Here is a 57,347-nt window from a genome sequence, read left to right on the forward strand (position 1 = left end):
ATCTCATAATGCTCCTTGACCCAGTTAGGGCGCGGCTTGACCGTGCCGACCTGGCGGATCTCGACATTGTCCTTCTCGTCGGCGCCAATCGGCACATCGTCGAACGGCACGTTGGGGAGGACCGCCAGCGCATCGATCAGCGCCTTGTCCAGCGTGCGGGCCTGGGCTTCGCCGTTCTGGATGAAGCCCTTAATCTCGCCGATCTCAGCTTTCAGCTTTTCAGCCAGTGCGGAATCCTTGGCGCCAAGCGCCTTGCCGATTTCCTTGGAAGCGGCGTTGCGGCGCTCCTGTGCCTCCTGAAGCCTGGAAACATGCTCGCGGCGCGCCTCATCGCGGGCAATGACGTCTTCAACGGTGGACTGCGCGGATTCGGCCGAATGTCCACGCTTCTTGAGCGCGTCGATGAGAGCCTGCGGGTTCTCACGAATCCATTTGATGTCCAGCATTGTCGAGTTCCGGTCGCAGTTGGGTGTTACGGACCGCGACGGAGGAGCTGAAAATCAGCCGGCAGACTTGGTGTCAGCGCCTTCGGCGGTACCGGAGGTTTCACTGGCTTCTGCCGTTTGGGAATTATCGGCGGCCTCTTTGGCCAGACGTTCCTCATCCCGCTTCTTTTCGATCATCCGGGCGGTCCAGATGGAAATCTCGTAAAGAAGGATCGTGGGAAGGGCAAGGCCGATCTGGCTGATCGGATCGGGCGGCGTCAGCACTGCCGCCGCCACGAAGGCGATGACGATGGCCCATTTGCGCTTGTCCGCCAGTTGCTGCGCCGACACGATTCCGACGCGCGCCAGAAGTGTCGTCACGACCGGCAGTTGGAACACCAGACCGAAGGAAAAGATCAGCGTCATGATGAGGCTGAGATATTCCGAAACCTTGGGCAGCAGCGAAATCTGCACCTCGGCATCGGGGCCTGTCTGCTGCATGGCGAGGAAGAACCACATCACCATAGGGGTGAAGAAGAAATAGACCAGCGATGCGCCAATCAAGAACAGGATCGGCGACGCGATCAGAAAAGGCAGAAAGGCCGAGCGCTCGTTCTTATAAAGACCTGGGGCGATGAACTTGTAGATTTGCGTCGCGATCACCGGGAACGCGATCACCATGCCGCCGAACATCGCAAGCTTGATCTGGGTGAAGAAGAATTCCTGGGGCGCGGTGTAGATCAGTTCGACATGCGTGGTGTCGAGACCGGCCCAAGCAGTCGCCCATTTGAATGGGATGACCAGCAAATTGAAGAGTTGCTTGGCGAAGAAGAAGCAGACCAGGAACGCAACAAAGAACCCGCCGAGCGACCACATCAGGCGGGTGCGCAGTTCGATCAGATGCTCCATGAGCGGCGCGGAAGACTTCTCGATCTCGTCGTCGTCGACACTCACGATGCTTTTCCTGCTTTAGTCTCTGCGGCGGAGGCTTCACCAACCGGCTGTTCGACGATTTTGGCCGGCTTCCGCGGGGCCGTTTTTTTCACACGCGCGGGTGCTTCAATCACAGCGAGCGGTTTTTCGGGCGCTGCGGGCTTCGCAGCTACCTTCTTTACAGCTTTGGGCGCCGCCTTGGCGGACTTAGCCTTTGGCGCGTTCCCATCCGGCAGCGCAATTGCCCCCGCCTTCGACGGTTCGGCAACAGGTGAAGCGGACACAGACGCGACCGGCGTAGCTATGGGAGCACCCGCTGCACCATCTGGAGCAGGAATGGCGGCGTCGGGCGAACCTGTTGCGCCGTTCTTCAGCGGTTCGGCTGCGTGCGTCACGGGAGATGCGGCCTGTGCAGGCGGCTTGGCCTTGAGGCCATCAAGACCCGAGCGGATCTCGTTCGCCGCGTTCTCGAAGGGATTGATGTGCTTGCGGATTTGGCTTGCCGGATTCATGTCCTTGAGGGCGTCGACCGACTTCTTGACGTCGTCAAGCTCTGCCTCCTTCAGGGCATCGTTAAACTGCCGCTGGAAATCGCCCGCCATCGACCTCATCTTCGAGGTCGTGCGGCCGATTGTCCGAAGCATTTTAGGCAAATCCTTGGGGCCAACGACCACGATCATCACGACCGCGATCAGCAGCATCTCAGTCCAACCGACTTCAAACATAACAATCCAATCCGCCGATCAGCAGGCTCTCAACTCAGCTCTTGCTGACTTTTTCCTTCGTCGGATCAATCGTCTCGTCGGGGCGATGCTCGACCGTCTTCGAAGAAGCCACTTCATCCTCGTCGGACATGCCCTTCTTGAAGCTCTTGATGCCCTTGGCCATATCGCCCATCAGTTCCGGAATCTTGCCGCGACCGAACAGAAGCAGCACGACGACCAGCACGATCAGCCAGTGCCAGATGGAAAAGGAACCCATTTTCAACTCTCTTTCGACTGTTTCCTGACGCCTGATCTAGGCGTTTTCACTTCCGGATTCAAACACTAGTACATCATCAGGTCTAAGAGACAGCCTTATATCGCGGCCTTTTGAAGACAAAGTGCCGCTGCGGACCCGCACGCGAACCAGATTCTCGGTACCGGACAGGGCGACCTCCAGCAATTCAACCGCTCCAAGATAGCGGCGAGAAACGATTCTGCCTTCCACGCCTTCATCGCCTTCCACCAGATCGAAACCGTTGAGTCGGATCGCCACGGTAGCTGCTGTGCCCTCTGGAAGAGCCGTTTCGACTTGTCCCGCCGGTGTTTCGACATATCCGTTCAGAACCGGCCCTTCGAAAACATTGATTTCAGAAAAAAAGCCTGCAGCGAAAAGACTTGCGGGGCGAAGATAAAGTTCCTCCGCAGGTCCTGCCTGTACCAACGCTCCGTCTTTCAGCAAAGCAATACGGTCGCCCATCCGCATCGCCTCCTCCGCGTCGTGCGTCACTACGATCGCTGTAGCGCGGCTTTCGCGCAAGATAGCCAGCGTCTCTGCCCGCACCGAATCCTTCAACCGCGAATCAAGTCCCGAGAAAGGTTCGTCCATGAGCAGGACCGCCGGCCGTGGCGCCAAGGCACGCGCCAACGCCACGCGCTGCTGCTGCCCGCCCGATAGCGCATGCGGGTATTTGTCGGCATAGCTTTCCAGTCCAACTCGCTCCAGGGCGATGCTTGCAGCCTTGCGGCCATCGTCCCGAGACAGCGCAGTTAATCCGAAGCGCACATTCTCCAGAATGGTCAGATGCGGAAACAGCGCGAAATCCTGGAACACAAGACCGATGGAGCGGCGTTCCGGCGGCATAAAGACGTTCGGTCCGGCAATCTCTTCGCCATTCAGCAAAAGTCGGCCGGTGGTTTGCGGCTCAATCCCCGCCGCGATACGCAACAGGGTCGTCTTGCCCGAACCGGAGGGGCCGAGGAGGCAGAGAACCTCGCCGGGCTCGGCGACGAGGCTGACATCGCGCAGCGTCTGCTTACGACCGTCGAAGGTGTGACAGATGTTCTCAAAAGCCAGGCGCGCTGCGAAAGTGACTCCGGAGGTGGCGCGCGAAGGGACAGTCATGGAACTCATAGGCGAATCCTTCGCCCCCTTCCTGAAAAAGCGTTAGGCATATCAGTCCTCAGTGACGCGAGGCGTCAACAGCCCAAGCTCTTCGAGGTCAATATCGCTGAACGGATCTTCGTCCTCCGTCAGTTCGTCTGGGTCGGATGGCGGCAGGGGTATCGAAAAATTGCTTGGCATGCGCGTCGACAGCAATCCGGCGCCCTTGAGCTCTTCAACGCCGGGCAAATCTCGAACTTCCTCGAGGCCGAAATGATCGAGGAATTTTTCCGTCGTGCCGTAAGTGATGGGCCGGCCCGGCGTCTTGCGGCGCCCCCGCATGCGCACCCATTCCGTCTCAAGCAGCGTGTCCAACGTGCCCTTGGAGGTTTCCACGCCCCTTATATCCTCGATCTCAGCGCGGGTGACCGGTTGGTGATATGCGATGATGGCAAGCACTTCGAGTGCGGCGCGCGACAGCTTCTTCTGCTGTACGGCATCGCGGTTCATCACATAGGTGAGGTCGCCCGCCGTGCGGAATGCCCATGAATCGGCGATGCGGACAAGATTGACGCCTCGCCGCGCATATATGGCCTGCAACTCTTCGAGAGCAGTGCGCAGATCGGCCCCTACAGGCAATCGCTCAGCCAGTTGCCGCTCGCTGACGGGCTCGGCGCTGGCAAATATGATCGCCTCCACCATGCGCACCGTCTCCATCACCTGCATCCGGTCGATCGGATTGGACAGACCCTGCCCGTCGCCCTCCTTCGGGAACGGCACGACAACGGATTTTGGTCCGTTATTCATGCGCTGCCCTCTTCGCGGTCGGTGCGGTGTCCACCACGCATGTAGATTGGTGCGAAAGGCTTATCCTGGCGAATCTCGATCTGCCCCTCGCGTACCAGTTCGAGGCTCGCGGCAAAGGCGCTCGCGATCGCGCTGACCCGTTCCGTCGGACTTACCAGATAACGCAGCAAGAAATGATCCAGCGCGGTCCAGTCTTTCATCTCGCCGACCATGCGCGTCAGGATATCGCGGGCCTCCTTCAACGACCAAACGCTGCGCTGCGCGATCTGCACATTGGAGGCCGCCTGCCGCTGTCGTTGGGTGGCGTAAGCGTGCAACAGGTCATAGAGCGAGGCGGTGTAGGTGTTGCGGCGGTCGACGACCACGAGTTCCGGCATGCCGCGCGAGAACACTTCACGGCCCAGCCTGTTGCGGTTGACCAATCTGGAGGCGGCCTCGCGCATGGCCTCGAGGCGCTTGAGCCTGAACTGCAGCACCGCGGCGAGTTCCTCGCCGGTTTCGCCGTCGTCGCCGGGCTGCTTGGGGATCAGCAGCTTGGATTTGAGGAAAGCCAGCCACGCGGCCATGACGAGATAGTCGGCGGCGAGTTCGAGCCTTAGCGCCCTCGCCTTGTCGACAAAGGCGAGATACTGCTCGGCAAGCGCGAGGATCGAGATGCGGGAAAGATCGACCTTTTGGCCACGCGCCAGATGAAGCAGAAGATCAAGCGGGCCTTCGAAGCCAGCGACATCGACAACAAGCGATGGATCGCCGGTCAGGCGGGAGTCGTCCTGATCCGACCACAGCCGCTCAAAGGGCGTGGGTCTGGTCGGCCTGCTCTCCGCTGGTCCTGCCAACTGCCTGCCTTTCATTGGGCGGTCAGGCAACCGCCTCAAAATATGCCTCAAACTCGCCGCGCAAGGCGAGTTCGTCGGCGCCGTCCTCTTTGCCGATCATCGCAAGCGCACGCTCGGCTCTATCGAGCGCAGCACCCGCAAGCGGAATGGAGCGAGAGGCGACGCCTTTCATTTCGTCCATGACACCGTTGCAGTGAAGTACGATATCGCACCCTGCTGCAAGGATCGCCTCCGCCTTAGACGCGAAATCCCCAGAAAGCGCCTTCATGGACGTGTCGTCGCTCATCAGGAGACCGTCGAAACCCATTTCGCCGCGAATGATATCGCCGACGACCTTCGCTGACGTCGTCGCCGGCGCATCGAGATCAATCGCTGCGAAAATGACATGTGCGGTCATGGCGGCGGGAAGATGGCTCAACGACTTGAAGGGTGCGAAATCGTGCCGGCGAAGCTCGTCAATCGGCGTGTGGACGGTGGGAAGCTCGAAATGGGTATCCGCGACCGCGCGACCGTGACCGGGAATGTGCTTCATCACCGGCAATACGCCGCCCGCCATGAGCCCATCGGCAGAGGCCTTCCCCAAAAGAGCAACCACATCCGGGGTCTTGGCATAGGCGCGCGCACCAATCACATCGCTGGCGCCCTCCACCGGAACGTCAAGCACCGGCAGGCAATCCGCTGTGATCCCGTAGCGGCGCAGGTCGAAGGCATGCAACCGTCCAAGCAGCCACGCGGCCCGCTCGCCTGCATGCGGATCGCGGGCGTAAAGCGCCCCAATCGTTGCCGCCGGCGGATAATTCGGCGCAAGCGGCGGGCGCAGCCGCTGCACGCGGCCACCTTCCTGATCGATGAAGACCGGCGCCTCCGGCTGTCCGACTGCATCGCGCATCGAAGCGACGAGGTCGCGGATCTGATCGGGTTCGGCAATATTGCGGGCAAACAGGATGAAGCCCCAAGGCCTCTCGGCCCGGTAGAACGCAATCTCTTCCGGCGTCAGCACCAGGCCGGAACATCCAAGGATCATCGATTTTGATTCGGTCATGACCATCATCTTAGAGGCAGGAGGAACGGAAGGGAATCTCTGGATGCGGGCTTGGACAGGTCGCGGCGGACATGAAAAAAGCCGGCGCCCGAAGGCACCGGCTTCCCTGGAGGTTCGTTGAGATCAGCGGGAGACGAAGCAGTTGCCGCCTGCTGATTTGTAGCTTTCGCAAAGGCTGATGGCTTCGTTGCGGCTTCCGGCGGGAACTCGCACGCGCCAGAATGTGCCCTTGCCCGCGATCTCGGCCTTGACGATGCTGGCCTGCTTGCCGCCGAGCACGCTGGCGTAGCGGCGGGACAGGTCCTGATAAGTCGACTGCGCCGCGGCTTCCGAAGGCTGCGAAGCAATCTGCATCGACCAGGCGCCGGCAGCGGCCGCCGCGGCAGGTGCTGCGGCTGCGACCTGTTCCGGCTGTGCCGGGGCGGCGGGCTGGGCGACCGGACGCTGGGGAGCAACCGGAGCACTGGCAGGCGTCGAAGCGGCAGGAGCATTGGCAGCCGGCAGCGCGGAGGCTGGAGCTGTCGGGGTTACGGCGCCAGTGGACTCGTTGGACGGCGTGCCGACACGCTGCGGTGCCGGATCGGCTGGCTCGGCAGCGGCAACGTTGACCGGCTCAGGCTCTTCACGCGGTGCGAGCGAACCATCGGAACGCACCACCATCGTGCGCACCTTGCGGGGCGCAACGGCAGCGGTTTCGCTGCTCTGCGTGTCTTCCTGGTCCTGGATCACCTGTTCGATGCGGTCCTCACCTTTCGGCGTCGCACCTGCCACGTCCTCGGTGGTCTCTTCCAGCTCAGCGGCCGGGGGTGCGATGTCGACGGGTTCTTCGGCCTCGTTGACCAGAGTCTGCTGGCCTGCGGCACCTCCCGAAGCACCGGCAACGCGATCATAGACCTTATTGTCCTGGTTCGGGATCACCGTGCCGCCAGGATTTTCCGGCCGCACCTTGATCGGTGTGGTGTCTGCTCGGACGAGTGAGGGTTCGCCGCCATCGGAACCGCCGCCGAACGAGAAGGCGAATGCGCCGACGCCGCCGATGATGGCGACAGCAGCGACGGCTGCGGCGAGCATCATGCCGCGACGCGACCGCGGCTCCTGCTCTCCGTATTCGGCATTCGACATCGATTCGTCGAAATCCGGATCGTAGTCGAGGTCGTCACTAGCCAGACTGTCGGTTGCAGGCGGAGTGGTGAACAGATCGTCGAAGTCGTAGGAACCCTGCTGTCCACTCGTCGCCGAAGCGGCTGCGGATGGCTGCGCATGGGCAGATGAAGCAGCGTTGTCTGCAGACGCTGCAGGGCGGCGGTCATAGCTTGCTGCATAGCCCGCAGCCGCGCCTGATGCCGCTGCGTAGACTTGCTGCGGCGGGGCAGCCGGCGTTTCCGGCGCCGTCATCTCGCCGATCAGATCGGCGAATTCGTTGTCGAAATCGTCATAGGGAGCAGCGGGCTGGGTCTCGTCCTTGAAGTCGATTTCCGGAATGTCGAGATCGTCGGCAAGGGCAACGGCCTGCTCCGGCACGTCCAATGTCTCGATTTCGGGCGCCTCTTCGAAGGTCGAAACGGCAGCAAGAAGTTCGGCCTCCAGGTCCTCCTGAACTTCGGCACCGAAATCCAGGTCCAGATCGAGATCGGCAGACTGTTTAGCCACCGGCTCGATTGTCGGCACCTCGTAGGCAGCCGGCTCCTCCGCATGATAGGCCTCGGCCTCGACTTCCGGCTCCGCGTAAGAGGCAGCGACAGGCGTGGCCATCGCCGCAACGGCTGGAGCGTAAGCGAGCTCATAAGACTGCTTTTCCGCAGCCGCCTCACTGCGCGGAGCAACCGGAGTGCTCAAGCCCCAGGCGCGCGCTGCGCCCGAACGCATGGAACTGAGAATACCGCCGGCGCGAACCGCAGGGGTCGGAGCCGGAGCAACCGCAGGCGCGACGTGCACCGGCGCGACGACTTCCGGCTGAGATTGGATGGCATCGTCATCGAAAGACAGGTCGAAATCGTGATCTTCCGCGACAGGTTCGTGCATCGGCGTTTCGCCATATGGCGCGGCATCGAGCGGGGTCAAATCCCATTCCGGCTCTTCGGCACCGACGACAGGCTCTTCGACCGAGACAGACGACTCATGGGCGGCGGCGACCGGCGCCAAATCGTCTTCGACATCGACTTCGAGATCCCAATCGAGATCGCTCAGGTCCGGCTCTGGCTGCATCACAGGCTGCGTTTCGACAATAGGCTGAACAGCCTGTGGAGCCGACGCCGGCGAGGTCATATTGCCTAACAGCGCATTCAGTTCGTCTTCAAGGCTCTGCGACTGGGCAACCGGCGCAGCGACCGGAGCGGAAACGCTGGACGCAGTATAGGATTGCGCTTGCCACTGCGGCTCCACATCGACCGGCAGCACCGGTTCGCTCGATGCGGTTTCGCTTAGCTCGTCTTCGAAAGACGGCTCGACGGCGAAGTCGAAATCGTGGTCGTTTTCGGAGAAAGCAACTTCGCGGAGCGGCAGCTCGGGCTGCGGAGCATCTGCGGACTGATGGTCGGCATATTCAGAGTCGGGCTGCGCGGAAACGCTGAATTCCGGTTCATAACGCCGCTCGGTAACAGCCTCGTAACGCTCTTCGGAAACTGGGGCATAGCGCTCTTCAGCGACGGGCTCGAAGTCGTCAGACACTAAAGCGTCCTCGGCGAGCGCGGCATCGAAAGCATCGTCGAATGCAGCCACGGGCTCGTCAGCATAATTTTGCTCGACCACGAAGTCCGCAGCCTGCGGCGGCAAATCCGCGACTGGCTCGCTGGGCTGCTGTAGCACCGGCTCAAGCGCCTCATCGAGAGTAGCGAACTCGAAATCCGCAAAATCATCCTCGGCTGCTGACGCTTGCTGCGGCTCTACAAGCCGTGACTCCGGTTCGCGGTGATAGACCGCCGGCGCCGCGACAAAATCGTCCTGCTGCCCGAAATCGCCAAGCAACTCTTTTTCGAGGTCGACATTATAGTCATCCTCGAAAGAAGGCTCGCGATTCGTTGATTCCACACCGGAGGACCGGGAAACCGGCTCGCGTGGGTCGAAACCCATGATGCGGGTCAGTTCGGCGAACGGATCGTCGTCTGCGACATCGTTGTTGCGATCGGCGATCTTAAACTCGGTTCTATTTGCCATTTTCTCCCGAACTCGCACTTTTTGGGGGACGCCACGGCGCCGCGCAAGGTTGGCCGATACCAGCGCAATGTGGGCAAAAGGTGACAGGGCGCCTCTGGTGGCTCAGCGCATTTCGGTCGGCGCATCCGCTCCGATCAACGCCAGGCCGGATGTGAGAACATCCGAAACAGCCTGCACCAGCCCGAGTCTGGCATGCGTCAATATTGGATCGTTAACCTTAACAAACCGTAAGTCCGGATCATCATTGCCACGATTATATTGTCCATGGAAGCTGCTGGCCAAGTCATAGAGGTAGAAGGCCAGCCGATGCGGCTCGCGAAACTGCGCCGCTGCCTCGATGAGACGCGGATATTCGGACAGCTTCTTGATCAGCCCTATCTCGCCTTCGTCGACCAACCGCTCACCCGCCGATTTCATGTCGGTACGGTCCGTCATGTCGCGGCCGAGTTGCTCGCCCGCCATACGGAAGATCGAGTGGCAACGCGCCGAGGCGTATTGTACGTAGAAGACGGGGTTTTCCTTCGACTGCTCGGTCACCTTGGCAAAGTCGAAATCCAGCGGCTCGCTGTTCTTGCGATAAAGCATCATGAAGCGGATCGGATCCCGACCCACCTCTTCCACCGCTTCACGCAAGGTGACGAAGTCGCCGGAACGCTTGGACATCCGCACCGGCTCGCCGTTGCGGAATAGCTTGACGAGTTGGCAGAGCAGCACCGTCAACTCAACCTTCCCGTCGGTAACCGCCTTGTTGAGCGCCTCCATGCGCTTGACATAACCGCCGTGGTCGGCGCCGAGGATGAAAATGAGTTGTTCGAAGCCGCGCGCGACCTTGTCCTTCAGATAGGCAACATCCGCAGCGAAATAGGTGAAGGAGCCGTCCGACTTGACCAGCGGCCGGTCGGCATCGTCGCCGACCTCGGTCGACCGGAACAATGTCTGCTCGCGGTCTTCCCAGTCGTCCGGCTTCTCGCCCTTGGGCGGCGGCAGCTTGCCCTTGTAGATGTGCCCTTTCAGCGTCAGATCGGTGATTGCCGAGCGGATCGCCATTGCATTGTCGGCATGCAGGCTGCGTTCGGAGAAAAATACTTCGTGCCGCACATTGAGCATCGCCAGATCCTCGCGGATCATGACCATCATAGCGGCAACGGTGCGGTCCTTGACCAGCGCCAGGGCCTCCTCTTCCGGCTTCTGCAGCAGGTCGCGGCCGAATTCCTCGGCCAGCGCCTGCCCGACGGGAACGAGATAGTCGCCCGGATAAAGACCGGCCGGAATTTCGCCGATGTCGTCACCAAGCGCCTCGCGATAGCGCAGGAATGCCGAACGCCCGAGTACGGCGATCTGCGCGCCGGCGTCATTGATGTAGTATTCCTTGGTCACCTCATAGCCGGCAAAGCCCAGCAGATTGGCGAGCGCATCGCCCACTACAGCGCCGCGGCAATGCCCGACATGCATCGGCCCAGTCGGGTTGGCCGAGACATACTCGACATTGACCTTCTTGCCGCCGCCGACTTTGGAGCGACCGAAATCCACTGCCTGATCGAGCATGCCGACGAGTTGCTTACGCCAGAACGCATCCTTCAGCCGCAGATTGACGAAGCCCGGACCTGCGATCTCGACGGCTGCGACATCGGCGTCGGTCTGCAACACCGCAGCAAGGCGTTCGGCCAGGGCACGCGGATTCTGTCCGGCCGGCTTGGCGAGCACCATGGCGGCATTGGTCGCCAGATCGCCATGTGACGCATCGCGCGGCGGTTCGACCGTGATACGGGACATGTCGAGCGCGCCGCCCTCTTTCGATTGCAGCTCAAGCGACTGTACGGCGTTTTTGATCCGCGCGCTGAAGTCGGCGAAGATGTTCATGGCAGGCTTTCTTACGATTTCTCAGTCAGCGACATCTACCAATGTTGATTGTTCAACATAAGGTTGATTTCAGCGCTGCGCCTAACTCAAATCCGGCGTCCGGTCAAACAGACGTCGGTGCTCCTTGACGGCATAGGTGTCGGTCATCCCAGCCAGGAAGTCGGCGACATGGCGTGCCTTGACCTTGTCCTCGGCGCGATCGAGCCCTTCTCGCCAGCCTTCCGGCATCTCGCGGGGATCAGCCATGTAGGTTTCGAAAAGATCGCGGACGATGCTGTCGGCATTCTGGCGGACGCGCATCACCTGAGAGTGGCGGTAGAGACTGCGATAGAGGAAGACCTTGAGTTCCTTTTCCGCCTCGCGCATGCGCGGCGAGAACCCAACGATCATCTGGCCCGCATTCCGGACATCGTCAGCACTGCATGGCTTTACACGCTCAATATTGGCGGTGGCCATCGTGATGACGTCCTCGACCATGGCTGTGATCTGGCGGCGCATCAACTCGTGCCCGGCGCGCATGGGATCGAGTGTCGGATGTTTTTCACGCACCTTTGCCAGGATCGAAGCCGGCAAGGCCACCTCCCCGATCATGTCGAGGGTCAACAGGCCAGAGCGCAACCCGTCATCGATATCATGGGTGTTATAGGCGATATCGTCGGCAATGGCCGCGCATTGCGCCTCGAGGCTGGCGTAGCGATCAAGTTCGAGATCGAAGAGGGCGGAAAAATCGCGGATAGCCTGCGGCACGGGGCCGCGAAGTCCCTTGCCGCTTTTGTCGGTCAGCGGGCCATTGTGCTTGACCAGTCCCTCCAACGTCTCCCATGTCAGGTTGAGCCCGTCGAAATCGGCATAGCGGCTCTCCAGCTTGGTGACCACGCGCAGCGACTGCGCATTGTGATCGAAACCGCCCCACGCCGCCATCTTGTCGTTCAGCGCGTCCTCGCCAGTGTGACCGAAGGCGGTGTGGCCAAAATCGTGAACCAGCGCTATCGCCTCGGCCAAATCCTCGTCCAGCCGAAGCGCTCGTGCCAGGGCGCGGGCAATCTGCGCGACCTCGATCGTATGGGTCAGCCGTGTGCGATAGTGGTCGCCCTCATGCGCCACGAAGACCTGGGTCTTGTGTTTGAGCCTGCGAAAAGCGGTGGAGTGAATGATGCGGTCACGGTCGCGCTGAAACGGCGTGCGTGTCGGGCTTTCGTCCTCGTCGACGAAGCGCCCGCGCGTAGCGGCCGGATCACAAGCATAGGGCGCACGCGGCCGATAGCCGAAGCCGATGTCGCCGAGTTTGCGCCGTTGGTCCATGTCCCTGCCGGTTGACTTGCCTGTCTGTCGTTCATACCTATGATCGGAATCCAAAAGCAAGGTGACTGCCATGGGCGCGGATGTGAAGACGAGCATGAAGGTGGATGTGACCGATGCCGCGGCGCGGCGCATCGCCAAGATCGTCGCCGGCGAGCCCGGTAAGTCGGCGTTGCGCGTATCGGTCGAAGGCGGTGGCTGCTCCGGTTTTTCCTACAAATTTGACCTGGTCTCAGGCAGCAACGACGACGACATCGTCATCGAAAAGGACGGCGCCACCGTGCTTATCGATGATCTCTCTGTCGTTTACATGGGCGGTTCGGTGATTGATTTCGTTGACGACCTTATGGGTCAGTCGTTCCAGATCAAGAACCCGAACGCTGTCGCATCCTGCGGCTGCGGCACCAGCTTCTCCATCTGAGCCGCGGGGATGAAGATCGTCACGTGGAACATCAATGGCATCAAGGCGCGCATTGAGAATCTCCTGATCTGGCTGAAGGAAAGCGATCCGGACATCGTCTGCCTGCAGGAAATCAAGAGTGTAGACGAGCAATTTCCACGTCTTGAGATCGAAGCGCTTGGCTACAATGTCGAGACGCACGGGCAGAAGGGCTTCAATGGCGTCGCAATTCTGTCGAAGCTCCCTTTCGACGAGGTCAATCGCGGCCTTCCCGGCGACGATAGCGACGAACAGGCACGTTTCATCGAAGGCGTGTTCTCGACCGAAAAAGGCGTTTTGCGAGTCGTTTCGCTCTATCTGCCCAACGGCAATCCACTGGGCACGGAGAAATTTCCCTACAAGCTGTCATGGATGGCGCGGCTAGAAGCCTGGGCCAAGGAACGGCTGGCGCTCGAAGAGCCATTGGTGCTTGCCGGCGACTACAATGTCATCCCAGAAGCCGCCGATGCTCGCTTTCCCCAACAGTGGGTCAATGACGCCCTGTTTCAGCCGGAGACCCGCCAAGCTTTTCGGCGGCTTGAACATCTTGGCTTTACTGAAGCCCTTCGCATGGCGAGCGACTCGCCAGAAATCTACACGTTCTGGGACTATCAGGCCGGCGCCTGGCAGAAGAACAACGGCATCCGTATCGACCATCTGATGCTGTCGCCGGAGGCTGCCGACCGTTTTTCATCCATATCAGTCGAAAAGCATGTTCGAGCCTGGGAAAAGCCCTCCGACCATGTGCCTGTGGCCGTGGAACTGGCGTTTGTGCCGGCCTGAAGCGCCAACTTAACGCAAAGCGCTAGTCGTCGCCGTTCGAAACAGCACGAAGAAGCTTCACCAACAGTTTGATTTGCTTATTATCGCCACGCAGATTGGCGCGTCAGTCCGCCGAACCGCGCGTCAGAAGATCGCCCGCCAGGGATATCGCAGTGCGGCGGTCGTCCTCGCCGGCAAGCGCGAAAGCCTCTTCCTGCATGTTGCGGATCCAGGGCTGGTCGCCTGGGGCCGCCCGGTCGAGTGCTGCCGTCATCATGGCAAGCCCGCGAACAACCTTTCCACTCTGGAACAGCAGATTGCCAAGCGTCGCCTGAGCGCCGGCATGACCTTTTTCAGCGGCAAGCTGCAGCCAACGTGCAGCCTGCTTGGCGCTCGCCTTTACACCCTCGCCGTTGAGGAAAATCTTACCCATCTCGAACTGGGCATTCGGATTGCGATAGTTCGCGGCGGCCCGCATGTAATATTCCTGCGCAAGACCGGGATTGGGCTTCACCGCCGTTCCGGCAATGCCCTTGCGGGAATAGTCGCCAAGCGCCATCAGCGCATCGGAAATATAGCTTTCCTCAGGCGAGCCGACCTCGACGTCCTGATTGGCGATCTCGCTGAAGAATTTGTAGGCTTCATAATCGTCGCGGGCGACGCCATCGCCTTCCGCATACATGCGGGCAAGCTTCCATGTCGCACCGATCTGGCCGTTTTCGGCGGCATATTTATAGGCTTCGACTGCCTGATCCTTATGACCGTTCTTGTAGGCGGAGAAGCCAAACTGGAACACGGCCCATGGGCTGGACTGCGGCTTCACATTGCCCGTCTTGTCGTCGAATACTTTTTCGTCAAAGGCGAACGCACCCACAGTACTTCCCGCCACCGAACCGAGGCAGACCGCAGCAAGCGCCGATATTCTTACCAACTCACTTATGCGCATAGCAGTGTGTTTCTTCCGACCCGCCCGGAGACACGATCCGAACGCAACGCAAAGGCATCATTTGCCCTACGTTTCGCCTCGTTCCGATCCTGCTGCCACATCACGTCTGTCTTCATCCTGCCGCTGTATTGCGGACTGCCCTGCCCCTTTTGGGACCTTCATAATAGATCACTTGGGTGCGACCGGTTTATGGCGGGAAAGGGGCAATTTCCATGCCTCGGACTGTAGCCCAGCGCATGTTCAGAAACTGTTGCGGATTCATCACAAATCTTCACCAGCAGTTTGAGGAAAACTTTACGACCGCAAACGGCGCCCTAAGCAGCAACAAAAAAGCCGGGCAGAGCCCGGCTTTGAGTTCGACTTGGGAGGTTGTTACCATTTAACCTTGAGCGTGGCGGACAATGCGCTGACGAGATCGTTGTCGAAATCGTAGGTGGCTTCACCGCCAAAGGTGTTGCCATCGATGGTGATGGGGGCTGCGGAGCCGCTTGTCAGTATGCCAAGTGCACCGCCGACGCGCATTTCCACATTCTGCGTCGGAGCGTAAGCGACACCGCCACTAACCGTCCAAGTGTCCGTCTGGGCATTCAAGCCCGTCGTGGTACCACGATCCCAGGTGATCGCCGCAGACGCACTCCATTGATCGTTGAACTTATGTCCGATGCCGCCGGAAACAGTCCAGCCATCACGGTAGAGAAGATCGAGGGAGGTAAGGAAGCCCGCGCCTTTATACGAACAGGAAAGCCCAGCGGCCTGGATTGCGGTAGAGCAAAAGCTCACGATACCCAATTGGCTCCAGTCTACCCATTTTACGGAACCAAAAGCCAGCCAATCAGGAGCAATACCGGACTGAATTTTGAATTCGAGAGACTGCGGCATCTTCTGAGTGCCGAAGACATCGTAAACAACGCCGTTGACCTGAGACAGGTCCAACGTACCGGTGATGTCGCCCAAATCGACAGCACTGTTGTAGACGAGGCTGGCCCGCAACGCGATGTCAGTGATTTCATAAGCAGCGCCAATACGCCAGCCCACGCCGTCGCCTTCAAGCTCCAACTTGCCGATGCCATTGCCAGGAACGGCAAAATCCGGTGCCACTTGCCTAATTTTGAAACCGCTCACCTCTTGGTAGAAAACACCGCCGAGAATGCGGAACTGCCCTTGACCGGCATCCATTTTATAGGAGCAGGTCGCAGCATAGTTGTTGCTCTCGATCTTGGTTTCGATGTTGTCGTTCGCACCGGCCCAGTTGGCGCCTGGATTTGTGTGAACACCCCAAGGCTGGGAATAGTCGGCCATGCAATCGAAACCGCCGCCAATGGTAGCTTTAAAACCGACGCGAGGAACCCAATAATTGCGAGTATCTCGAACACCATCGGTATCGCCACCGCCCAACCCGTCTGATCCAACGCCGTTCAACGGATTGATGTCGCGCACATTGTTGAACTTCCGGTTCGGCATCACATAAGCGCCTGTAACTTCGCCTGCGAAAGGTGATGCGTCGAACAAAAGGTCGACGTTGTAGCCACCGCGTTCCAGGCCACCCGCGTTTGAAGCCGCAGCCATAGACAGGGTGATCGCCGTTGCCCCCAACAGCACAAACATACGTGAAGTCTTCATAAATCCCTCTCCCCGGAGTACTGACGAGGATGTTGTGCGATTTTTTGCAAAACGCGCAACCGGCATTTGTAACCTGAATAGAGCCGTCAAGTTCAACTCGACATCAGATCCACCAGCCGAGCGGCAATAAAAGGTGGAAATGAGCCGGATTTGAACCAAACAAAGCTAATTTCGAAGCTGTTTTGAAAGCGATTGCGGCGAAAACGGCCGATTTACCGACTGCCGTGGTCCAATGTAACATTAGGGCAACAAATGGGCAGAAAGAGGTCTGGATCATGCCTGCCCCAACGGAACAAGGCGGGATTCGGACCGCTGATACGGTCCGAATCGTCGCTCTTTATTCCGCCCCGCGCACGCGATCGAGCGCCAGCGACAGCTTCTCCTGCGCAGCACGATATTCTTCGAGTTTCTCCCGCTCCGCCGCCACGACATCCTCAGGTGCGTTGGCGACGAACTTCTCGTTGGAAAGCTTCTTGTGAAGCCGCGCAATCTCGTCGGTGGTCTTGGCGAGTTCGCGCTGCAGGCGCGCTGCTTCTGCCGTCAAATCGATGACGTCGCCCAGCGGCAAGCAGGCGACAGCCTCACCAGCCACGATCTGAGCGGCCGCCTTCGGCGCCAGAGGCGCGTGGCTGATGTCACCGATGCGCGCCAGCCGCTTGATAGCTGTTTCGTGCCGCGTCAGACGCTGTCGGGTCAGGTCGTTTGCGCCGACAAAAACCAGTGGGGCGATTGCAGCTACGGGAACATTCATCTCCGAGCGCACGGAGCGGATGCCTGTGACCAGGTCGACCAGCCAGTTGACGTCAGCCGCCGCCTCGGCATCTTCGAAGTCCGGCGCAGGCCATGCCGCATGGCACAGCAGCGATTCCCGCGTCCTGCCCTCGCCCGCCGTCTGCGCCCACAACTCCTCGGTCATGAACGGCATCATCGGATGCAGCAGCTTGTAGATCTCGTCCAGAACGAAGGCTGCGACGGCACGGCTTTCAGCCTTTGCAGCCTCATCCTCGCCCATGAAGATGGGTTTCAGAAGTTCCAGGTACCAATCGCAGAAGAGGTTCCAAACAAAACGATAGGCCGACCCGGCTGCCTCGTTGAACCGATAGGTCTCGATCGATGTGGTGATCTCGCGCGCCGCACGCGTCAGCTCGGTCAGAATCCAGCGGTTGACCGGCAGCTTAGCGTCGTTGAGCCAGAAACTATCGTCGCGTGACACGCCGTTCATCTCAGCAAAGCGCGTCGCATTCCACAGCTTGGTGCCGAAATTGCGGTATCCGGCAATGCGCGACGGGTCGAGCTTCACGTCGCGGCCTTGCGCCGCCATAATCGTCAGCGTGAAGCGCAGCGCGTCCGCACCATATTCGTCGATCAGATCGAGCGGATCGATGACGTTGCCCTTAGACTTCGACATCTTCTGCCCGTTCTTGTCGCGCACCAAGGCGTGGACATAAACGGTGTGAAACGGCTCCTCATGCATGAAATGCAGGCCCATCATCATCATCCGGGCGACCCAGAAGAAGATGATATCGAAACCGGTGACCAGAACGTCGGTTTGGTAGTAGGTCTTCAGCTCCGGCGTGTGGTCCGGCCAGCCCAGCGTTGAAAATGGCCACAGCGCTGACGAAAACCACGTGTCGAGCACGTCCTCGTCACGGGTCAGGATTTCTCCAGGCTGGAAATTTTCGAGCTTTTCTTCGACCCAGGCCTTCCAGACGCCCTCATGCGAAAGATAATGCTGGATGGCGGTCTCAAGCGCCGCTTCCTCGTCTTTTTCGACAAAAATCGCGCCGTCCGGCCCGTACCAGGCCGGAATCTGATGGCCCCACCAAAGCTGGCGCGAAATGCACCAGGGCTGGATGTTCTCCATCCAGTCGAAATAGGTTTTTTCCCAGTTCTTGGGAACGAAGTTGGTGCGACCTTCGCGGACGGACGCCATCGCCGGCTTGGCGAGTTCGGCCGCGTTGACATACCACTGGTCGGTCAGGAACGGCTCGATGGGCACGCCGCCGCGGTCGCCATGTGGAACCATGTGCCGGTGTGGCTCGATCTTGGCGAGGAAACCACCCTCATCCATCAGCGCAACGATCTTTTCGCGAGCGGCGAAGCGATCGAGCCCTTCGAATTCGGCCCAGAGCGCGCGCTGTTCGGGAGATGGCTCAAGGCCGGCCAGGAAGTCCTCGTTTTCATTGAGCGTTATGGCTGCGGCCACTGTCAGGATATTGATCGCGGGAAGCTTGTGGCGGCGGCCGACCTCGAAATCGTTGAAGTCATGTGCCGGCGTGATCTTGACCGCGCCGGTGCCCTTTTCCGGATCGGAATATTCATCGGCAACGACGCGAATCTTGCGACCGACGATCGGCAGCACGACATGCTTGCCGACGAGATGCGTGTAGCGCTCATCTTCGGGATGAACGGCAACGCCGGTATCCCCGAGCATCGTTTCAGGACGCGTGGTGGCGACGGTGATGTAGGTGTCCGGGTTTTCCGGGTCGAAGGTCATGCCCTCGATCGGATAGCGGAAGTGCCAGAGGTTGCCATTAACCTCGTGCTGTTCGACCTCAAGGTCAGAAATGGCGGTTAGAAGTTTGGGGTCCCAGTTGACGAGTCGCTTGTCCTTGTAGATCAGACCCTGCTTGTAGAGCGTGACGAAGACTTCAAGCACAGCCTTGGACAGACCTTCATCCATGGTGAAGCGCTCGCGGCTCCAATCGCAGGAGGCCCCGAGGCGCTTGAGCTGGTTGAAGATCAGCCCGCCCGACTCCGCCTTCCACTCCCAGACCTTGTCGACAAAATCCTCGCGCGTCAGATCGCGGCGATGGATCTGCCTTTCCATCAACTTGCGTTCAACCACCATCTGTGTCGCGATGCCGGCATGGTCCATACCCGGTTGCCACAACACATTCTTTCCGCGCATGCGTTCGAAGCGGACCATGATGTCCTGCAACGTGTTGTTGAGCGCATGGCCCATATGCAGCGAGCCCGTGACGTTGGGCGGCGGAATCATGATGGTGAAAGCTTCGGCGTCCGGCTCGGAACCTGCGCCCGCACGAAACGCGTTCGCGTCTTCCCAGGTCTTGGCGATCCTGGGTTCGATGGTTGAGGAATCATATGTCTTATCGAGCATCGGATTGGGTCCGCCATGTCCGGAAAAAATGTCGTCTGGTGTAAATCGGAAGGGCAAAGCCGAGTCAACTGCCGCTCACTTCTGCCCAGGAAACGAAAAAGCCGCCCGAAGGCGGCGTTTCGAAGGCAAGCCTATGGGCGAACTCAGCCCCCGCGCACCACGCGCTCGATCTCTTCACGCACGAGCTTTTCAACCAGCGGCGGGAGCTTTTTGTCGAGCCACTCCTGAAGCATCGGCCGCAGCATCTCCTGAGCAATGTCATCGACACTACGGCGCGGACGGGCGGCTACCATTTCTGAAAGCTCTCCGAACGCCGCGGCGATGTTATGTCCAGCATGTTCGGAAAGTATCGCGGGCCGCACATTTGGGCTGCCGACGGATTCGGCAATCGGGGCAGTTCCCGTCGTTGGGTTGGTATCGGTAATCTCGGTGGCCTCCTCTTCGATGGACGCAGTGTCGCTTAGCTCGGCCGCTTCGAAAACAGAGCCTTGGGGCGCTTCTGTTCCCGGCTCTATCTCTTGCGACTTGTATGAAGTCACTTCTTCTTCGGCTGCCGTCACAAAACCAGCGACCGAATCCGCAGTCTCGGACTGCTCGCTATGTGCTTCGACCATTGCGTCACTGGGCGCTCCGGTCACAGCCTCCTCGCGAGCCCAGGCTTCAACCCTACCCACCTCTTCGGAAGAGGCATCAAAAGCCATCCTATCGTTAGAGTTATCCAGAGAAACGGCGCCGGGCAACGCGGCATCAAAACCGCCACGCAGCTCCGCCCGGAAAGCGGCCTCCTCGCGGTCCTGGTTCGCCGGAGGGGGGATGATGGCCTGCTCTTCGGCGCTGGGCTTACGTCCGCTGTCATTATCCTCGATGATTCTGCGGATAGACGCGAGAATCTCCTCCATCGAGGGTTCACGCTGAACAATGCTTGCTTGGGCCATGGTTACGATCAATGCCTTTGCGGGTCCAATCCGGCGAACGGCGCGGGACTTGGCTACGAATCACATTTCCGAGCGTAACCCACCGGAAGGTTTGAGAGAATCCCCCATTCCAGAAGCCCTGATGTTTCAACAGGATAAACGCCTATGGAATCAAAAGCCGCGCGGCCCATTTCGGGACGCGCGGCTTTGATGAGACAGCTTGTGCCTAGCGCCCGTCCGGCGTGCGCAAGCCGATCCACTTGTCCTTGACTGCGTTGTAGTGCTCTTTCGGCTCGTATTTTGCGACCTGAAGGCCGAGGCGCTCCACGCTGAGTTCACCGATGGCCGAAAGGATCGCATAGCTGGCAACGACGACCGTGCGCTCCGCATCGGCAAGGTTGATCTGGGCGCTGATGACGTCAGCCTGGGCGTTGAGAACGTCCAGCGTGGTGCGCTGACCGACATTGCGCTCTTCGATGACGCCGTTCAGCGCGAGCCGTGCTGCGCTAACCAGTTCGCGGTTGGCAACAACGGTTTCCTGTGCCGCACTATACTGCGTCCAGGCAGACGAGATCGCCTGACGTACCGAATCGCGGCTGACGTCGACCTCAATGCGTGCCTGACCCAGCGATTCTTTGTTCTGGCGGATCGTGGCGGAGGTGCGCCCTCCGGAATAGATCGGGATGGACAGCGTCGCACCGATGGTGGCGGAAGTGGAATAGCCGTCATTCGCACCGCTACCTGCGCCTTGGGTGTTGCGGTAGTTGCGGCTGACTCCCGCGGACGCCGAAAGCTGGGGGAGCAACGCACCTTCAGACGACTTCACGACGAAAGAAGCCGCATCCACCAAATCCTGTGTGGCAAGGATAGCGGGATGTTGCTGCGCCGCCATGGCGATTGCCCCATCGAGACTGCGTGGCAGCAGCTTCGCCAGCGGCGCAGCACCGCTTAACTTGCCGGGATCTTCGCCGACGATCTGGCGATAGGTCGCAGCGCTCGTCAGCGCTTGCGCGCGCGCGGCGGCTACATTTGCTACAGCTGCGGAACGGCTTGCATCGGCCTGCGCAACGTCTGTTCGGGTGCCTTCCCCGACCTCGAAGCGCGAGCGCGCCGCCCGCACCTGCTCAGTCAGGAATTGCAGGTTCTGCTCCGTCAGAGTCGCAATCTGGCGGTCGCGGATGACATCCATGTAGGCGGAGGCGGCGTTGAAGAGAATATTCTGCTCGGTGTTTCGCAGGCTCTGGTTGGAAGCGCGTACGCGCGACTCCGCCGCTGCGACATTATTCTTGGTCTGGAAGCCGTCAAACAGAGATTGCTGGATCTGAACGCCGAACGCTCCCGTGGTGAGTTGCGTGCTCGCGTTGGTGCTGGAGGTGTCGGTATAATCGACGCTTGCCGAACCGGCGATGGTCGGACGCCAGCCAGACTTGGCAATGGCCACGCTTTCATCGGTGACGCGTACGCCGGCACGCGCCGAGTTCAGCTGCGAGTTGTTTTGATATGCTTTTGCCAACGCTCCCGAAATGGTCTCGGCGTTGACGGAAATTGGCGCGGCGGCAACTGAAGACAGGAAAATGGCAGCAAAAATTGCTTTTCGAACAACGGACACGAAAATCACCCTCGGTTAATGCTGACGGCCATAAAATGAGACCGACCAATTCGCATTGCCGTTCGATGTCCGCCTGGGAGAAGCGTACAGAGAATCGGAAATACCAAAGCATTAACAATTCATCACGGCACCAGAAGTGCCGCAAGAAAAATACTGTTAGAAGTGAAATTCCGGCGCGCGTTCGAAGCCCGGGAGTGGCTTAATTGCCGCATTAAAGCCACGTCGTGCGGTAACGACGTCTCCGGACTTGACATAAAGCCTGGCGATACCAGCGTTGCCCTGCCCTTCCACCGCGACAAGACGGCCGCCGTCGCGCAACTGGCCAAGCAATGCGGCGGGTACCTGACCCACGCTGCCCTCCAGGAAAATGACGTCGTAAGGACCTTGCTTGGCGTAACCGGCATTCAGGTCTCCCTGAACGACGGCAACATTGTCATAGCCAAGAGCGGCGAGCTTGGCCGCGGCCTTCTCGGCAAGGACGGGATCGCTTTCCAGAGCCACGACAGAACTTGCGAAACGGGAAAACACCGCCGACGAGTAGCCGGTGCCGCAACCGACATCGAGAATGAAGTCGTTTGGGCCGATTTCGGCGAGTTGGACCAGCTTGGCGAAGGGCGACGCCTCCATAAGGTAGCGCGGCTGCTCACCGCCGGCTACAAGATAACGCAAGTCCTCATCGATATAGGCGAGCTGCCGCTGAGCCGGCTCGACGAACTCCTCGCGCGGCACCGTCAGCAAAGCGTCGAGGAGTTTCAGATTGGTGACATCGGTCGTGCGGACCTGACCATCGACCATCTTCACGCGCAATGCGGAGAAATCTATGTCCATGCAAGAACCCGACCTTCTTTCGCGCCACCAGCGCACTGATGGTTCGTCCTAGAACCAAGCCCACCGAACATATCAGTTCCCGGAGCTGGAGGCCTCACCCGGAATCGAACCGGGGTGCAAGGATTTGCAGTCCTCTGCGTAACCACTCCGCCATGAGGCCTCGCCGCTCGGGCGTTCTACAGGCGCTTCAATAGGTTGCCCAGATTTGGGCGTCAAGCGGGCTTGTCCCTTTCGTCGCAAAATCCTCTGCGGCCTTCAGCCACTGCCTTTGAAGAGCCTCTAAAGGCCCGACCCTATTCCGAGGGCCGTTTCCGCCGTGCCCACCAGACGGCCGTACGGCGGCGATAACGCCGGATCATTGCGAACTCGTAAGACAAAACCAGTACCCCCACCGGAATCATCCAGAAGCCGAGAATCGGCAGGAAGCCAAAGAACCCGCAGAAAATCAGTAGCACGCCGATTGCGATCCGAAGGCCGCGCGACTGAGGCATGGCGATTTCACGTCCGAAAATGCGAATGCGGCGCGGTGGAGCGTCCCGAAGCGAGTCGCCTGTTTCTCGTCTGTCGTCCATTTCACCATTCCATGCCGTAAACTCCGGCGTGCGTTGACATCCGCTTGCAGCGAATGGCCGATATGAGTGCGGTATTTGGTGATTGCCACCACCCCATTCAAAATTTCCCGAGAAAAAAGCAGAATGGTTCTTTGCAAAGCTGAAAAGTGTTTGCTATAGGCAGCCTCACTTCTGCGGCGCAGATGTTCCCTGGTAGCTCAGCGGTAGAGCATTCGACTGTTAATCGACAGGTCGCCGGTTCGAATCCGGCCCGGGGAGCCACTTCTTCTGAAGTTGGCTATTCAGAGTAAAAGCTCGCCACACCCAACGACATTGTTGCTCTATCGTCTCGTGACGTCCTCGCCCCGCGCGGCGCAACCTTTTCCCAAATCAGGCGTTGGTGGCGGGAATTACAAGGAGCGCTTCGATGGACGACATTCACGCAAATTCGGATAATCAGGCCAACGCGGATAATGACGGCCGCAAGGATCTCGAAAAGCAAATCGCCGATCTCAAAAACGACATAGCCAATATAACCAAAACCCTATCTGAGCGCAGCGAGCAGACGTATCAAGATCTACGCGCCAAGGGCGGCGAAGCCTATAACCGCGCAGCCGACACGGCCCGAAACGCGACGCATCAGGTTAGAGCCCAGGCTCATGCTGTCTCCGATGCCATTAAAGAGAACCCAGGTACCGCTGCGACAGTTCTGTCCTCCGCCGGTCTCATCGGCTTCCTGATTGGAATTACGGTCGGTCAGGCAATTGCAAATAGCCATAACGAGTCCCGTCGCTGGTGGTGAATTCCTCTGAGCTTCGGCATCCTTGAAGGTGTCAGAATCAGATTGCGTAGACAGGCAGGGCTCGGTTTCTGCCTGTTTTTCGTTGGCGTGCCTTCACCCATGCTCAGATGACGCAGGGCATTGGATACTGGTAGCCCCCCTACGGTGAGCTTTGAAACACAGCGCCTTTGCGACCGTGGTACTGCCTGAATTGAGATATCCATGAGAAACGAACCGCAAAAATCGCCGATGATCGGTTTTTGTTTCGGCTTTCGGTTTTTGCCCTTGCGCCGCAAACCCCGAATATATATGCCTCGCCTCGGTCCGGAGTGTAGCGCAGCCCGGTAGCGCACTTGACTGGGGGTCAAGGGGTCGTCGGTTCGAATCCGGCCACTCCGACCAATTTTTTAGGACTTGATCGGGAAGTCCAATGGCACTGGGGTTACGCGTCGACCGAAGGCGCGGCGTGACCCGCAGCGCGAGTCCATCCAAAATTCCGATTAGGCATCAGGCACTGGGGCAGTTGCAGCGCTGAGGTCGCCGAGCACAAGGCGCTTGATGCCGAAAATCAAGCATTTTCAGTAGCTGGCTGACGAACAGCGACCGCGCGTGACGAGAGTTGCCGACTATAGCGGTTAGCGAACCTGATCGAGCAGCCGCTTGCATTCCAGGAGGTCAAACAACGCCTCCTGCAGCAAGGCGCGGTTGTCGCGAGAGAGCTTGCCCGCGTCCGCCTGTACTGGGCCGTCCTCCTCGCCACGGCCGAGACCGAAGAAGCGCCGGCTTGGTTTCGCTTTAGGCTCCCCGACCAGCATCTCCTCTTCCAGCGTGCGCGGCTGTGCAGCGGAGGTCATCGGCGCTTCGGCCTGCTTGCGCTGGGCGATTGCTTCTACGGCGTGAACGTCGCCATTGCCCAGGGCGACCAGGAACTGGTTGCCATTCTCGCGCAGCAGTTTCTGCACGCCCTTTATGGTGTAGCCCTGTTCATACAGCATGTGGCGGATGCCTTTGATCAGATCGACATCCTGCGGCCGGTAGTAACGGCGACCGCCACCCCGTTTCATCGGCTTGATCTGGGTGAAGCGGGTTTCCCAGAAACGAAGGACGTGCTGAGGAAGGTCGAGGTCTTCCGCGACCTCGCTGATAGTGCGGAAGGCGTCCGGGCTCTTGTCCATTGTCGCCACATCCTCGCAAACGATTCGCGATTCATTTCAGCGGTTTGGACAGCAACATTCAAGCCCGGTGACAATCGGCGGTTCAACAATCAACCGCTTATTGCAGAAAGCCGCCAGCGGCACTCTATTTCGCGGATTTGGACTTGCCGGTTCGATGGGAGCGGAGGATGCGGTTCTTGAGCACGTTGGACGCCTTGAAGGTCATCACACGACGCGGCAGGATCGGCACTTCTTCGCCGGTTTTGGGATTGCGCCCGACACGCTCGTTCTTGCTGCGAACGTGGAATGTCGCGAAAGACGAGAGTTTCACCGTCTCCCCACGAACGATTGCCTCGCAGATCTCATCGAGCACGGATTCCACCAACTGGGCGGATTCCGTCCGCGACAGACCCACCTTCCGGTAGACTGCCTCGGCAAGATCGGCACGCGTGAGTGTCTTGCCCCCCATCGGCGGTTCCAATCCCTTAAAAATCATACGAAAACAATTGTCGGGCACGTTAAGTAATTGATCCGTCAAGGTCAAGAACCCTGACGGAGCTGAACACGTTACCGAAAGTCAGGCGGGAATCACCAGCGGATCAGCACCGCGCCCCAGGTGAAGCCGCCACCCATGGCCTCCAGCATAACGAGGTCGCCTTTCTGGATGCGCCCGTCTGCAACAGCCACCGAAAGCGCAAGCGGGACGGACGCCGCCGAGGTGTTACCGTGGCGGTCGACGGTGATCACGACCTTCTCCTCGGCGATGCCGAGTTTCTTGGCCGATGCGTCGATGATGCGCTTGTTGGCCTGATGCGGCACGAACCAGTCGAGATCCTCAGCGGTGATGCCAGCCTGCCCGAACGTCTCCTCGATCACATCGGTGATCATGCCCACCGCGTGCTTGAAAACCTCCCGCCCCTCCATCCGAAGATGGCCGACTGTCTGGGTCGTCGAAGGGCCGCCGTCAACATACAGCTTTTCCTTGTGCGAACCGTCGGAACGCAGGCTCGAGGCAATGACGCCACGATCGGCGGATGTCCCTTCGCCCTCCACTGCCTCAACCACGATAGCCCCAGCGCCATCGCCGAACAGCACGCAGGTCCCGCGGTCGGTCCAATCGAGAATGCGGGAGAAGGTCTCTGAGCCGATCACCAGGACGCGTTTTGCCATCCCACTCTTGATGTAGACGTCCGCAGTCACCACCGCATAGACGAAGCCGCTGCACACCGCCTGCATATCGAAGGCGAAGCCATGGCGCATGCCGAGCCGATGCTGGATCTCCACCGCCGTCGCCGGAAACGTGTTGTTCGGGGTCGAGGTAGCAAGCACAATCAGGTCAATATCGTCAGGCTTCATGCCTGCGGCATCAAGGGCGGCGCGCGCAGCAGCCTCGCCGAGCGAGGCAGTCGTTTCGTCGTCAGAGGCGATGTGCCTCTGACGGATGCCGGTGCGCTGGGCGATCCACTCGTCCGACGTCTCGACCATGCCCTCGAAGTCGGCGTTCTTCATAATTCGCCGGGGTAGCGCCGAACCGACCCCGAGCACGACTGATCTGATCACCCTTGGCTTCCTATTCCTGTTCGTCGGCGGTCGCGCTTCGTCTCACGGACGTGAGCGGATTGCGGGCATGGAACAGATCGAAGTCTGCTTCGATCCTGTCCAGCAGGCGGTTGCGGACCATATCATAGGCCATTTCGATGGCTGCGGCGAAGCCATCCTGGTCGGCGCCGCCGTGGCTTTTCACCACGATGCCGTTGAGGCCGAGGAACACACCGCCATTGGCGCGGCGGACATCCATCTTCTCGCGCAGGCTGTCAAACGCTGCCTTGGCGAAGAAATATCCGATTTTGGCCATCAGCGTTCGGCTCATAGCGGAGCGCAGATAACCAGCGATCTGACGAGCGGTTCCTTCGGCTGTTTTCAGCGCGATGTTGCCGGCAAATCCTTCGGTGACCACGACGTCGACGGTGCCTCGACCAATATCGTCGCCTTCGACGAAACCCTGATAGTTCATCGAAGCAAGGTTGACTTCGCGCAGCAATTGCCCGGCTTCCTTGACCTCTTCCTGTCCCTTGACCTCTTCGACGCCGACATTCAGCAGCCCGACAGTCGGGCGCTCGATATCGAACAGAGCGCGGGCCATGCCAGTGCCGAGAATGGCGAAATCGATGAGTTGGTGAGCATCCGCCCCAATCGTGGCGCCGACATCGAGCACTACACTCTCGCCGCGCGTCGTCGGCCAGATCGCCGCAATCGCCGGACGGTCGATCGTTGCCATGGTGCGCAGGCAGAATTTGGACATCGCCATCAGCGCGCCCGTATTGCCGGCGGAAACGCAGGCATCGGCCTGGCCGGTCTTCACCGCCTCGATGGCGCGCCACATCGATGACTTCCAGCGGCCATGACGCAAGGCTTGGCTGGGCTTGTCGTCCATACGCACGGAAATCTCGGCGTGAAAGAATTCGCTGATTTCAGCCAGCCGGGGATGTTTTTCCAGCTCGGGACGAACCGCCTCGTCGCGCCCGAAAATGATGAAGCGGATATCGCTTCGGCGCGTCGCCACGGCGGCAAGAGCGGGGATGACCACGCTCGGTCCGTGGTCGCCGCCCATGGCATCGATGGAAATTCTGATCACGCGACGGTCATCTCACAGTTGGCATAGCGGGACTTGAAGCGTGCCCGCGAAAGTTTGGCGAAAATAGCGGTTTTGATCCGCCTTACAACGGCATTTCGCAAAAGGTCTGCCGATTTCAGAGTTTTCGCGACAAATCGCGGAGCTTTTTCTGGAACTCTGTCTCTTCCTTTTCCTCGACCTCGCCATCCGAAAATTCGGCCGAAATGCCTGGTTTGCGAGGATAGGGATCGATGGCGAGGCCGAAGAACTCTTCCACAAGGGCGCCGACATCAATCACATCGCCAGAAAACACCTCCGGACTGTCGGGGCCGTCGGCATCAAGCAGTATTTCGCCGCCTTCGTTGAAACCCTGGCGGCCAAGCTTTGAGTCTTCCGGCAAGAAGACCGATTCAACGGGTTCATCGATTCTGGCTTCGATCGGATCGAGCGTGACGATGCACGCCTGGGTGATCCTTGCACGGACGAAGCCTGAAACCCTCACGCCGTTTCTTTTCCAGGAGGTAACATGGACGTCCGCATGGAGTGATTCGACGGAAAGCAATTCATGCAGCCCAGCTAGTGCGGCGCGCTGCTTTTCGTTGGCGTCGATCACCACCGGCATGCCTTTGTGAGGCAGGCGGGCGACATTGACGGGAAACGATATCGGGCTTTGTGTCTCGTCCTGGTTCATGCGTCGCTCTCCTGTCCGGCGTTCGCCTCGGCATAGTTCAGACGACCCGAGCAGATATCGTCCGTCCGCTGGTTTGCCAAGGCATGGACCGTTCGGAACACATAGTCCGCCAGTTCAGCGGATTCGGGCCAGTCCTTGGCCTCGGGACGCACATTGCGGGCAAGAGCCGCAGCAAGAGCAGGAGCATCGCTGGCATCTATGGCGTCGGCATAAGAAGCCGTGCGTCCGTAAAACATGCGCGCCAGCTTCTTCATCCGCTTCGGCACCCCGGCATCGCCAATGCCGAATTCGCGCAGCGAATGATCAACGTCGAGAAAAAACTCGTCGATGAGGTTCTGCGCCACTTCGCGCGCCGCCCCGTTCTCGTCGCGAAGCCGGTGCTGCAGCAAGAACATGTGCAAGGACAGCATCTCAAAGCGGCCCAACGGCGAATCTGGCACTTGCCAGTGCGAATAAAACGCAGGCTGCCGCGCCGCCGCCACGATTTCTGCGTACAGCGCATCAGTGATAGCTCGGTTTGCGCGATTTTTTCCGCTAAACAGGCTCTTAAACATGATCTGGGGCCTCCCGAGGACCTGTTTCGTAGTCGGCCCTGTGTTGCATCGGCGCGAAAGCTGGTTTACCGGTTTTGCGCCTTGGTGCAAGCCGGGCCTGACGTCCGACCTGATGGAGTTGTTGTTGCGCTCGCTGAAATTCAAGACGACACTTTCGCCCAGCCCCATCGGCTTTGTCTCGCTGATCCTGGCCGCCGCTGCCCTTTCGGGCTGCAACACCGCCAAGACCTTTGGCGACGTGACGCCCGGCGAGACGCTGACACAAGGCTACGTCATCGACCAGGGCGCCATTGACCTGGTTCCCGTCGGTTCCAGCCGTGAACAGGTGTTGCTCGCACTCGGCTCGCCGTCGACCACGGCGACGTTCGACAACGAGGTCTTCTACTACATCTCCCAGACGCGCCGACGCGCAGTGGCTTTTGCCAAGCCGAAACTTGTCGACCAGAAGATTCTTGCGGTTTATTTCGGTGCCGATGGCCGCGTGACCCAGATCGCACATTATGGGCTGAAGGACGGCAAAGTGTTCGACTTCATCACCCGCACCACGCCGACCGGCGGCAAGGACATGAACTTCCTCGGCCAGCTTCTCAGCGGCGCCAGCAAGATGGGCGCCGGTGCTGCCAGCACACTGCTCGGCGGCGGCGGGCTGTAGCTTCCCATTCGGACCGGCTCATCCGGTTCCGCAAGTTCTCAGGCAGCAAAAACCCGCGGGAGCGATCCCGCGGGTTTTTCATGTTCAGCTTTGCCGAACGGCGAATCAGCCGTGTGCCAGAACCGCCAGCAGGAGAAGGGCGACGATGTTGGTGATCTTGATCGCCGGATTGACGGCTGGACCGGCTGTGTCCTTATAAGGATCGCCGACCGTATCGCCGGTCACGGAAGCCTTATGCGCTTCCGAGCCCTTCATATGCTTGACGCCATCCTTGTCGGTGAAACCGTCCTCGAACGACTTCTTGGCGTTGTCCCAGGCACCGCCGCCTGATGTCATCGAAATGGCGACGAAGAGGCCGTTGACGATGACGCCGAGCAACGACGCGCCGAGCGCGGCGAAGGCCGATGCCTTGGAGCCCGAGATCAGCAGCACGCCGAAATAGACGACCAATGGCGCCAAAACGGGCAGCAGCGAGGGGATGATCATCTCCTTGATCGCCGCCTTGGTCAGGATGTCGACGGCGCGCGCATAGTTCGGCTTGGAGGTGCCGGCCATGATGCCCGGATCCTCGCGGAACTGCTTGCGAACTTCCTCGACGATCGACCCCGCGGCACGCCCCACGGCGGTCATCGCGATGCCGCCGAAGAGATAGGGAATCAGGCCGCCGAAGATCAGCCCGGACACGACGTAGGGATTGGAAAGATCGAAGGAAACCGGCCCCATATCGGCGAAGTAAGGGAATTGAGTCGGATTCGCCGCAAAATATTGCAGGTCGTAGCTGTAGGCTGCAAACAGCACCAGCGCGCCGAGGCCCGCCGAGCCGATGGCATAGCCCTTGGTGACCGCCTTGGTGGTGTTGCCGACCGCGTCGAGCGCATCCGTGGAATGGCGCACTTCTTTCGGCAGGCCGGCCATTTCGGCGATGCCGCCGGCATTGTCTGTGACCGGTCCGAACGCGTCGAGCGCCACGATCATGCCGGCCAGGCCGAGCATGGTGGTGACGGCAATCGCCGTTCCGAACAGGCCGGCAAGCTGGAAGGTGGAGATGATGCCGCCGACGATGACGATTGCCGGCAATGCGGTCGATTCGAGCGATACCGCCAGGCCCTGGATGACGTTGGTGCCATGACCGGTCACGGATGCCTGGGCGATGGAGTTTACGGGGCGCTTGTTGGTGCCGGTGTAGTATTCGGTAATCACGACGATGAGGCCGGTCACGACGAGGCCCACAAGGCCACATGTGAACAGGCTCGTCCCGGTGATATCCATGCCGTTGGCGGTGCCGATGCTACCCCAGCCTATGGTCAGCGTCGTTGCGATAGCAAGACCGACGATGGACAGAAGTCCGGTCACGATCAGGCCCTTGTAGAGAGCGCCCATGATCGAGCCGTTCGAGCCTAGCTTGACGAAAAAGGTTCCGACGATCGAGGTGATGATGCAGGTGCCGCAAATCGCAAGCGGATAGAGCATCACGTCGGACAAGACGGTGGTGCCGGCAAAGAAGATCGCGCCCAACACCATGGTCGCCACGACGGTCACCGCGTAGGTCTCGAACAGGTCGGCCGCCATGCCGGCGCAGTCGCCGACATTATCGCCGACATTGTCGGCGATGGTAGCGGGATTGCGAGGGTCGTCTTCAGGGATGCCAGCCTCAACCTTGCCGACGAGATCGCCGCCGACATCCGCCCCCTTGGTGAAGATGCCGCCACCCAGACGGGCGAAGATCGAGATCAGGGACGCACCGAAGCCGAGCGACACCAAGGCGTCGACCACCGTGCGGTCGCCAGGCGCATACCCCATGAACGACGTCAGCACGAGATAATAGACCGCAACCCCCAGGAGCGCGAGGCCAGCGACCAGCATGCCGGTGATGGCGCCAGATTTAAAGGCGATGTCGAGGCCTGCGGCGAGGCTGTTGGAAGCGGCCTGCGCCGTGCGCACATTGGCTCGGACCGAGACATGCATGCCGATGAAACCTGCCGCGCCCGACAAGACCGCTCCAATCAGGAAACCGATCGCGGCTGTGCCCGAAAGCAGCCACCAGGCGAGCAGAAAGACGATGACGCCGACAATGGCGATGGTGGTGTATTGGCGCGCCAGATAGGCTTGGGCGCCTTCGCGGATGGCTGCGGAAATTTCCTGCATGCGCGCATTGCCCTGGTCGGCAGAAAGCACCGACTGTGTCGCCCAAAAAGCGTACACGACAGAAAGCAGGCCGCAGGCAATGACAACGTAAAGCATGGTCATGCCAGTTCTTCCCTGATTGTGCCCGGAATAACCCCTCCCCGGGCTGCTGAGGCAGAGCCGCTGCCTCCTCCGGCATGTCGGCACACACCGCAAACTATCCGAAGCGCATGACGCGGCGTCAAGCCCCGTCCTCACCGCCTTCGTGTTTCGCCGTCATAGATCACGCGCGGTCGGGATCCGGCTGCATAACGAAAATCAAGACCGCGAGAATGCTGATGTAGAATCGGAAAGCCGCTTCCTGGCCATTCCAGGTCTCTGACTGCCACATGGCAAACCATTCGCCGCCTATTGCCATGAAGCCCAGAAACCAGACAAGAAAGCCCATGGTGGCGCCGATAACCATAAAATCCTTGGCTTTCTGGAACTCTTGGGCCGGCGCACTCCGCGCCTGCCAAAGTTTAAAGGCGGCCAGCAGAAACAGGACGCAAGTGACCCCTTCGCCGAAGATGATCAACCAGTATCCGGCTGTCCATAGCGAAGGATTGGTGATGGAGCGATACATCAACGCGTTGCCTGGAAAGGTCGTGTCCATGCTCAGCACATGCTGCACGAACGCGTAGTTCGATCCATAGTCGCTGACGTTGCCGAAGGTTACCAGGAAGGCGAAGATCGCGAGGCAAAAGCACATGACAATCTTGCAGACGCGCGTGATCATGACGGAATTCCTCCTCCGCTTCAGTCGAAGCGTAAAGAGAATCGCCGAGTCGCGCTAGCGCCGCAACAAGAGTACGGCGTTAAGCTTTTACCCAGATCAATGAGCGGATAGCTCGGCTGCACCGCTCCGCTTGATAGCGAAGAGCCAGGCCAAGGCGGCGAGGCAGATCGCGCAGACCGGGAAAACGATCCAGTTCAGCATCTCCCAGCCATAGGCATTGTAGACGATGCCCGACATCAGCGAGGCGAAGGCGACGGAGCCGAACAGCACGAAATCGTGGAAGCCCTGCGCCTTGGCTTTTTCTTCCGGCCGATAGCTGCTCGCAACGATTGCGGTTGCGCCAATGAAGCCGAAATTCCAGCCAAGCCCCAGGAGGATGAGCGACGTCCAGAACTGCCAGAGCTGGATACCGGACAGGGCAACGAGCGCACAGACGATCAGTAGCAAGACGCCCACGGCCACGACACGTTCGGCGCCGAAGCGTTGTATGATGCGGCCGGTGAAGAAACTCGGGCCGAACATCGCCATGACGTGCCAGGAGATGCCGAGCGTCGCCTGGTCGACCGAGAAGCCGCAACCCACCATCGCCAGCGGTGCGCCGGTCATGACGAAGCTCATCAGCATATAGGTACAGACCCCACATATCAGGGCAGCGGCGAACTTCGGACGGCGCACGACGGTCCATAGCGAGGTTTTGGGCGCGGAGACTCTGGAAGCAGGCGGCAGCGGTTCATGCACGCGCAGGAAAGACAGGATGACGGCGCCGACCACGGCGAGACCGATGATGGCGACAAACGCTCCTGCGAACAGCGTGGGTTCGAGCAGGTCCCGCGTGAAGATGACGATCTGCGGTCCCAGGATGGCTGTAACGATCCCGCCGGCGAGAACGAGGGAAATGGCCTTCGCCTTGAATTGCGGCGGCGCGTTGTCGGCCGCGGCGAAGCGGAACTGTTGCACGAACGATCCGCCGATGCCGACCAGCATCGCACCGATGACGAACAGCCAGAACTCGCCGCGAAACAGCGCAAGTGTCGTGATGCCGCCGCCCGCGGCAGTCAGGATGGTTCCAAACTGAAAGCCCTGGCGTAGCCCAAGGGCGCGGACGATCGCGGCTGCGGGGATCGCGCCAAGCGCCACGCCAAGGTTGAAACTGGTGACGGGCAGCGTCGCAAGCGACTTGTCTGCACCGAGCAGATATTGTCCGGCCAGAGCGCCCATCGATAGCACAATCGGCACCGCGGAGCCGATGACAGCTTGCGCCGAAGCCAGAATGAGGGCCGTGCGGCGGACCTCTGCCTCGGCAGCCAAGCTCATCTGGCGTCCTTACCCCGGCCCTCCCCGCGCAAGCGGCGGGCGACTCGGTCAAGCACAGCGTTGACGAGCTTCGGCTCGTCCTCTGCATAAAACGCCTTGGCGATGTCGATATATTCCGAGACGATGACGGCAACCGGCACGTCCTGACGCTTCATCAGCTCATAGACGCCGGCGCGCAAGATGGCGCGCAAGGTAGAATCCAGCCGTGAAAGCGGCCAGTCTTCCGTCAAAGACTCGCGGATGACAGGATCGACCGTCTTCTGGTTCTCGACTACGCCCGCGAGAATGGCGCGGAACCATTGCGCATCGGCCTCGCGATAAAGCGCGCCGTCCACTTCCTTGCCGAGGCGGAACGCTTCATACTCGGCTGTCGTCTCCAAGAGCCCGGTGCCGGCAACATCCATCTGGTACAGAGCCTGCACGGCGGCGAGGCGCGCAGCACCCCGTTTGTTGGCTTGGCGCGGCTGGTCCGGCTGGCTATCAGGGGAACGTGTCACGATAGTCAGGCTCCCAACTGCTCGCGCACCGCGATCATCGTCAAGGCTGCGCGAGCGGCGAAACCGCCCTTGTCGCCTTCGCTGCGACGCGCGCGCGCCCAGGCCTGTTCTTCGTCTTCAGTCGTCAGGATGCCATTGCCGATGGCGAGGGATTCGTCGACCGAAAGCTGCATCAGGCCGCGCGCGGATTCATTGGCCACGATCTCGAAATGATAGGTCTCGCCGCGAATGATGGTACCGAGCGCAACGAAGCCGTCATAGTCGGTTCCGCCGTTTTCAGCCGCGTCCAAGGCAAAGGAAATGACGGCGGGAACTTCCAGTGCACCGGGCACCGTGATGACGTCGAAAGCTGCGCCGGCAGCGCTGAGCGCATCCTTTGCGCCCTCAAGCAGGGCGTCGGCAAGATCGTCGTAGAAACGGGCTTCCACGATCAGAAGTTTGAGCTGCTTGGGCTTCGACATATTCACTCTCCGGCAGAGGCGGTGACTTAGGCCGAACACAGGGAGACCGCAAGCCGTTCGTTTGCATATCTCATCTGCCGGGATGGCTGATCTGGCGGAAACCGCAAGCCTCCCGCAAGCCACGAAGCCTAAGCGGGACATGCTGGGCTTTGTCCATATTGTCCACGATTCGCAGCAGAAGTGAGAACAACCAGCTCCATGGGTGCGCCGAAGCGACATAGCCGAAGCAAGATGCTTCACCTTCTCTCCACCGTCGCAATGGTATCGGTCGGGGTTTCGGGCGCAGTGCTTGTCTTTCCTCGCGACATCATGGCCCAGGAAGCCGCGGCACCTGTCGCCCTGCCTTTTCAGATCACACGCGAGGATGTGCAGGCCGTCGACGCCGCTGTCGCGGCCAAGCGCGCGCTCGTCTACAGCGGCACCGAGTCCGCGGGCGATGCGGCAATTACCAACAACGATGGCGACACCGTCCAGTTTCTCGATTCCAGCACCGGTGCGAACGCCACCATCGTCAATAATACGGGCGGCGCCACCAGTTTCGAGGATGCGAGCACGGCAGGCTCAGCGCTGATCACCAACAACTCGGCAGGCAGCCTCACCTTCAGCGACAATGCGACGGCCGCAAACGCCAACATCACCAACAATGAAGGCGGTGCGATCGGCTTCGACGGCAATGCGACTGGTGGTCAGGCGAACGTCACCAACAACGGTTCCATCGCCTTCGAAGGAAATTCACGGGGCGACCGCATCAATGTCGTGAACAATGAAGGCGCGGATATCACCTTCAACGACCGCAGCAATGCAGGCGCCGGCCAATACACCAACAATGGCCAGATCGTCTTCAACGACAGTTCGGACGCCGGCACAATCAGCCTCACCAACAACAAGGGCGCCGCCGTTGATTTCAATGGCGCCAGCTCTGCTGGGCAGGCAGCCATCGCCAACAGCGGCGCAGTCCGGTTCAACGACGACAGCACCGCCGACGAGGCAGCCATCGTCAACAACAAATCCGGCTCCGTCACTTTCGACGACAAGAGCAGCGCCGGCTCGGCCTTCGTGTCCAACAGCGGCGCCCTCGCCTTCAAGGGCAACAGTTCGGCGGCGGATGCCGACATCGTCAACAATGCGACCGGAACGATTGCGGTCAGCGAAAACGCGTCCCTGGGCAACGCGACCGTCAACAATGGCGGCCAGTTGGAACTGAGCGGCAACGCCACAGCCGGGTCTTCCAGTATCCTGACCGGCCCCAATGGTACGACGATCTTCAGCGAACGCAGTTCGGGCGGTACGGCAGCACTGGAAACCGACGCCGGCGGCGTGGTCGATTTCTCCGGCGTGACCGCCGGGCTTATCACCGTCGGGTCCATCCAGGGACCAGGCGATTACCGTCTGGGCGGCGTTAGCCTTCAGGTCGGCGGAAACAACCTTTCCACGACCGTAGACGGGGTGATTTCCGATGGCGGGCTGGCCGGCGGAAGCGGCGGATCGCTCGTCAAAGTCGGCACGGGAACGCTGACGCTGGGTGGCGAAAACAGCTATACCGGCGTAACCCTCATACGGAATGGTGTTCTTCAAGCCGGTGCGGAGAACAGCTTCTCAGAAGCATCAGCCGTTGAAATGAGCGCGCAGGCGCGCCTTGACCTCGCCGGCTTCGACCAGACGATTGCCTCGCTCGCGGGAGCCGGTGCCGTCGACCTCACCACCGCCACGCTGACGCTTGGCGGCAACGATACGGATACGGCGTTTTCAGGCGCGATTGAAGGTCTGGGCGGCCTGGTGAAGACCGGCGCGGGCAGCTTCGAGCTCTCGGGCATCTCAACTTACTCAGGCGCCACCGCGGTGAAAGGCGGACGGCTCATCGTCTCTGGCTCGATCTCAGAATCCGCCGTTTCCGTCGATGCTGATGCCATTCTCGCGGGCACGGGCACTGTCGGCGCGACCACGGTTGGCGGTACTTTGGAGCGCAAGAATGACGGAACACTGACGGTCGATGGCGACCTGACCTTTGCGCAGGGCAGCACCTATCACGTCACCCTGACCCCCGACGAAAGCGATCCGCTGCTGGTTGTCAACGGCACCGCAGCGCTCGACGGAGCCTCATTGCTGGTATCGCCGACCGGTGGTTTCACGCTCGACGGGACGCGCTTCACGGTCTTGACGGCGGCAGCTATCACCGGCGAATTCGATGAGTTCGACGCCGACCGGCCGTTCGTCGACCTCGCTCTGTTCTATGGACCGACAAGTGTGGACCTCACAGTCATCCGCAACAGCACGAGCTTCGATGACGTGGCGCGGACCGCCAACCAGAAAGCCGCGGCCGATGGGTTGGAGAGTGTCGGAGACGGTGACCTTTATACAACCGTTGCGCTGATCGGCGACGAAGCAGCTGCCCGCGCGGCCTTCGACACCCTGTCGGGAGAAATCCATCCTTCGCTTGCCAACCGGTTGGCGATGGAAAGCTCGGTTTCCCGGACGATCGTTCTCGACCAGGCAGCACTGTCGCTGGCGGAATCGCGCGCAGCAAAAGGCAGCCGCGTCTGGATTGCGCCGCACGGCTCGCTATCGGAGACGGAGTCGGACGGCAATGCCGCAGGCTATGACTGGCAGAGCGCGGGTTTCCTTGCCGGCGGCGATGTCGAGGTCGTACCCGGCTGGGTGATCGGCGCCGCAGGCGGCTATGGTACGGCCAAGCTCACACTTGACGCACGCAGTTCGCAGGCCAATGTCGACACGCTGACGGTGGCTGCGTACTCCGCAGCAAGCGTCTCGGGTTTCCGTTTGAAGGTCGGGGGCGCTTACAGCTGGCATGACATCGACACCGACCGCACCGTCGTGATCGACACTTTTGCGGACCGGCCGCACGCGTCCTATCGCGCTCGGACCGGCCAGGCATTTGCCGATGTTTCCTATCCCATCTCGTGGGGCGCGGCCCGGGTCGAGCCGTTCGGCAACATCGCTTATGTCTCCGTCACCACCGACGGCTTCGCGGAGACTGGCGGCGAAGCGGCTTTGACCACAGCGAAATCGACCGTCGACGGCATCGTCACGACGCTTGGCGTCAGGGGCGGAACTCAGGTCGAACTGGGCAGCGGCGCGGTCGCGGATTTCGGAATTTCCGCGGGATGGCGGCATGCTGCGCTCGACCGTTTCGGCGGCGAGGCCCGCTTTGCCGGTGGCGACCTGTTCTTCGTGGGAGGCGTTCCGGTCGACCCGAACTCGCTCGTACTCGGCGCATCGGCAAAGATTTCCAAAGGGCCTGCTGTGTTTGCGCTGTCCTACAATGCAGAGATCGGCGAGTTGTCGCAGTTGCATACGGTGCGCGGCCAAGTGCAGTTGCGGTTCTAGAGATGAAGGAACCGGCCAAAGTCCACGAGCCCCGGCATGACGTTCAGGCAGGAGCTTTGGAGAGAAACATGAAGTTTCGATCCGCAAGCATTTGTAAAAGAGTGCGAATCTCTTACTCTGATACTCTCTGTAATGTAGCTTTTCTTGAGCGGACCAGTGAGTTTCGAGTTGCCGCCACAATGACGCCGGACGGACATCCGCGCGTGGAACCGGCCCAATGAGAAAAAACCGCCTTGCGCTTCTTTCGCTTCTGATACCGCTTGCGGCATGCGCCAGCCCTGTTCGGCTTGAGAATCCATCGCCGCTGCGTACGGTCGAGCCGGAAAACGCCTTCGCGATTCCGTCAGCCGGAGGCCCGGCGATATCCGGCGTTCTTGAGCGCGCTTATTCGAATGCCATCCAGCAGGACATTCTGCTCGCGACATCGGCCCGAACGCCCGGCCAGAACATGTTGCGGGTGCAATTTTTCGGGCCGGTCGATAGCAATGTCGCGGGTCAAACCGCGCTGCGCCCCGGCTTTCTCGCTCCGAGCAACATCAGTTCCGAGATGCGCGCGGTTCTGCCCGGCATCCCAATGCAGCGCTCGCCCTTCTACGTGCAAAACCAATACGGACCGTTCGGCTACGCTGTCGGACGCTCAAGCGCGGGCGACAACTGCTTCTATGGCTGGCAGCGCATCACCTCGACCGGAGCGGCGCAAACCTGGGTCGGCAACAAGGGTTCCATCCAGATCCGGCTGCGCCTTTGCCAGACCGGTGCGACCGAAGAGCAGCTTTTGCAGTCGATGTATGGCTTCACCGTCCGCTCCTATTTCCGCGACGGCAACTGGAATCCGTTCGGCGAGCCGGCCTCCCCGTCCGAGACGCTCGGCAGGTCGGGCGAGCCAATCTATCCGACCAGCGCAACACGTTTTGAAACCGTCTCACCTACGCCTACGGTCGATCCAGCACCTCCCCCCGCGCGCGCCAGACGTGCTGCCCCCGCGCCGGCTGCCGTCGAAACCGGGCCAGTGCGCCCTGGACCGCTGCCCGCGCCGGTCGGCCCGATGGTGCCCCCTCCACCGCCCTTGGTTGGGACCAATGCCGAAGCATCGCCCGCAGCAACGCCTCAAGCGACCGTCCCCGCTAGCGGGCGTGCAACCATTCCTGGCGGCGTCGCCATACCGCCGCCGCCCAATTGTCCTCCAGGAGGCGAAACCAGTGCTTCCTGTCCATGAAAATATGCTGAGCTTAACCTTCGTTAACCCAACAATGACTAGGGTGAGACTTCTGAAGCGTTCGTATCGTCAAGGCGGATGAGAAGGCAAAAGACGCATCGTTCCAATGTGTCTGCGCCTGACCGGGGATCGGAATGAGAGTACAATGCTAAGGTTTGGCTTATTCCTGCTCTGGGCATTCCTGGGTTTCTGCATGCTCGTGCTGGTCACGCTGCCGATCAGCCTGGAAACGCAGTTCATCACCGGCATGGTCGTGCTCATCGCCATGATGATCCTCAAGCTGCTGGGGTCCGAAGGCAACCTGCGGCTGATAGCACTTGCATTCGGCACAGCCGTAGTGCTGCGCTATGCGTACTGGCGCACGACGAGCACGCTGCCGCCCTTCAATCAGCTCGAGAACTTCATCCCGGGCTTTCTGCTCTATCTGGCTGAAATGTACAGCGTAATGATGCTGGCGCTGTCGCTCTTCGTCGTCTCCAGGCCACTGCCGCCGCGCCCGTCGCGCAGGAACGCCAACAAGCGCTTTCCCACCGTCGACGTGTTCATTCCTACCTATAACGAAGATGCCGATCTGCTCGCCAACACGATGGCAGCGGCCAAGCAGATGGAATATCCGGCCGACAAGCTCACGGTGTGGCTGCTCGACGACGGCGGCACGGTGCAGAAGCGCAACTCCGAGAAAATCATTGATGCGAACGCCGCCGAACAGCGGTTTCGCGACCTGCAGAAGCTCGCGGCCGATCTGGACGTGCGCTATCTGACACGCGAGCGCAATGAACACGCCAAGGCTGGCAACATGAACAACGCCCTCGACCAGTCCGAGGGCGAACTGATCGTCATTTTCGACGCCGACCACGCGCCGGCGCGCGACTTTTTGCTCGAAACGGTCAGCTACTTCGACGACGATCCGAAGCTGTTCCTCGTCCAGACACCGCACTTCTTCCTCAATCCCGACCCGGTCGAGCGCAATCTGCGCACCTTCGAGAAGATGCCGTCGGAAAACGAGATGTTCTACGGCATCATCCAGCGCGGTCTGGACAAATGGGACGCGTCGTTCTTCTGCGGCTCAGCCGCAGTTTTGCGCCGAACGGCGCTTGCCGAAACCAACGGCTTTTCCGGCGTCAGCATCACCGAGGACTGCGAAACGGCGGTCGAATTGCATTCGCGCGGCTGGAGCAGCCTCTATATCGACCGACCGTTGATCGCGGGCCTGCAGCCCGCAACCTTTGCAAGCTTCATCGGCCAGCGCAGCCGCTGGGCGCAGGGCATGATGCAGATCCTGCGTTTCCGCTTCCCGCCGCTCAAGCGCGGCCTCTCACTGCCTCAGCGCCTTTGCTACATGTCATCGACGCTGTTCTGGCTCTTCCCCTTCCCGCGGGCGATCTTCCTCGTCGCGCCGCTCTGCTACCTGTTCTTCGATCTGCAGATATTCACCGCGTCCGGCGGCGAGTTCATGGCCTACACGCTGAGCTACATGCTCGTGAACCTGATGATGCAGAACTATCTCTACGGCGCTTTCCGCTGGCCCTGGATTTCCGAGCTCTACGAATATGTGCAAACGGTTCACCTGTTGCCTGCGGTGATCTCCGTCATCCTCAATCCGCGCAAGCCGACTTTCAAGGTCACGGCCAAGGATGAATCCATCGCCCGAAGCCGCCTTTCTGAAATTGCTGCGCCGTTCTTCGTCATCTTCTTCGTCCTGATCATCGCCGTCTTCGTGACGATCTACCGCGTTTATACCGAGCCGTTTAAAGCCGATGTGACGCTGGTGGTGGGCGGCTGGAACCTGCTGAACCTCATCATGGCAGGCTGCGCGCTCGGCGTCGTGTCCGAGCGCGGTGAGAAGGCCGCCACCCGGCGAGTCGCCGTCAGCCGCCGCTGCGATTTCAAGCTCGGCGACACTTGGCTCCAGGGCACGATCGAGAATGTTTCGGTCAACGGCGCGCGCGTCAATCTGATTGGCGCAATCCCAGAAGGAATCACGATCGACGACCGCGCCGAACTGCGGTTCAAAACGCATTCAGACGGCAATCAGGGTGTGTTGCCCGTCGAAATCCGCAACGTCGAACGTGGCGGCCAGAATGTCGTCATCGGCTGCCGCTACCACCCGGAAGGCGCTGCACATCACAAGCTGGTCGCAGACCTGATCTTCGCAAATTCGGCGCAATGGACGCAATTCCAGCTTTCGCGCCGCGGCAATCCCGGTCTTTTGCGCGGTACCTTCTGGTTCCTGCGGCTCGCCTTGTACCAGACCTATCGCGGTCTTGTTTATCTCGGTCGCGCGGCACGCGACCGCGGTTCCGACAAATCGGCCTCGATGGCGGAGAGCCACCTATGAAGCGGCTGGCTTTTCCGCTTTCGCTGACGCTTGCAACGCTCGCGGCGACCACCGGGCTTGCCCAGCAAAGCCCTTTCGACATGACGCCCGAAAAGCCGGCGCAAGAGTCTGTTCCCGCGCCTGCATCCCCGCCGCAGACCGCACCGTCCGTCGACGATCCCGCGCAGCAGACCACACCGCCGCAGACGGGTGCTGCCGGGGCCGCTCGCCCTGCCGTAAACGCGGCGCGGCGCTACCTGCTGTCGCAGCCGGATATCGTTCTCTCGGGTGAGAACGCGCTGCGTTCCTGGGCAATGTACCTCACGCCAGAACAAGCAGCCTCGCCGGCTAAGCTCAACTTCGGCTATCAGAATGCCATCGTCATCGCACCGGAAGCGTCGCGGCTCAAGCTGTCGATCAACGGTGTGATCATCGTCGATACACCGGTTGAGTCGACAGAGTCCGTTTCGCGTGCTGTGTTCGATATACCGGCAGGCCTGCTTCGGCCCGGCTACAACGATGTGCGTATCGAGGCATCGCAACGGCACAGAACGGATTGCACTATCCAATCCACATATGAGCTGTGGAGCGAGATCAACCCGGAAGCGACGTATATCGACTTTTCAGAGCCGGAAGCGGGCCGCTGGCAGCGGGTGGACGATCTTCGCGCAATCGGCACGACGCCAACCTCCGAAACACGTTTCAATTTTGTGGTTCCCGGCGCAGATCAGGCGATATCGACCACCCCCGTGATGCGGCTTGCTTCAGGCCTCGGTCTGATGGCCGAAATGCCGAACCAGTCGTTCTCGATCTCGCGGAAGGAAGCCCCCCCGGCCGGCCCAGGGCTTGCCACAGTCGTCATCGGTACTGCTGGAGAACTTGAACCGCTGCTCGGGGAATTGCCGCCAGGCGCAGAAATCTCGCCGACCTCGCTTGTCGTCGACGACAGCCGATTCGGCCCGTCCACGCTGGTGGTGACCGGGCCAAACTGGCCAGCCGTCGAAAATGCCGTCGAAGCACTCATCACTCCGCTCAAGCGGCCGACGTCGCAGCGCGCAACGATGTCCACCCACACATGGCGAATGCCCGATCCCCCGATGGTTTTCCAGTATTCGCGGCTGAAGTTCTCCGATCTCGGTGTCAACACGCAGGAGTTTTCAGGACGCCGCTTCCGAACGAATTTCGCTGTATCGGTGCCGTCCGACTTCTTCGCGAATGCCTATGGCCAGGCCACGGTGCTGCTGGATGCGGCTTATACACCTGATGTGATGCCGGGCAGCCATATCGATATCTATGTGAATGGCAACATTGCGGCCACCGTGCCGATCACGACAGGCGGCGGCGAATTCCTGAGCCATTTGCCTATCCCTGTCACGATGCGGCATTTCCAGCCCGGCTATAACATCATCGAACTCGAAGCCGTGCTTCTGACCGAGAACGACAACGTCTGTGCGCCAGGCGCTACAGGGAGTACTGAACGCCGCTTCGTACTGTTCGACACGTCCGAACTGGTAATGCCCAACTTTGCGCGCATCGCCCAGCGTCCTAATCTGTCGGCGCTTTCGGGAACGGGATCGCCATATGGCCTCGATGAGGCACACATTCCCGTCATCGTTGACCGCACGCAACCGGAAGCGCTTTCAAGCGCGGCGACACTGCTGGCTCGGCTCTCCATAGCGGCCGGCCGGCCGATATCGATGGATGCTTCGGTAGCGCCATCCGCGATCGGGGCTCAGAACGCAATCTCGGTGAGTACGATTTCACAAGTGCCCGCCGGCATGCTGCGCCAGGTCGGGATGCCTGAATCGATGAAAACGTCCTGGACCGAAAACACCGGGGCTGAAGCGGCCGGCGCGAATACCGAAACAACATTGGACGAATGGCAGACAAGGCTACGCGGCAGCAGTTGGCGCGGTCAGATAAGTTCCTTCGAAGAATGGTTGCAGCGAACCTTCAACGTCTCGCTCGATACATTCCGTATCTTTCAGGGGGCCGAGCCTGAGTTCGTGCCCAATCCAGGCGAAAATTTCCTGCTGGCACAACAGCAGAATCCAACCGGAACAGGGGTATGGACAGTCATTACCGCACCTACCGCGCGCATGCTTGAAGAAGGCATGCGCGCCATGGCCTCACAGCCCAACTGGCGGGAGGTTGCTGGACGGGTGACGACTTACAACAATATGAGCACCGTCATTCGCGTCACGCAGCCCCAGGACGTGGCACTTTTCGAGACACAGCCCTTTTCCATGCGCAACTACCGCCGCATCATGGCAAACTGGCTGTCTGCAAACGCCGTCGCCTACTCGATGGCGCTTGTCGTGATGTCCGTCTTGCTGGGAACGGCAACCCTCATCCTACTCAACACCTTGGGGAGGAAGGATTGATGCGGAAAACAGTGCTGGCCTGCATGGTTGCGGGATTGGTTTCGATGTCTCTCGGCTGGGTCACGCACAGTGAAGCACAGGCGTCCATCAGTTCGGCCGACTGGACCGCATATAAGGAAAAATTTCTCGACGGCAGCGGCCGGATCGTCGACGATGCCAACGGTAACATCAGCCACAGCGAAGGCCAGGGATATGGCATGCTGCTGGCTTTTCTTGCCAACAATCGTGGGGATTTCGACCGGATATGGTCGTTCACCCGCACCGAACTGATGCTGCGCGACGACGGCCTGGCGGTCTGGAAATGGAGCCCCGACACCGATCCTCATATCACCGACCCGAACAATGCATCGGATGGCGACCTGCTCATCGCTTATGCGCTCGGTATGGCCGGCAACAACTGGAACCGCCCGGATTTGTATCAAAGTGCCACCGCGATCGCCCAAGGCATTTCCAAAACAGGTCTTTTTCAAAACCAGTCGCGCACCTTGCTCATGCCGGGGGCAGCGGGATTCAGCGCGGAGGATAGGACGGACGGTCCTGTCGTCAATCCGTCCTACTGGGTGTTCGAAGCGATCCCCATTATGGCGACGCTCGACCCCAAGGCGAACTGGTCCGGCTTAACGGCCAGCGGATTGAAGTTGCTGGAGGTGGCACAGATCGGCCCGCGCAAGCTTCCGCCCGACTGGCTGTCGCTTTCCAGCGCTCCGAAGCCGGCCAATGGCTTTCCGCCGGAGTTCAGCTATAATGCCGTGCGGATACCGCTCTATCTGCTGCGTGCCGGCAACACAGATCGCAAGCTGCTGGAGACGCTGCGCACAGGCATGAGCGGCCCGGACGGTTCGGTTGAACTGGTCGACCTGCCGAGCGGCACGCCCGTCCAGACGCTGACCGACCCTGGCTATCGCATCATTCCTGCGATGATCTCCTGCGTGCTCGACAAGACCCAGTTGGCTGACGATCTCAAGACGTTCAAGCCGACATCGTACTACCCTTCAACGCTGCAGCTCCTGGCCCTGTCCTTCGCTCAGCGCAGCCATCCGGAGTGTCTATGAACGCGCGGGCCCTGCTTTTCGGCGCAAGCGCCCTCGCCCTCACGGCCAGCGGGATCTACGCCACCGGCAAAATTGGCGATTGGTCGTCGCTGTTGGCCGGCAATGGAGTCTTCGCAGCCCAGGCACAGACCGTCGCCCCGACGAATGAAAAGCCGAAAGTTGACGAAACCGCATTGCGCTATTTTGCCCGGCAAGGCGACCAGAAGCGGCTCGACGCCGAAATCGCCCGTCTTCGCGCGCTGTATCCTGACTGGATCCCACCGGAAGACCCGCTTGCCCTGCCGCAACAAAGCGATCAGTCGCTCGATGCCATGTGGAAACTCTATTCCGAAGGCAAATTCGCCGAGGTCCGTAAGGCTATCGCTGAGCGCCAGACCGCTGATGCGACATGGCAGCCGCCGGCCGATCTCCTGGACCGCCTTGCCGTCGCCGAGGCGCGCGAGCAGATCATCAATGCCTCGACGATCAAGCAGTACGACACGGTGGTGCGCGTTGCTTCGACCAATCCGAGCTTGTTGACCTGCGGCGACATCGACGTGCTGTGGCGCGTGGCCGAGGCATTCGCCCAGTCGGACCGCAAGGACCGCGCAAAAGATGCTTATGGGTATATTCTGAGGAACTGCACCAACCCCGAAGAGCGGCTGGCGACCGTGCAGAAGGCTATGCCTCTGCTTCCGCGCAGTGACCTCAACACCTTGTTCGAGTTGGAGCGGAAAGCTCCGGACGGTACCGGCGAATTCGCTGTTTTGCGCGATGACCTCGCACGGCAAAGCGTCGCCGCAGCCGATGCCGATTCGGAACTCGTCATTCCGCAGTCCGATATCGATACTGTGACGCGGCTGGCGCGTGAGGAGAAGCTTGCCTCTGATGCGCTGGCGCTTGGCTGGTACTATGTCCGCCGCGATGAACCGCAACAGGCGGAAGAATGGTTCCGCGCGGCTCAGGCCGCTGAGGATAGCGCCACCGCCGCTCAAGGTCTGGCGCTTGCACTGATTGACCAGAACCGTCCTTCAGAAGCAGAAGCCGTGCTTTATAAATGGCGCGATACGAATGACGATACCAAGGCCGTCTACATGGCCGCGGTTTCCAATCTTCTCGCCGTCGTCCCACCCGTACCGATCCGGTCGGAGGTGCTCAGCCGGATGGTGCCTGAGATCGTCAAGTCCAAGGATGCCGCAGCCGCCCAGCAGTTGGGCTGGTATGCCGACGGTTTCAACCAGTTCGAAACCGCCAGCCAATGGTTCGCAACTGCGTTGAGCTGGAAGTCCGACGACGAGCCGTCCGCCTATGGCTTGACGCTGATGCGCTGGAAGCTGGACAATCAGATTGGCGTCGCCGAGATGCAGCAGCAATGGGCGGGCCAATCGCAGCGCATCGCAAGGGTCGGACAGCCCGATCTGCAGCGGCCGGAGGGCCAGCGCGGTACTGTGCCGATGGCAACCTACGGTCCGGACCAGATCGTAGCCGCGACTCCCGGGCAGCCCTATACCCAACCCGCCTACACGCAGCCCGCACAAACCCAAGTTGCGCCGATGCAACCTGCGCAGCCCGCGCCGCGGGAAATCGTTCGCCAGGGGCAGCCCGCCGCGGGACCGGCACCTGTTGCGCAAGCCCAGCCGCATGGACAGGTCATCGCTCCGGCGCAGCGCGTCGCGGCGTCCCAGCCGGTACAACGCGTCGCGGCAAGCCAGGCACCGGCACAACGCAATGCCGGCTGTTCCACCACGATCGATCCTTCCGTTTTATCCGCTCAGTCAGCCCTGAACCGCGGCTGGTGCCTGATGGAACTGAACCGCCCATTGGAAGCAGCGGACTCCTTTCAAGTGGCCTTGCGCAGCTTGACCGGGCAGGCGCGCGAGGATGCCGCCTATGGCCAGAGCCTCGCCTATCTGCGGCTGGGCCTGTCGGACAAGGCAGCGGTCGCTGCAGCGAAGGCTCCGCAGCAAAAAGCGCGCAGCGTGGAGCTGAACACTGCCCTTCTCACCGCACAGGCTACCGGCGCGTTCGAGCAGGGCCGCTGGACCGAGACCATCATGGCGCTGGACCAGCGCGCGAAGATCGCGCCTGAACGCATGGATCTGATGGTGCTGCGCGGTTATGCCTTCCTCAAACTGCGCCGCTTCAACGATGCCGAACGCATTTTCCGCGCCGCTGCGGGGACCGGTAATCGCGATGCGCAGCGCGGCCTGGCCGCAGTGAAGGACGCTCGCGAAGGCGGCGTGAATTGATGAACCTTACCGAGAAATAGAAGCTAGAACAAATATTTATTCGAATTCCTTAACGGTCTGCTGTATTCGTAAGCCAACCCTTACTTATTCAGCCAGAATTCCATCCGATCGAGCGCTTCGACCATATCCTGATGACTGCCGGCGTAAGAAAATCGCATGGTGCGGTGGCCCTGCAAAGTGTCGAAATCGCGCCCCGGCGTTGCAGCGACATGCGCCTCCGCAAGCATCTTCTTGGCAAAAGCCATGCTGTCAGTGGTCAGGCGGGAAACATCGCAAAAGGCATAGAACGCGCCATCCATCGGGGCGGCCAGCGAAAAACCCAGCTCCGGCAGGCGTTTCATCAAAAGCTCGCGATTCCAAGCATAGCGCGCTTTCACCACTTCCAGTTCTTCCGTGGCGTTGAAAGCTTCGACGGCCGCGGCCTGCGAAATCTCGGGCGCTGAGATGTACAGGCTTTGTGCGATACGCTCGATGGGGCGGATCAGCCCTTCCGGCACAACCATCCAGCCGATCCGCCAACCGGTCATACAGTAGTATTTCGAAAACGAATTGATCACAGTGACGTCGGGATCGAAAGCGAGGGCCGTGTGGTCCGGGCTGTCGTATGCCAGGCGATGATAGATCTCGTCGGAAATCACCGCGATGCCAAGCCGGCGCGCTTCTTCGATCAGTTCACGCAGTTCGCTTTCAGGCACCACGGCGCCGGTCGGATTGGCCGGGCTGGCAAACAGCACGCCTTTCAGCGGCCTTTCCGCATGGGCGGCGCGAAGGTGGGCGGCATGCAGATATGCTTCGCCCTCCAGTTCGATCTCCACGACATCGAGCCCAAGCGCACCCATGATGTTGCGGTAGGCCGGATAGCCAGGCGAGGCTATGGCGACCCTGTCGCCGGCATCGAACAGTGCGAGAAAAGCCAGATTGAACGCCGCCGAGGAGCCCGTCGTCACCACGATCCTGGCAGGCTGCACATCGACACCGTAATGGTCGGCGTAGTGCCGTGAGATAGCCTCGCGCAGATCCATTCGCCCCAGCGCGTCGGTATAGCCGATGCTGCCCGAATCGATGACAGCTCGCGCCGCTTCCATCACACGTTTCGGCGCCGGGTCGGAAGGCTGCCCAACGGCCATGGAGATCACCGAAATGCCCCGCGCCCGCAGCCGGTTGGCCTCTGCGAGCACGTCCATGGCGTGAAACGGTTCGACCGCGCTGCGCTTTGAAACTGATAGGACCATTCTGCTAGCTTCCAGTATATCTTGAGGCGACAGCGCCGCACAAATGCCCGATTGATATGGGGATCACAAGTTCATGAGTTCTTCGCGTTCATCTTTTCAGGGCACTATCGGTCGTTTACGACTTTGCAGCATCATGGAAAAATCTCGCCTCCCTTCATCCATATTGTCGCGCGCCGCACGTTTTGCCGGCATCGCCGCGCTCGCGGCGACGATGGCTGTCGGCTCGACCCTTTCGGCCATGGCGCAGCGCGTGCCGGTCGTCCGCGATGCTGAGATCGAGGCACTTGTCCGCGAATATGCCGCGCCGATTCTCGGGGCTGCCGGACTGGGGCGTTCGAAGGTCGATATCGTCCTGGTCAACGACCGTGCCTTCAATGCCTTCGTGGCCGGACGGCGCATCTTCATCAACACCGGCGCCTTGATGACGGCGGAAACGCCCAACGAGATCATCGGCGTCATCGCCCATGAGGCCGGCCATATCGCCGGCGGCCACCAAGAGCGGCTGCGCGACCAACTGGCACGCGCACAGACAATGGCCATCGTCGCCGCCCTGCTTGGTGCAGGCGCCTTGGCAGCGGGTGCTGCCACGGACAGCAGCGGCCTCGGCCAGGCGGGGGCGGGAATCATCGCCGGCGGCAGCGAAATGGCCCGCCGCAGTCTGATGGGCTATCAGCGTAGTGAAGAAACCACCGCTGATCGGTCCGCTGCGACCTATCTCAACGCCACAAAGCAATCCGCACAGGGCATGCTGACCACCTTCAAGCGCTTCCAGAGCGCTCTTTCCCTCGCCGGCACGCGGGTCGATCCTTATCAGATCAGCCATCCGATGCCTCGCGAACGCATTGCCAATCTCGAGACAGTGGCGAAACAGAGCCCCTATTTCGGCCAGAAGGATTCGCCTGCGCTGCAGGAACGCCACAACATGATCCGGGTGAAGATCGCTGCCTACACCCAGGGCCAGTCTGACGCCTCGCGGCTGATGCAGAAGTTTCCCGGCACGCTCGCCGCGCGTTATGGCGACGCGCAGGTGACTTATCTCTACGGCAACCTCGCTTCCGCGCTGCAGAAGGCGGATGCGTTGGTCAAAGCCAACCCGAGCAATCCGTATTTCCATGAGTTGCGCGGTGACATTTTGATGAAAGCGAACCGCGCGCCGCAGGCAGTCGAGGCCTATTCCAACGCGGTTCGCTACGACAAGGCGAATTCCGGCATCCTGCCAATCCAGCTTGGCCAGGCTTATCTTGCCATGGGGTCGAAGGACTCTCTCGAAAAAGCCGTCGCGCAAATCCGCAAGGGCCTCGACCGCGACCGCGAGAACCCCAGCGGCTATCGCTACCTCGCACAGGCCTACGGCCAGCTCGGCCAGATTCCCGACGCGGAATTGGCAACCGCAGATGGCTATTATTATGCCGGCGCCTATAACGACGCCAAGATTTTCGCCATGCGAGCGCAGCAGAAACTGAAGCCGGGGTCACCCGGCTGGGTGCGTGCGCAGGACATCATCAACTACAAGGCGCCGCGAAAGAAATAAGTTCTTAAGCGAAAGACCGCCACAAGGCTTAAAAAGCTGGAGAGTACCGAATCATGGGCAAGGCAATTCTTCTCGGCACGACCGGCATGGCGGTGGCTTTGGCCATGCTTGCCTTCGGCTATGCTGCAGGCAGGCCTGATGCTGCGGCCGGGGACACGCCAGCCACGGCGCAGGCGGCTTCCGCACAGGCCGGCGACAAGACTGAGATCGAAGCCATCGTTCGCGATTATCTCGTCAAAAACCCCGAAATCCTGATGGAGATGCAAACCGCGCTCGAACAGAAGCAGGGCGAGGCGCAGCGGCTCGCCCACCTCGACACGATCAAGTCCAGCAAAGCCGAGATTTTCAACGCCGATTATGACGGCGTGGTCGGCAACCCCAATGGCAAGGTCACCATCGTCGAGTTCTATGACTACAATTGCGGCTACTGCAAACGGGCTCAACAGGACATGCTGGCACTGACAGCCTCCGATCCCGAACTGCGCTTCGTGTTGAAGGAATTCCCGATTTTGGGGCCGGATTCACAGAAAGCGCATGTGGTTTCCATGGCGTTCCGCCGGCTGATGCCCGAGAAATATGGCGAGTTCCACAACCAGTTGCTCGGCAGCGAAAGCGGCGCTGGCGAAGCCGCTGCGATCAACCTCGCCGTCTCATTGGGTGCGGATGAGGCCGCGCTGCGGTCCGAAATGCAGAACCCTGCTATCATGGCGGCGTTCAGCAAGACCTATGAGCTTGCCACCCGCCTCAACATCACGGGCACGCCTTCCTATGTGGTCGGCAACGAGGTGGTGTTTGGTGCGCTCGGGCAGGAAGTCCTGGCCGAGAAAATCGCCGACGCCCGCGACTGCCTCGCGGACAAGACCTGCTGAAATTAGCTGCATACCGGCGATGTCCACAAAAGCGCCTTGCTTTGTGGACATCGCAACTTGGCTCTTGTGCTCTTTTCGTGGCGGACTAAGCCCTTTATAGAAGGTTCGCCGCGCCGGACGAAGTTCGACGCGGAGGAAGGTGTATCGATTGAAAACCATCTACGTCCTGAACGGTCCCAACCTGAACATGCTTGGCAAGCGTGAGCCCGGCATCTATGGCGCCAAGACCCTGGCCCATATCGGCGAGGACTGCGCGGCTGCGGCGACCGAACTGGGGCTGGCGACAGACTTTCGCCAATCCAACTATGAAGGCGACCTGGTTTCCTGGATTCACGAGGCGAGTGAAAAAGCCGCCGGCATCGTGCTCAATGCAGGAGCCTACACGCATACGTCGATCGCTCTTCAGGATGCGATCCGCGCCGTGGCACCCCTTCCGGTGGTCGAGGTGCATCTTTCGAACATCCATGCCCGCGAGGAATTTCGCCACAAAACGATGATCGGTCCGGTCGCCGTTGGCATGATCTGCGGATTTGGACCTCTGGGATACAAGCTGGCGCTTGAAGCGCTGGCCGCCCGGCTGTGACCGGAAACAGGAACAAAGAAGGCAAGATATGACGACCAAAAAAGCTGGAGCCGTCGATCACCAGATGATCCGCGACCTCGCGGACATCCTGAACGACACCAACCTCACCGAGATCGAGGTCGAGCTTGGCGATCTCAAGGTCCGGGTCGCGCGGCACGCGCCGGCGATCCACGCCGTCGCGGCTCCGCAGTATCAGCCGGCGGCGCCAGCCCCGGTGGCTGCGCCTGCCGCCGCTGCGGCCCATACGGCACCTGTGACGGCCGATCCTTCCAAGAACGCGGTGCTGTCGCCGATGGTCGGTACGCTCTACCTAGCCCCCTCGCCCGACGCGCGCCCGTTCATTGAGGTCGGCTCCAAGGTTCGCGAGGGCCAGACGCTCGTCATCGTCGAAGCGATGAAGACGATGAACCAGATCCCGTCGCCACGCGCCGGCACCGTCACCGCGATCCTCGTCGAAGACGCCCAGCCCGTCGAATACGGCATGCCGCTCGTCGTCGTCGAGTAAATGGAAAGCCGCGCAATGTTCCAGAAGATCCTGATCGCCAATCGCGGGGAAATCGCCCTCAGAGTCCTGCGCGCGGCCAAGGAGCTCGGCATCAAGACTGTCGTGGTCCATTCGACCGCCGACGCGGACGCCATGCATGTGCGGCTGGCCGACGAAAGCGTCTGCATCGGGCCGCCACCTGTGCGCGACAGTTACCTCAACATCCACCAGATCGTCGCGGCTTGCGAGATCACCGGTGCGGATGCCGTGCATCCCGGCTACGGCTTCCTGTCGGAGAACGCCAAGTTCGCCGACATCCTTGCGGCTCACAACATCACCTTCATCGGCCCCTCCGGCGACCATATCCGTATCATGGGTGACAAGATCGAAGCCAAGCGCACCGCTAAGCGCCTCGGCATCCCGGTCGTGCCCGGCTCGGATGGTGCGGTCAGCGATCCGGTGGAAGCGCGCCGCATTGCAGGTGAAATCGGCTACCCCGTCATCATCAAGGCATCGGCCGGCGGTGGCGGGCGAGGCATGAAGGTGGCGCGGACGGAGGAAGACCTTATCGAGGCGCTGCAGACCGCGAGTACGGAAGCCGGTGCTGCCTTCGGCAATGACGAGGTCTATATCGAGAAATATCTCGAAAAGCCGCGACATATCGAAGTCCAGGTGTTTGGCGACGGCTTCGGCAACGCGATCCATCTCGGCGAGCGTGATTGCTCGTTGCAGCGCCGCCACCAGAAAGTTTGGGAAGAGGCCTTTTCGCCCGCTCTCAATGCGGAGGAGCGCGCGCGCATCGGCGCGACCTGCTCCAAGGCGATTGCTGACCTCGGTTATTCCGGCGCGGGAACCATCGAGTTCCTCTATGAGAATGGCGAATTCTATTTCATCGAGATGAACACCCGACTGCAGGTGGAGCATCCGGTCACCGAAGCGATCACCGGCATCGATCTCGTCCACGAGCAGATTCGTGTCGCTTCGGGCGGCGGTTTGTCAGTTCGCCAGGAGGATGTGCGCTTCCATGGCCATGCCATCGAATGCCGAATCAATGCCGAAGACCCGCGCACGTTCGCGCCGTCTCCCGGCACGATAACGCATTTCCACACGCCGGGCGGCCTGGGAGTTCGTGTCGATTCGGGCGTCTATTCCGGCTATAAGATTCCGCCTTATTACGACAGCCTGATCGGCAAGCTGATTGTGCATGGACGCAACCGCGTCGAATGCATGATGCGGCTGCGGCGCGCATTGGACGAGTTTGTCGTCGACGGCATCAACACCACGCTGCCGCTCTTCCGCGATCTCATCAACAATCCTGACATCGCCAATGGCGACTACGACATTCACTGGCTGGAAAAATACCTGGCCAAGGGTGTCGAGGAACAGCACTAACGGACACCGAAGGGACGGACACGTCAGCGCATGAGCCGTCCCTTCGCTCCCGGCTACCGCATTCCGGTCGACCTGCTGCTCAAGGCTTATGCCTCCGGCGTCTTTCCCATGGCCGAGAGCGCGGACGACCCAGAGGTCTTCTGGGTACGGCCTGAAAGCCGCGGCATCATCCCGCTCGACGATTTCCACGTGCCGCGCAGCCTGCGCAAGACGATCCGTCAGGGGCATTTCGAGGTTCGCATCAACTCCGACTTCGAAGGGACCATCGACGGCTGCGCGGAAAGCCGCGAGGAACGCGAGAGCACCTGGATCAACGCACCCATCCGGGAGGCGTATATCGCGCTGCACAGGCACGGCAACTGCCACTCGGTCGAAGCGTGGCGCGACGGCCGGCTAGTCGGCGGCCTGTACGGAGTCTCGTTGGGAAGGGTCTTCTTCGGCGAAAGCATGTTTTCGCGGGAGACGGACGCATCCAAAGTGTGCCTCGTGCGTCTGGTCGACAGGCTCAACGAGCGGGGTTTTACACTGCTGGACACGCAGTTCACGACAGAGCATCTGATCCGCTTCGGCGCAATCGACGTGCCGCGCGCCAAATATGAGAAGTTGCTGGCGGAAGCCCTGAAGGGCGAAGCGCGCTTCGACCCCTGAAACGCGTCAGTTGCTCTTGGCTTCGGGAGCCGGAACGTCGGACTTTTGCTTGCAGGCCTTCAGCCACACGTCATAAACGGCATGCTCGACCGCATTGAGGCCAGGACTTTCGGCAAACATCCAACCGGTGAAGATGCGGCGGATCTTGCGGTCCAGCGTGATCTCGTCAACCTCGACGAACGAGTCTGTCTTCGGCTCTTCCGTATCGGGCCGCGAGTAGCAGACCTTCGGCGTCACCTGCAGGGCGCCGAACTGCACCGTCTCATCGATATAGACGTCAAAGGTGGTGATGCGGCCGGTGATCTTGTCGATGCCGGCAAATTCGGCGACGGGATTGCTGATGCGCTCGGCATGTGCCGCCGAAAGCCCGGCGAACAGCGCGAAGCCGGCGAGTATGGCCCTGCCCTTGACCGCGCGAGTGCATGCTAAATTCTTCATCCGAAAACCACCGCCATTGCGACATCGCCTCTTCCGGCGAAAAGGCTACAGGGTGCCTCGCGCCGAACGAAAGCGCTAACCGGCAAATGTGGCGACAAAAGACCGTTCAGTTGCCTGGCGTCCACGCATCGTAGTCGCCCGTGACTTGAGGACGGTGCGTATTACCCAAGAGAGACCCTTTCGGACGATAGGCCAAGGGCGAACCCGTGAGGTTCGACTCATGGCCCTTCTGCCATTCGCGCGGCGTGTAAGTCTCGTCGGTCGGAGCGACGTCGACGCGGTGATGGATCCAGCCGTGCCAGCCGGGAGGAATCATCGAGGCTTCGGAGTAGTTCTTGTAGATCACCCAGCGGCGGGTGCGGCCCTCGGAGTCTACGCCGCCTTCGTAATAAACGTTGCCAAACTGGTCCTCGCCGACCGTCTTGCCCTTGCGCCAAGTGTAGAATCGGGTCCCCAGCGTCTGGCCGCTCCACCAGGTGAAGAACTGCAGGAAGAAGGTTTTCATCGACATCCTCTCGCGCCACCGCGCAATGGTTTTATCGCAGCTTATGACCCCAGGGCGCGGCAATGGCAAGGGGTTCGGCGCTTCCAAAGCCTTGTGCGACAATCGTGTCGATATCTGCTTATCGCCTTCATCTCATGTCGAGATTCTTCAGCGGGGTGATTTTGTGCTGCGCTGCACAACAAACTTGCAAAATCCAGGTAAAATCCTTAGTGAAGCGGGATCGAAAATTATGCGTCCTATAGAAGCGCACGGGTTCAGGGAGGAATGAACTTGCTTTCGACCGTCTCCACCGGCGCGACCGGACGAACAACTCCGCTCGAACTGCAGTACCGCAAGGGCGGCACGCCCATCGTGTGCCTGACAGCCTACACCTATCCGATCGCAAAATTGCTCGATCCGCATGTCGACCTGCTTCTGGTCGGCGACAGCGTCGCGATGGTGCTCTACGGCCACGAAAACACCCTCGGCGCTACGCTCGACATGATGATCGCCCATGGCCAGGCAGTGATGCGCGGGGCGAAGGATGCCTGCGTCGTCGTTGATATGCCCGCGGGCAGCTATGAGCATTCCGTGGAGACAGCCGTCCGCGCTGCCCGCCGCCTTATCGAGGAAACCGGCTGCAGCGCCGTCAAGCTCGAAGGCGGCGTCGACGTTGCGCCGCAGATTTCAGCGATCGTCAGGGCTGGAATCCCGGTCATGGGCCATATCGGCCTGCAGCCTCAATCCGTCGAGAAAGAAGGCGGCTACAAGATCAAGGGCAAGACCGACGAAGACGTCGCAGCGCTGATCCGCGATGCCGAGGCGGTCGAGAAGGCGGGCGCTTTTTCCGTGGTCATAGAAGGCACCATCGAACGGGTCGCCGCCGACATCACCGCTCGTATCGGCATTCCCACCATCGGCATCGGCGCGAGCGTTGCCTGTGACGGTCAAATCCTGGTCATCGACGATGCAATCGGCCTGACCGTCGACCGCGTGCCCAAATTCGTCAAGGAATATGCCAAGCTACGCGACATGGTGTCGGACGCAGCGGCAAGCTACGCCGGCGACGTGCGCAGCCACCGCTTCCCCGAAAGCGCGCATGTCTTCGGCCTGAAAGCCAAAGGCGCCTGAATTCGATGACTGCGACTGCACGTACCGTCCGCGAGTTGCGGGCGATGATTTCCGGCTGGCGCCGAGAAGGGCTTACCGTGGGCTTCGTCCCCACCATGGGTGCGCTGCATGACGGGCATATCTCGCTGGTCGAGTTGGCTCTGCAAAAGGCTGACCGTTGCGTGGTGTCCATCTTCGTCAACCCGCGCCAGTTCGGCCCGACGGAAGATCTCGACAAATATCCACGCCAGTTGGCCGCCGACATGGAGCGGCTCAAGGCTGCGGGAACTCACCTCGCCTTCACGCCGTCAGTCGACGAGATGTATCCGGCTGGCTTCGCCACAAAGGTGTCCGTCGGTGGCCCTTCGCAAGGGCTGGAAACCGATTTTCGGCCGCACTTCTTTGACGGTGTGGCCACTGTCGTGAGCAAGCTACTGCTGCAGGTGTCCGCCGACTGCGCCGTGTTCGGCGAGAAGGACTACCAGCAGCTCTGCGTTATCCGGCAACTCAGCCGCGACCTCGACATCCCCACCGAAATCATTGGCGGGCCGACGATGCGCGATTCGGAAGGCCTCGCCATGTCGTCGCGCAATGCCTATCTCAGCGTGGACGAACTTGGCATCGCGCGCACGCTCAACGTAATCTTGCTAGCTGCCGCTACGGCTATCGCCGCCGGAGAAGACCCGGATAGCGCCTGCATCAAGGCTCGTTCGGCAATCGGGCGCGCCGGTTTTTCAAGTGTCGATTACGTCGCCGCGCGCGAAAGCGACACACTTGCTCCGTGGCAAAAAAACCGGCCCGGTCGCGTTCTCGCAGCCGCTTGGCTCGGCAAGACTCGGCTGATCGACAATCTCGAGATTCCGGCGATTTGACGAGACTGCGGCCTTGGGAACCGTCGCGCGTACGTGCACGCATCAAAAGCAATCGGCTTATCAGAGCATTTTTTCGAGAACCACCACGCCCTCGGCGCTGCCAGCAGCCGGCTGCTCGAGCGAAGGCAAAAAGCCGCGGCGTGCGTAGAAGTCGACTGCGCGGGTATTTTCCGCTTCCACTTCGAGCCTCAGGCGTTTGGCTTCAGGAAACGACATCTCGATTTCTTCCAGCAGCGCGCTGCCGATGCCGCGCCCCTGAAAGGCGGGCAGGACATAGAGCTGATACAACGTCACCGTCTTGCCGTCGTTCGA

The 57,347-nt window shown here is 60.5% G+C and carries 51 protein-coding genes and 3 tRNA genes (2 of these 54 only partly in view); 20 read left to right on the top strand and 34 right to left on the bottom strand.

Going from position 1 to position 57,347, the window contains the following annotated elements:
- The 11 genes from serS to ICI42_RS18045 form a co-directional block, all read right to left on the bottom strand.
- A protein-coding gene (serS, locus tag ICI42_RS17995) for a serine--tRNA ligase (protein WP_188165992.1) crosses the window boundary here: on the bottom strand, positions 1-446 show its beginning. The gene continues 859 nt to the left of window position 1, outside the view; 446 of the gene's 1,305 nt are visible here — the first part of the coding sequence; it begins with the start codon at positions 444-446; its stop codon lies beyond the left edge, outside the window.
- Positions 447-500: 54 nt separating this feature from the next.
- Positions 501-1,334: a twin-arginine translocase subunit TatC gene (gene tatC / locus ICI42_RS18000; RefSeq protein ID WP_188166153.1), complete on the bottom strand. Its 834-nt coding sequence runs from the start codon at positions 1,332-1,334 to the stop codon at positions 501-503.
- A gap of 41 nt (positions 1,335-1,375) precedes the next feature.
- Positions 1,376-2,083: a Sec-independent protein translocase protein TatB gene (gene tatB, locus ICI42_RS18005; RefSeq protein WP_188165993.1), complete on the bottom strand. Its 708-nt coding sequence runs from the start codon at positions 2,081-2,083 to the stop codon at positions 1,376-1,378.
- A 34-nt stretch (positions 2,084-2,117) separates the two neighbouring features.
- The gene (locus ICI42_RS18010; protein WP_188165994.1) at positions 2,118-2,339 is read right to left on the bottom strand and encodes a twin-arginine translocase TatA/TatE family subunit; all 222 of its coding nucleotides are present in this window, start codon (positions 2,337-2,339) and stop codon (positions 2,118-2,120) included.
- Between the two features lie 36 nt (positions 2,340-2,375).
- Positions 2,376-3,473 carry an ABC transporter ATP-binding protein gene (locus tag ICI42_RS18015; protein ID WP_188165995.1) on the bottom strand — a complete coding sequence of 366 codons (1,098 nt, stop codon included), beginning with the start codon at positions 3,471-3,473 and terminating at the stop codon, positions 2,376-2,378.
- A gap of 42 nt (positions 3,474-3,515) precedes the next feature.
- Positions 3,516-4,250 carry an SMC-Scp complex subunit ScpB gene (gene scpB / locus ICI42_RS18020; RefSeq protein WP_188165996.1) on the bottom strand — a complete coding sequence of 245 codons (735 nt, stop codon included), beginning with the start codon at positions 4,248-4,250 and terminating at the stop codon, positions 3,516-3,518.
- A complete protein-coding gene (locus ICI42_RS18025) occupies positions 4,247-5,086 on the bottom strand; it encodes a segregation and condensation protein A (protein ID WP_230980434.1) in 840 nt (279 codons plus the stop codon). Before ICI42_RS18025 ends, scpB begins: the two co-directional genes overlap by 4 nt.
- Before the next feature lie 22 nt (positions 5,087-5,108).
- Positions 5,109-6,128, bottom strand: a complete 1,020-nt coding sequence (gene nagZ, locus ICI42_RS18030) for a beta-N-acetylhexosaminidase (RefSeq protein ID WP_188165998.1) — start codon at positions 6,126-6,128, stop codon at positions 5,109-5,111.
- A gap of 123 nt (positions 6,129-6,251) precedes the next feature.
- Complete coding sequence (locus ICI42_RS18035; RefSeq protein WP_188165999.1) at positions 6,252-9,281, bottom strand: SPOR domain-containing protein; 3,030 nt, start codon at positions 9,279-9,281, stop codon at positions 6,252-6,254.
- A 102-nt stretch (positions 9,282-9,383) separates the two neighbouring features.
- Positions 9,384-11,141, bottom strand: coding sequence for an arginine--tRNA ligase (gene argS / locus ICI42_RS18040; RefSeq protein WP_188166000.1), 1,758 nt, complete (start codon positions 11,139-11,141; stop codon positions 9,384-9,386).
- 81 nt (positions 11,142-11,222) lie between these two features.
- Positions 11,223-12,443 (bottom strand): deoxyguanosinetriphosphate triphosphohydrolase, encoded by a 1,221-nt coding sequence (locus ICI42_RS18045; RefSeq protein ID WP_188166001.1) that lies wholly within the window; start codon positions 12,441-12,443, stop codon positions 11,223-11,225.
- 70 nt (positions 12,444-12,513) lie between these two features.
- Here ICI42_RS18045 and erpA point away from each other — a divergent pair, with 70 nt between their 5' ends.
- A complete protein-coding gene (gene erpA, locus ICI42_RS18050; RefSeq protein ID WP_188166002.1) occupies positions 12,514-12,861 on the top strand; it encodes an iron-sulfur cluster insertion protein ErpA in 348 nt (115 codons plus the stop codon).
- A 9-nt stretch (positions 12,862-12,870) separates the two neighbouring features.
- Positions 12,871-13,662 (top strand): exodeoxyribonuclease III, encoded by a 792-nt coding sequence (gene xth, locus ICI42_RS18055; protein WP_188166003.1) that lies wholly within the window; start codon positions 12,871-12,873, stop codon positions 13,660-13,662.
- Between the two features lie 103 nt (positions 13,663-13,765).
- Here xth and ICI42_RS18060 read toward each other — a convergent pair whose 3' ends face one another.
- From ICI42_RS18060 to ICI42_RS18095, 8 genes are all read right to left on the bottom strand, one after another.
- Positions 13,766-14,587 (bottom strand): tetratricopeptide repeat protein, encoded by an 822-nt coding sequence (locus ICI42_RS18060; protein ID WP_188166004.1) that lies wholly within the window; start codon positions 14,585-14,587, stop codon positions 13,766-13,768.
- A 372-nt stretch (positions 14,588-14,959) separates the two neighbouring features.
- On the bottom strand, positions 14,960-16,207 hold the full coding sequence (locus ICI42_RS18065; RefSeq protein WP_188166005.1) for an OmpP1/FadL family transporter: 1,248 nt from the start codon (positions 16,205-16,207) through the stop codon (positions 14,960-14,962).
- 337 nt (positions 16,208-16,544) lie between these two features.
- Entirely contained in the window at positions 16,545-19,328 is a 2,784-nt protein-coding gene (locus tag ICI42_RS18070) for a valine--tRNA ligase (protein WP_188166006.1), read from the bottom strand.
- Between the two features lie 143 nt (positions 19,329-19,471).
- Complete coding sequence (locus ICI42_RS24150) at positions 19,472-20,263, bottom strand: PopZ family protein (protein WP_188166007.1); 792 nt, start codon at positions 20,261-20,263, stop codon at positions 19,472-19,474.
- Between the two features lie 205 nt (positions 20,264-20,468).
- Positions 20,469-21,851, bottom strand: coding sequence for a TolC family outer membrane protein (locus tag ICI42_RS18080; RefSeq protein WP_188166008.1), 1,383 nt, complete (start codon positions 21,849-21,851; stop codon positions 20,469-20,471).
- Positions 21,852-22,007: 156 nt separating this feature from the next.
- Positions 22,008-22,679: a protein-L-isoaspartate O-methyltransferase family protein gene (locus ICI42_RS18085; protein WP_188166009.1), complete on the bottom strand. Its 672-nt coding sequence runs from the start codon at positions 22,677-22,679 to the stop codon at positions 22,008-22,010.
- Positions 22,680-22,765: 86 nt separating this feature from the next.
- Positions 22,766-22,839: transfer RNA gene (locus ICI42_RS18090), tRNA-Cys, on the bottom strand.
- Between the two features lie 133 nt (positions 22,840-22,972).
- Positions 22,973-23,251 (bottom strand): hypothetical protein, encoded by a 279-nt coding sequence (locus ICI42_RS18095; protein WP_188166010.1) that lies wholly within the window; start codon positions 23,249-23,251, stop codon positions 22,973-22,975.
- Between the two features lie 186 nt (positions 23,252-23,437).
- On the opposite strand from ICI42_RS18095, the gene ICI42_RS18100 reads away from it, so the two are divergent.
- The 3 genes from ICI42_RS18100 to ICI42_RS18110 all read left to right on the top strand — a co-directional run bounded on the left by ICI42_RS18100 (position 23,438) and on the right by ICI42_RS18110 (position 24,413).
- Positions 23,438-23,512 (top strand) — tRNA-Asn (locus ICI42_RS18100).
- Between the two features lie 145 nt (positions 23,513-23,657).
- Positions 23,658-24,032, top strand: coding sequence for a DUF883 family protein (locus ICI42_RS18105; RefSeq protein ID WP_188166011.1), 375 nt, complete (start codon positions 23,658-23,660; stop codon positions 24,030-24,032).
- A gap of 304 nt (positions 24,033-24,336) precedes the next feature.
- Positions 24,337-24,413: transfer RNA gene (locus ICI42_RS18110), tRNA-Pro, on the top strand.
- Positions 24,414-24,646: 233 nt separating this feature from the next.
- On the opposite strand, the gene ICI42_RS18115 is transcribed toward ICI42_RS18110, so the two are convergent.
- From ICI42_RS18115 to ICI42_RS18140, 6 genes are all read right to left on the bottom strand, one after another.
- Positions 24,647-25,186 (bottom strand): MerR family transcriptional regulator, encoded by a 540-nt coding sequence (locus ICI42_RS18115; protein WP_188166012.1) that lies wholly within the window; start codon positions 25,184-25,186, stop codon positions 24,647-24,649.
- 124 nt (positions 25,187-25,310) lie between these two features.
- Positions 25,311-25,634, bottom strand: coding sequence for an integration host factor subunit alpha (locus tag ICI42_RS18120; protein WP_188166013.1), 324 nt, complete (start codon positions 25,632-25,634; stop codon positions 25,311-25,313).
- Positions 25,635-25,753: 119 nt separating this feature from the next.
- Positions 25,754-26,725 (bottom strand): beta-ketoacyl-ACP synthase III, encoded by a 972-nt coding sequence (locus ICI42_RS18125; protein WP_188166014.1) that lies wholly within the window; start codon positions 26,723-26,725, stop codon positions 25,754-25,756.
- 10 nt (positions 26,726-26,735) lie between these two features.
- The gene (plsX, locus tag ICI42_RS18130) at positions 26,736-27,800 is read right to left on the bottom strand and encodes a phosphate acyltransferase PlsX (protein WP_188166015.1); all 1,065 of its coding nucleotides are present in this window, start codon (positions 27,798-27,800) and stop codon (positions 26,736-26,738) included.
- Positions 27,801-27,915: 115 nt separating this feature from the next.
- Entirely contained in the window at positions 27,916-28,470 is a 555-nt protein-coding gene (locus ICI42_RS18135) for a YceD family protein (RefSeq protein ID WP_188166016.1), read from the bottom strand.
- Positions 28,467-29,024, bottom strand: a complete 558-nt coding sequence (locus tag ICI42_RS18140) for a ubiquinol-cytochrome C chaperone family protein (RefSeq protein WP_188166154.1) — start codon at positions 29,022-29,024, stop codon at positions 28,467-28,469. The genes ICI42_RS18135 and ICI42_RS18140 overlap by 4 nt, the downstream gene beginning before the upstream one ends.
- Positions 29,025-29,136: 112 nt before the next feature.
- Between ICI42_RS18140 and ICI42_RS18145 the strand changes: the two genes are divergently transcribed.
- Positions 29,137-29,676, top strand: a complete 540-nt coding sequence (locus ICI42_RS18145) for an outer membrane protein assembly factor BamE (protein WP_188166017.1) — start codon at positions 29,137-29,139, stop codon at positions 29,674-29,676.
- 105 nt (positions 29,677-29,781) lie between these two features.
- On the opposite strand, the gene ICI42_RS18150 is transcribed toward ICI42_RS18145, so the two are convergent.
- The 5 genes from ICI42_RS18150 to ribH all read right to left on the bottom strand — a co-directional run bounded on the left by ICI42_RS18150 (position 29,782) and on the right by ribH (position 34,850).
- A complete protein-coding gene (locus tag ICI42_RS18150; RefSeq protein ID WP_188166018.1) occupies positions 29,782-31,923 on the bottom strand; it encodes a sodium-translocating pyrophosphatase in 2,142 nt (713 codons plus the stop codon).
- Between the two features lie 160 nt (positions 31,924-32,083).
- Positions 32,084-32,578: a DUF2165 family protein gene (locus tag ICI42_RS18155; protein WP_188166019.1), complete on the bottom strand. Its 495-nt coding sequence runs from the start codon at positions 32,576-32,578 to the stop codon at positions 32,084-32,086.
- A 96-nt stretch (positions 32,579-32,674) separates the two neighbouring features.
- Complete coding sequence (locus tag ICI42_RS18160) at positions 32,675-33,892, bottom strand: MFS transporter (RefSeq protein WP_188166020.1); 1,218 nt, start codon at positions 33,890-33,892, stop codon at positions 32,675-32,677.
- Complete coding sequence (gene nusB, locus ICI42_RS18165; protein WP_188166021.1) at positions 33,889-34,389, bottom strand: transcription antitermination factor NusB; 501 nt, start codon at positions 34,387-34,389, stop codon at positions 33,889-33,891. Before nusB ends, ICI42_RS18160 begins: the two co-directional genes overlap by 4 nt.
- A 5-nt stretch (positions 34,390-34,394) precedes the next feature.
- Complete coding sequence (gene ribH / locus ICI42_RS18170; RefSeq protein WP_188166022.1) at positions 34,395-34,850, bottom strand: 6,7-dimethyl-8-ribityllumazine synthase; 456 nt, start codon at positions 34,848-34,850, stop codon at positions 34,395-34,397.
- 231 nt (positions 34,851-35,081) lie between these two features.
- Here ribH and ICI42_RS18175 point away from each other — a divergent pair, with 231 nt between their 5' ends.
- The 6 genes from ICI42_RS18175 (at position 35,082) to ICI42_RS18200 (ending at position 47,392) form a co-directional block, all read left to right on the top strand.
- The gene (locus ICI42_RS18175) at positions 35,082-38,195 is read left to right on the top strand and encodes an autotransporter outer membrane beta-barrel domain-containing protein (RefSeq protein ID WP_188166023.1); all 3,114 of its coding nucleotides are present in this window, start codon (positions 35,082-35,084) and stop codon (positions 38,193-38,195) included.
- Positions 38,196-38,412: 217 nt separating this feature from the next.
- On the top strand, positions 38,413-39,411 hold the full coding sequence (bcsN, locus tag ICI42_RS18180) for a cellulose biosynthesis protein BcsN (protein WP_188166024.1): 999 nt from the start codon (positions 38,413-38,415) through the stop codon (positions 39,409-39,411).
- A 145-nt stretch (positions 39,412-39,556) separates the two neighbouring features.
- Positions 39,557-41,749 (top strand): UDP-forming cellulose synthase catalytic subunit, encoded by a 2,193-nt coding sequence (bcsA, locus tag ICI42_RS18185; RefSeq protein ID WP_188166025.1) that lies wholly within the window; start codon positions 39,557-39,559, stop codon positions 41,747-41,749.
- Positions 41,746-44,112, top strand: a complete 2,367-nt coding sequence (locus ICI42_RS18190; RefSeq protein WP_188166026.1) for a cellulose biosynthesis cyclic di-GMP-binding regulatory protein BcsB — start codon at positions 41,746-41,748, stop codon at positions 44,110-44,112. Before bcsA ends, ICI42_RS18190 begins: the two co-directional genes overlap by 4 nt.
- Positions 44,112-45,164, top strand: a complete 1,053-nt coding sequence (locus ICI42_RS18195; RefSeq protein ID WP_188166027.1) for a glycosyl hydrolase family 8 — start codon at positions 44,112-44,114, stop codon at positions 45,162-45,164. Before ICI42_RS18190 ends, ICI42_RS18195 begins: the two co-directional genes overlap by 1 nt.
- Positions 45,161-47,392 (top strand): cellulose synthase, encoded by a 2,232-nt coding sequence (locus ICI42_RS18200; RefSeq protein ID WP_188166028.1) that lies wholly within the window; start codon positions 45,161-45,163, stop codon positions 47,390-47,392. Before ICI42_RS18195 ends, ICI42_RS18200 begins: the two co-directional genes overlap by 4 nt.
- 80 nt (positions 47,393-47,472) lie before the next feature.
- Here ICI42_RS18200 and ICI42_RS18205 read toward each other — a convergent pair whose 3' ends face one another.
- Positions 47,473-48,624, bottom strand: a complete 1,152-nt coding sequence (locus ICI42_RS18205) for a pyridoxal phosphate-dependent aminotransferase (RefSeq protein WP_188166029.1) — start codon at positions 48,622-48,624, stop codon at positions 47,473-47,475.
- Positions 48,625-48,757: 133 nt separating this feature from the next.
- Between ICI42_RS18205 and ICI42_RS18210 the strand changes: the two genes are divergently transcribed.
- The 6 genes from ICI42_RS18210 (at position 48,758) to aat (ending at position 54,131) form a co-directional block, all read left to right on the top strand.
- Positions 48,758-50,155, top strand: coding sequence for a M48 family metalloprotease (locus ICI42_RS18210; protein WP_188166030.1), 1,398 nt, complete (start codon positions 48,758-48,760; stop codon positions 50,153-50,155).
- Between the two features lie 53 nt (positions 50,156-50,208).
- Positions 50,209-51,024 carry a DsbA family protein gene (locus ICI42_RS18215; RefSeq protein WP_188166031.1) on the top strand — a complete coding sequence of 272 codons (816 nt, stop codon included), beginning with the start codon at positions 50,209-50,211 and terminating at the stop codon, positions 51,022-51,024.
- A 148-nt stretch (positions 51,025-51,172) separates the two neighbouring features.
- Entirely contained in the window at positions 51,173-51,607 is a 435-nt protein-coding gene (aroQ, locus tag ICI42_RS18220) for a type II 3-dehydroquinate dehydratase (RefSeq protein ID WP_188166032.1), read from the top strand.
- A gap of 28 nt (positions 51,608-51,635) precedes the next feature.
- Positions 51,636-52,112, top strand: coding sequence for an acetyl-CoA carboxylase biotin carboxyl carrier protein (gene accB / locus ICI42_RS18225; protein WP_188166033.1), 477 nt, complete (start codon positions 51,636-51,638; stop codon positions 52,110-52,112).
- 15 nt (positions 52,113-52,127) lie between these two features.
- Positions 52,128-53,483 (top strand): acetyl-CoA carboxylase biotin carboxylase subunit, encoded by a 1,356-nt coding sequence (gene accC, locus ICI42_RS18230; RefSeq protein WP_188166034.1) that lies wholly within the window; start codon positions 52,128-52,130, stop codon positions 53,481-53,483.
- 30 nt (positions 53,484-53,513) lie between these two features.
- Positions 53,514-54,131, top strand: a complete 618-nt coding sequence (aat, locus tag ICI42_RS18235) for a leucyl/phenylalanyl-tRNA--protein transferase (RefSeq protein WP_188166035.1) — start codon at positions 53,514-53,516, stop codon at positions 54,129-54,131.
- Between the two features lie 6 nt (positions 54,132-54,137).
- Here the strand turns inward: aat and ICI42_RS18240 are convergent, their stop codons facing one another.
- Together ICI42_RS18240 and ICI42_RS18245 are read right to left on the bottom strand one after the other, a co-directional pair.
- Positions 54,138-54,569 (bottom strand): DUF2155 domain-containing protein, encoded by a 432-nt coding sequence (locus ICI42_RS18240; RefSeq protein WP_188166036.1) that lies wholly within the window; start codon positions 54,567-54,569, stop codon positions 54,138-54,140.
- A 106-nt stretch (positions 54,570-54,675) separates the two neighbouring features.
- Positions 54,676-55,074: an NADH:ubiquinone oxidoreductase subunit NDUFA12 gene (locus ICI42_RS18245; RefSeq protein ID WP_188166037.1), complete on the bottom strand. Its 399-nt coding sequence runs from the start codon at positions 55,072-55,074 to the stop codon at positions 54,676-54,678.
- Between the two features lie 264 nt (positions 55,075-55,338).
- Between ICI42_RS18245 and panB the strand changes: the two genes are divergently transcribed.
- Positions 55,339-56,184 (top strand): 3-methyl-2-oxobutanoate hydroxymethyltransferase, encoded by an 846-nt coding sequence (gene panB, locus ICI42_RS18250; protein WP_188166038.1) that lies wholly within the window; start codon positions 55,339-55,341, stop codon positions 56,182-56,184.
- A gap of 5 nt (positions 56,185-56,189) precedes the next feature.
- A complete protein-coding gene (gene panC, locus ICI42_RS18255) occupies positions 56,190-57,035 on the top strand; it encodes a pantoate--beta-alanine ligase (RefSeq protein WP_188166039.1) in 846 nt (281 codons plus the stop codon).
- Between the two features lie 60 nt (positions 57,036-57,095).
- Here the strand turns inward: panC and ICI42_RS18260 are convergent, their stop codons facing one another.
- Positions 57,096-57,347 carry the 3' portion of a GNAT family N-acetyltransferase gene (locus tag ICI42_RS18260; protein WP_188166040.1) on the bottom strand. The gene runs 228 nt beyond the window's last position, so only the last 252 of its 480 coding nucleotides appear in the window; its start codon lies beyond the right edge, outside the window; the stop codon is at positions 57,096-57,098.

This window comes from Oryzicola mucosus (genome assembly GCF_014534685.1).
GTDB classification, from domain to species: Bacteria; Pseudomonadota; Alphaproteobacteria; order Rhizobiales; family Rhizobiaceae; genus Oryzicola; species Oryzicola mucosus.

Bases quoted from the DNA above. Each gene is read 5' to 3' on its own strand.
- tatC (WP_188166153.1), bottom strand. From the start codon at position 1,334: ATGGAGCATCTGATCGAACTGCGCACCCGCCTGATGTGGTCGCTCGGC.
- tatB (WP_188165993.1), bottom strand. From the start codon at position 2,083: ATGTTTGAAGTCGGTTGGACTGAGATGCTGCTGATCGCGGTCGTGATG.
- ICI42_RS18010 (WP_188165994.1), bottom strand. From the start codon at position 2,339: ATGGGTTCCTTTTCCATCTGGCACTGGCTGATCGTGCTGGTCGTCGTG.
- ICI42_RS18015 (WP_188165995.1), bottom strand. From the start codon at position 3,473: ATGAGTTCCATGACTGTCCCTTCGCGCGCCACCTCCGGAGTCACTTTC.
- scpB (WP_188165996.1), bottom strand. From the start codon at position 4,250: ATGAATAACGGACCAAAATCCGTTGTCGTGCCGTTCCCGAAGGAGGGC.
- nagZ (WP_188165998.1), bottom strand. From the start codon at position 6,128: ATGACCGAATCAAAATCGATGATCCTTGGATGTTCCGGCCTGGTGCTG.
- ICI42_RS18035 (WP_188165999.1), bottom strand. From the start codon at position 9,281: ATGGCAAATAGAACCGAGTTTAAGATCGCCGATCGCAACAACGATGTC.
- argS (WP_188166000.1), bottom strand. From the start codon at position 11,141: ATGAACATCTTCGCCGACTTCAGCGCGCGGATCAAAAACGCCGTACAG.
- ICI42_RS18045 (WP_188166001.1), bottom strand. From the start codon at position 12,443: ATGGACCAACGGCGCAAACTCGGCGACATCGGCTTCGGCTATCGGCCG.
- erpA (WP_188166002.1), top strand. From the start codon at position 12,514: ATGGGCGCGGATGTGAAGACGAGCATGAAGGTGGATGTGACCGATGCC.
- xth (WP_188166003.1), top strand. From the start codon at position 12,871: ATGAAGATCGTCACGTGGAACATCAATGGCATCAAGGCGCGCATTGAG.
- ICI42_RS18060 (WP_188166004.1), bottom strand. From the start codon at position 14,587: ATGCGCATAAGTGAGTTGGTAAGAATATCGGCGCTTGCTGCGGTCTGC.
- ICI42_RS18065 (WP_188166005.1), bottom strand. From the start codon at position 16,207: ATGAAGACTTCACGTATGTTTGTGCTGTTGGGGGCAACGGCGATCACC.
- ICI42_RS18070 (WP_188166006.1), bottom strand. From the start codon at position 19,328: ATGCTCGATAAGACATATGATTCCTCAACCATCGAACCCAGGATCGCC.
- ICI42_RS24150 (WP_188166007.1), bottom strand. From the start codon at position 20,263: ATGGCCCAAGCAAGCATTGTTCAGCGTGAACCCTCGATGGAGGAGATT.
- ICI42_RS18085 (WP_188166009.1), bottom strand. From the start codon at position 22,679: ATGGACATAGATTTCTCCGCATTGCGCGTGAAGATGGTCGATGGTCAG.
- ICI42_RS18095 (WP_188166010.1), bottom strand. From the start codon at position 23,251: ATGGACGACAGACGAGAAACAGGCGACTCGCTTCGGGACGCTCCACCG.
- ICI42_RS18105 (WP_188166011.1), top strand. From the start codon at position 23,658: ATGGACGACATTCACGCAAATTCGGATAATCAGGCCAACGCGGATAAT.
- ICI42_RS18115 (WP_188166012.1), bottom strand. From the start codon at position 25,186: ATGGACAAGAGCCCGGACGCCTTCCGCACTATCAGCGAGGTCGCGGAA.
- ICI42_RS18120 (WP_188166013.1), bottom strand. From the start codon at position 25,634: ATGGGGGGCAAGACACTCACGCGTGCCGATCTTGCCGAGGCAGTCTAC.
- ICI42_RS18135 (WP_188166016.1), bottom strand. From the start codon at position 28,470: ATGAACCAGGACGAGACACAAAGCCCGATATCGTTTCCCGTCAATGTC.
- ICI42_RS18140 (WP_188166154.1), bottom strand. From the start codon at position 29,024: ATGTTTAAGAGCCTGTTTAGCGGAAAAAATCGCGCAAACCGAGCTATC.
- ICI42_RS18145 (WP_188166017.1), top strand. From the start codon at position 29,137: ATGGAGTTGTTGTTGCGCTCGCTGAAATTCAAGACGACACTTTCGCCC.
- ICI42_RS18150 (WP_188166018.1), bottom strand. From the start codon at position 31,923: ATGACCATGCTTTACGTTGTCATTGCCTGCGGCCTGCTTTCTGTCGTG.
- ICI42_RS18155 (WP_188166019.1), bottom strand. From the start codon at position 32,578: ATGATCACGCGCGTCTGCAAGATTGTCATGTGCTTTTGCCTCGCGATC.
- ICI42_RS18160 (WP_188166020.1), bottom strand. From the start codon at position 33,892: ATGAGCTTGGCTGCCGAGGCAGAGGTCCGCCGCACGGCCCTCATTCTG.
- ribH (WP_188166022.1), bottom strand. From the start codon at position 34,850: ATGTCGAAGCCCAAGCAGCTCAAACTTCTGATCGTGGAAGCCCGTTTC.
- ICI42_RS18175 (WP_188166023.1), top strand. From the start codon at position 35,082: ATGCTTCACCTTCTCTCCACCGTCGCAATGGTATCGGTCGGGGTTTCG.
- bcsN (WP_188166024.1), top strand. From the start codon at position 38,413: ATGAGAAAAAACCGCCTTGCGCTTCTTTCGCTTCTGATACCGCTTGCG.
- bcsA (WP_188166025.1), top strand. From the start codon at position 39,557: ATGCTAAGGTTTGGCTTATTCCTGCTCTGGGCATTCCTGGGTTTCTGC.
- ICI42_RS18190 (WP_188166026.1), top strand. From the start codon at position 41,746: ATGAAGCGGCTGGCTTTTCCGCTTTCGCTGACGCTTGCAACGCTCGCG.
- ICI42_RS18195 (WP_188166027.1), top strand. From the start codon at position 44,112: ATGCGGAAAACAGTGCTGGCCTGCATGGTTGCGGGATTGGTTTCGATG.
- ICI42_RS18200 (WP_188166028.1), top strand. From the start codon at position 45,161: ATGAACGCGCGGGCCCTGCTTTTCGGCGCAAGCGCCCTCGCCCTCACG.
- ICI42_RS18205 (WP_188166029.1), bottom strand. From the start codon at position 48,624: ATGGTCCTATCAGTTTCAAAGCGCAGCGCGGTCGAACCGTTTCACGCC.
- ICI42_RS18210 (WP_188166030.1), top strand. From the start codon at position 48,758: ATGGAAAAATCTCGCCTCCCTTCATCCATATTGTCGCGCGCCGCACGT.
- ICI42_RS18215 (WP_188166031.1), top strand. From the start codon at position 50,209: ATGGGCAAGGCAATTCTTCTCGGCACGACCGGCATGGCGGTGGCTTTG.
- accB (WP_188166033.1), top strand. From the start codon at position 51,636: ATGACGACCAAAAAAGCTGGAGCCGTCGATCACCAGATGATCCGCGAC.
- accC (WP_188166034.1), top strand. From the start codon at position 52,128: ATGTTCCAGAAGATCCTGATCGCCAATCGCGGGGAAATCGCCCTCAGA.
- aat (WP_188166035.1), top strand. From the start codon at position 53,514: ATGAGCCGTCCCTTCGCTCCCGGCTACCGCATTCCGGTCGACCTGCTG.
- ICI42_RS18240 (WP_188166036.1), bottom strand. From the start codon at position 54,569: ATGAAGAATTTAGCATGCACTCGCGCGGTCAAGGGCAGGGCCATACTC.
- ICI42_RS18245 (WP_188166037.1), bottom strand. From the start codon at position 55,074: ATGAAAACCTTCTTCCTGCAGTTCTTCACCTGGTGGAGCGGCCAGACG.
- panB (WP_188166038.1), top strand. From the start codon at position 55,339: ATGAACTTGCTTTCGACCGTCTCCACCGGCGCGACCGGACGAACAACT.
- panC (WP_188166039.1), top strand. From the start codon at position 56,190: ATGACTGCGACTGCACGTACCGTCCGCGAGTTGCGGGCGATGATTTCC.